Source organism: Nocardioides sp. (genome assembly GCF_025965415.1).
Lineage (GTDB): Bacteria > Actinomycetota > Actinomycetes > Propionibacteriales > Nocardioidaceae > Nocardioides.
In genome coordinates, this window is record NZ_JAOPWY010000153.1 from 1 (window position 1) to 43,374 (window position 43,374).

The 43,374-nt window shown below is 72.4% G+C and carries 38 protein-coding genes and 3 riboswitches; of the genes, 18 read left to right on the plus strand and 20 right to left on the minus strand.

The features are described 5' to 3' along the window. The 3 genes from JWN97_RS15655 to JWN97_RS15665 form a co-directional block, all read left to right on the plus strand. A partial coding sequence (locus JWN97_RS15655; RefSeq protein ID WP_297624545.1) for an FAD-binding oxidoreductase occupies positions 1 to 1,159 on the plus strand: 1,159 nt, incomplete at its 5' end. 119 nt (positions 1,160 to 1,278) lie between these two features. Beyond that, positions 1,279 to 2,160: a hypothetical protein gene (locus JWN97_RS15660; RefSeq protein WP_297624548.1), complete on the plus strand. Its 882-nt coding sequence runs from the start codon at positions 1,279 to 1,281 to the stop codon at positions 2,158 to 2,160. 42 nt (positions 2,161 to 2,202) lie between these two features. Then, the gene (locus tag JWN97_RS15665; RefSeq protein WP_297624551.1) at positions 2,203 to 2,631 is read left to right on the plus strand and encodes a hypothetical protein; all 429 of its coding nucleotides are present in this window, start codon (positions 2,203 to 2,205) and stop codon (positions 2,629 to 2,631) included. A gap of 132 nt (positions 2,632 to 2,763) precedes the next feature. Here JWN97_RS15665 and JWN97_RS15670 read toward each other — a convergent pair whose 3' ends face one another. The 6 genes from JWN97_RS15670 to cobN all read right to left on the minus strand — a co-directional run bounded on the left by JWN97_RS15670 (position 2,764) and on the right by cobN (position 12,238). Next, positions 2,764 to 3,600 (minus strand): CPBP family intramembrane glutamic endopeptidase, encoded by an 837-nt coding sequence (locus tag JWN97_RS15670; protein WP_297624553.1) that lies wholly within the window; start codon positions 3,598 to 3,600, stop codon positions 2,764 to 2,766. Between the two features lie 52 nt (positions 3,601 to 3,652). Beyond that, positions 3,653 to 3,853 (minus strand): hypothetical protein, encoded by a 201-nt coding sequence (locus JWN97_RS15675; RefSeq protein WP_297624557.1) that lies wholly within the window; start codon positions 3,851 to 3,853, stop codon positions 3,653 to 3,655. 65 nt (positions 3,854 to 3,918) lie between these two features. Then, positions 3,919 to 5,118, minus strand: coding sequence for an MFS transporter (locus JWN97_RS15680; protein WP_297624560.1), 1,200 nt, complete (start codon positions 5,116 to 5,118; stop codon positions 3,919 to 3,921). Between the two features lie 93 nt (positions 5,119 to 5,211). Then, positions 5,212 to 7,794, minus strand: coding sequence for an ATP-dependent chaperone ClpB (gene clpB, locus JWN97_RS15685; RefSeq protein WP_297624563.1), 2,583 nt, complete (start codon positions 7,792 to 7,794; stop codon positions 5,212 to 5,214). 92 nt (positions 7,795 to 7,886) lie between these two features. After that, a complete protein-coding gene (cobF, locus tag JWN97_RS15690; protein ID WP_297624566.1) occupies positions 7,887 to 8,609 on the minus strand; it encodes a precorrin-6A synthase (deacetylating) in 723 nt (240 codons plus the stop codon). Then, positions 8,606 to 12,238, minus strand: coding sequence for a cobaltochelatase subunit CobN (gene cobN, locus JWN97_RS15695; RefSeq protein ID WP_297624569.1), 3,633 nt, complete (start codon positions 12,236 to 12,238; stop codon positions 8,606 to 8,608). Before cobN ends, cobF begins: the two co-directional genes overlap by 4 nt. A gap of 26 nt (positions 12,239 to 12,264) precedes the next feature. After that, positions 12,265 to 12,398, minus strand: a riboswitch (cobalamin riboswitch). Positions 12,399 to 12,477: 79 nt separating this feature from the next. Between cobN and JWN97_RS15700 the strand changes: the two genes are divergently transcribed. From JWN97_RS15700 to JWN97_RS15720, 5 genes are all read left to right on the plus strand, one after another. Next, a complete protein-coding gene (locus tag JWN97_RS15700; protein WP_297624572.1) occupies positions 12,478 to 13,293 on the plus strand; it encodes a nitrite reductase in 816 nt (271 codons plus the stop codon). Between the two features lie 137 nt (positions 13,294 to 13,430). After that, the gene (locus JWN97_RS15705; RefSeq protein WP_297624575.1) at positions 13,431 to 15,290 is read left to right on the plus strand and encodes an SGNH/GDSL hydrolase family protein; all 1,860 of its coding nucleotides are present in this window, start codon (positions 13,431 to 13,433) and stop codon (positions 15,288 to 15,290) included. Between the two features lie 107 nt (positions 15,291 to 15,397). Then, positions 15,398 to 15,529, plus strand: a riboswitch (cobalamin riboswitch). A 29-nt stretch (positions 15,530 to 15,558) separates the two neighbouring features. Then, a complete protein-coding gene (locus JWN97_RS15710; protein WP_297624578.1) occupies positions 15,559 to 16,212 on the plus strand; it encodes a precorrin-8X methylmutase in 654 nt (217 codons plus the stop codon). Further along, positions 16,209 to 17,762, plus strand: a complete 1,554-nt coding sequence (locus JWN97_RS15715) for a precorrin-2 C(20)-methyltransferase (protein WP_297624581.1) — start codon at positions 16,209 to 16,211, stop codon at positions 17,760 to 17,762. Before JWN97_RS15710 ends, JWN97_RS15715 begins: the two co-directional genes overlap by 4 nt. Then, positions 17,759 to 18,508: an SAM-dependent methyltransferase gene (locus tag JWN97_RS15720; RefSeq protein ID WP_297624584.1), complete on the plus strand. Its 750-nt coding sequence runs from the start codon at positions 17,759 to 17,761 to the stop codon at positions 18,506 to 18,508. The genes JWN97_RS15715 and JWN97_RS15720 overlap by 4 nt, the downstream gene beginning before the upstream one ends. A gap of 40 nt (positions 18,509 to 18,548) precedes the next feature. On the opposite strand, the gene JWN97_RS15725 is transcribed toward JWN97_RS15720, so the two are convergent. Together JWN97_RS15725 and JWN97_RS15730 are read right to left on the minus strand one after the other, a co-directional pair. Further along, positions 18,549 to 18,863 carry a Fe-S cluster assembly protein HesB gene (locus tag JWN97_RS15725; protein WP_297624587.1) on the minus strand — a complete coding sequence of 105 codons (315 nt, stop codon included), beginning with the start codon at positions 18,861 to 18,863 and terminating at the stop codon, positions 18,549 to 18,551. Positions 18,864 to 18,923: 60 nt separating this feature from the next. Then, positions 18,924 to 20,459 (minus strand): helicase, encoded by a 1,536-nt coding sequence (locus tag JWN97_RS15730; RefSeq protein ID WP_297624590.1) that lies wholly within the window; start codon positions 20,457 to 20,459, stop codon positions 18,924 to 18,926. A gap of 351 nt (positions 20,460 to 20,810) precedes the next feature. On the opposite strand from JWN97_RS15730, the gene JWN97_RS15735 reads away from it, so the two are divergent. Then, the gene (locus tag JWN97_RS15735; RefSeq protein WP_297624593.1) at positions 20,811 to 21,419 is read left to right on the plus strand and encodes a DUF6461 domain-containing protein; all 609 of its coding nucleotides are present in this window, start codon (positions 20,811 to 20,813) and stop codon (positions 21,417 to 21,419) included. A gap of 232 nt (positions 21,420 to 21,651) precedes the next feature. On the opposite strand, the gene cbiE is transcribed toward JWN97_RS15735, so the two are convergent. Further along, a complete protein-coding gene (cbiE, locus tag JWN97_RS15740) occupies positions 21,652 to 22,866 on the minus strand; it encodes a precorrin-6y C5,15-methyltransferase (decarboxylating) subunit CbiE (protein WP_297624595.1) in 1,215 nt (404 codons plus the stop codon). Positions 22,867 to 22,884: 18 nt separating this feature from the next. Continuing rightward, positions 22,885 to 23,018: riboswitch (cobalamin riboswitch) on the plus strand. A gap of 23 nt (positions 23,019 to 23,041) precedes the next feature. Between cbiE and JWN97_RS15745 the strand changes: the two genes are divergently transcribed. The 7 genes from JWN97_RS15745 to JWN97_RS15775 all read left to right on the plus strand — a co-directional run bounded on the left by JWN97_RS15745 (position 23,042) and on the right by JWN97_RS15775 (position 30,870). Next, on the plus strand, positions 23,042 to 25,108 hold the full coding sequence (locus tag JWN97_RS15745) for a magnesium chelatase subunit D family protein (protein ID WP_297624598.1): 2,067 nt from the start codon (positions 23,042 to 23,044) through the stop codon (positions 25,106 to 25,108). Then, positions 25,105 to 25,602: a nitroreductase family protein gene (locus JWN97_RS15750; protein WP_297624602.1), complete on the plus strand. Its 498-nt coding sequence runs from the start codon at positions 25,105 to 25,107 to the stop codon at positions 25,600 to 25,602. The genes JWN97_RS15745 and JWN97_RS15750 overlap by 4 nt, the downstream gene beginning before the upstream one ends. Then, complete coding sequence (cobO, locus tag JWN97_RS15755; RefSeq protein WP_297624605.1) at positions 25,602 to 26,216, plus strand: cob(I)yrinic acid a,c-diamide adenosyltransferase; 615 nt, start codon at positions 25,602 to 25,604, stop codon at positions 26,214 to 26,216. Before JWN97_RS15750 ends, cobO begins: the two co-directional genes overlap by 1 nt. Further along, positions 26,210 to 28,720, plus strand: coding sequence for a cobyrinate a,c-diamide synthase (locus tag JWN97_RS15760; RefSeq protein ID WP_297624608.1), 2,511 nt, complete (start codon positions 26,210 to 26,212; stop codon positions 28,718 to 28,720). The genes cobO and JWN97_RS15760 overlap by 7 nt, the downstream gene beginning before the upstream one ends. 68 nt (positions 28,721 to 28,788) lie before the next feature. Further along, complete coding sequence (locus JWN97_RS15765; protein ID WP_297624612.1) at positions 28,789 to 29,013, plus strand: CbtB-domain containing protein; 225 nt, start codon at positions 28,789 to 28,791, stop codon at positions 29,011 to 29,013. Positions 29,014 to 29,022: 9 nt separating this feature from the next. Beyond that, positions 29,023 to 29,826, plus strand: a complete 804-nt coding sequence (locus JWN97_RS15770; RefSeq protein WP_297624615.1) for a CbtA family protein — start codon at positions 29,023 to 29,025, stop codon at positions 29,824 to 29,826. Positions 29,827 to 29,832: 6 nt separating this feature from the next. After that, a complete protein-coding gene (locus JWN97_RS15775) occupies positions 29,833 to 30,870 on the plus strand; it encodes a cobalamin biosynthesis protein (RefSeq protein ID WP_297624618.1) in 1,038 nt (345 codons plus the stop codon). Here the strand turns inward: JWN97_RS15775 and JWN97_RS15780 are convergent. Genes JWN97_RS15780 through JWN97_RS15790 form a run of 3 tightly spaced genes read right to left on the minus strand, consistent with a single transcriptional unit; the run spans position 30,758 to position 33,478 of the window. Beyond that, positions 30,758 to 31,258, minus strand: a complete 501-nt coding sequence (locus JWN97_RS15780; protein WP_297624621.1) for a general stress protein — start codon at positions 31,256 to 31,258, stop codon at positions 30,758 to 30,760. The genes JWN97_RS15775 and JWN97_RS15780 overlap by 113 nt on opposite strands. Before the next feature lies 1 nt (position 31,259). Next, the gene (locus JWN97_RS15785) at positions 31,260 to 31,997 is read right to left on the minus strand and encodes a cobalt-precorrin-6A reductase (protein WP_297624623.1); all 738 of its coding nucleotides are present in this window, start codon (positions 31,995 to 31,997) and stop codon (positions 31,260 to 31,262) included. Further along, the gene (locus JWN97_RS15790) at positions 31,994 to 33,478 is read right to left on the minus strand and encodes a cobyric acid synthase (protein WP_297624626.1); all 1,485 of its coding nucleotides are present in this window, start codon (positions 33,476 to 33,478) and stop codon (positions 31,994 to 31,996) included. The genes JWN97_RS15785 and JWN97_RS15790 overlap by 4 nt, the downstream gene beginning before the upstream one ends. A gap of 337 nt (positions 33,479 to 33,815) precedes the next feature. Between JWN97_RS15790 and JWN97_RS15795 the strand changes: the two genes are divergently transcribed. Continuing rightward, positions 33,816 to 34,622, plus strand: a complete 807-nt coding sequence (locus JWN97_RS15795) for a pentapeptide repeat-containing protein (protein ID WP_297624629.1) — start codon at positions 33,816 to 33,818, stop codon at positions 34,620 to 34,622. A 106-nt stretch (positions 34,623 to 34,728) separates the two neighbouring features. Here JWN97_RS15795 and JWN97_RS15800 read toward each other — a convergent pair whose 3' ends face one another. The 8 genes from JWN97_RS15800 to JWN97_RS15835 form a co-directional block, all read right to left on the minus strand. After that, positions 34,729 to 35,007 carry a hypothetical protein gene (locus JWN97_RS15800; RefSeq protein WP_297624632.1) on the minus strand — a complete coding sequence of 93 codons (279 nt, stop codon included), beginning with the start codon at positions 35,005 to 35,007 and terminating at the stop codon, positions 34,729 to 34,731. Positions 35,008 to 35,065: 58 nt separating this feature from the next. After that, positions 35,066 to 36,376: a reverse transcriptase family protein gene (locus JWN97_RS15805; RefSeq protein WP_297624637.1), complete on the minus strand. Its 1,311-nt coding sequence runs from the start codon at positions 36,374 to 36,376 to the stop codon at positions 35,066 to 35,068. Positions 36,377 to 36,598: 222 nt separating this feature from the next. Continuing rightward, positions 36,599 to 37,060 (minus strand): SRPBCC domain-containing protein, encoded by a 462-nt coding sequence (locus JWN97_RS15810; protein WP_297624639.1) that lies wholly within the window; start codon positions 37,058 to 37,060, stop codon positions 36,599 to 36,601. A gap of 1 nt (position 37,061) precedes the next feature. Continuing rightward, positions 37,062 to 37,469 (minus strand): MerR family transcriptional regulator, encoded by a 408-nt coding sequence (locus tag JWN97_RS15815; protein WP_363321302.1) that lies wholly within the window; start codon positions 37,467 to 37,469, stop codon positions 37,062 to 37,064. 26 nt (positions 37,470 to 37,495) lie between these two features. After that, positions 37,496 to 38,668, minus strand: coding sequence for a molecular chaperone DnaJ (dnaJ, locus tag JWN97_RS15820; RefSeq protein WP_297624645.1), 1,173 nt, complete (start codon positions 38,666 to 38,668; stop codon positions 37,496 to 37,498). 5 nt (positions 38,669 to 38,673) lie between these two features. Continuing rightward, positions 38,674 to 39,390, minus strand: a complete 717-nt coding sequence (grpE, locus tag JWN97_RS15825; protein ID WP_297624648.1) for a nucleotide exchange factor GrpE — start codon at positions 39,388 to 39,390, stop codon at positions 38,674 to 38,676. Then, entirely contained in the window at positions 39,387 to 41,273 is a 1,887-nt protein-coding gene (gene dnaK, locus JWN97_RS15830; RefSeq protein WP_297624651.1) for a molecular chaperone DnaK, read from the minus strand. The genes grpE and dnaK overlap by 4 nt, the downstream gene beginning before the upstream one ends. 291 nt (positions 41,274 to 41,564) lie before the next feature. After that, on the minus strand, positions 41,565 to 42,374 hold the full coding sequence (locus JWN97_RS15835) for a GNAT family N-acetyltransferase (RefSeq protein WP_297624654.1): 810 nt from the start codon (positions 42,372 to 42,374) through the stop codon (positions 41,565 to 41,567). Between the two features lie 128 nt (positions 42,375 to 42,502). Here JWN97_RS15835 and JWN97_RS15840 point away from each other — a divergent pair, with 128 nt between their 5' ends. Continuing rightward, positions 42,503 to 43,213 (plus strand): SGNH/GDSL hydrolase family protein, encoded by a 711-nt coding sequence (locus JWN97_RS15840; RefSeq protein WP_297624656.1) that lies wholly within the window; start codon positions 42,503 to 42,505, stop codon positions 43,211 to 43,213. Positions 43,214 to 43,374 lie beyond the last annotated feature (161 nt).

Sequence of the window (43,374 nt, forward strand, 5' to 3'; positions counted from 1 at the left end):
CGGCGGCGTCGTCCTCGACCTGTGCGACGTAACCGGGATCCGTGACGTCGACGACACATCGTTGACCGTCGACGTGCTCGCCGGCACGTTCGGCGACCACTACGAGGCCCAACTGCGGGCGAACCACGGCCTGACCGGCGGCCACTGGCCCCAGTCGATGGCCCTGGCCACCGTGGGCGGCTGGATCGCCTGCCGCGGCGCCGGCCAACTCTCCGGCCGCTACGGCAAGATCGAGGACATGGTCGTCGGCCTCGAGGTGGCCCTCGCCAACGGCACCCTCCTCCGCACCGGCGGCGCGCCGCGCTCGGCCGTCGGCCCCGACCTCACCCAGCTCTTCGTCGGCTCCGAGGGGACGCTCGGCGTCATCACCGGGGCGGTGCTCCGGCTGTTCCCGGCCACCCCGCGGCACGCGACCGCGTGGGTCGCGGTGCCCGGTGTGGGCGCCGCGGTCGCCCTGCTCGGAGTGGCCCAGCAGCACGCCGGAGCGCACCTCTCGACATTCGAGATCGCCAATCGGCAGGCCCTCGAGCTGGTGCTGGCCCACCTGCCCGGCGCGAGCGACCCGCTGGCCGCGCCGAGCGAGTGGTACGTCCTGGTCGAGCTCGCCGGCGCCGAGTCCGACGGCGGGCTGGACGACGCCCTCGAGTCGATCCTCGGCGAGGCCGTCGAGCGGGACCTGGCCTCCGACGCCGCCGTCGCCGGCAGCCGGGCCCAGCGGTCCGCGCTCTGGGCGCTGCGCGAGGGCATCTCGGAGGCGCAGAAGGTCGAGGGCGCGACGCTCAAGCACGACGTGACGCTTTCGATCGCGCGGCTCGCGGACTGGGTCGCCGAGATCGGGCCCGTGCTCGAGCAGCGGCTGCCCGGCGTGCGGCCGGTGACCTACGGCCACGTCGGCGACGGCAACCTCCACTACAACCTGAGCGCACCTGCGGGTGGCGACGACGACCTGCGGGCGGCGGCCGCCGACCTCTCGACGGCGATCTACGACGCCGTGGCCGCCGGCCACGGCTCGATCAGCGCCGAGCACGGCCTCGGTCGGACGAAGGCGGCGGCCGGGGCGTCGTACAAGTCGGCGGTGGAGGTCGACCTCATGCGCGCGGTCAAGCAGGCCCTGGATCCCGACGGCCTGATGAACCCCGGCGTGCTGCTCCCCGGGTGAGCAGTCAGCTTGCGGAGAACTTGAGTCCACCTTCGATAGAATTGCTGGTTGATTGAGTCGGGCGCGTGCACACTTCCGCCAAGTGCGCGAGGTACGCAGACAACCGCCCCGGGGGGATCGTGAGTGAGCTCGCAAAAGCCATCCGCTGGACGACGCCGGGCGCTGTTGCCCTCACTATCACCCTCCTCGTGGTGGTCTGGACGAGAGCGTGCACGCAGTTAGTCCTGAGTAGGGCTGGGGCCGAGCCGTTGCTCGATGTTGAAGCATCGAATCTCCTCACGGGCGCTGCGCTTTCGATTCCCATCGGCTTCTTGGTGTATCAGGCCTATTTCTTCAACTTCTCCCGGCCATTCGTGGTCTGGAGAGCTGTTCGAGCCGACTTGGGCAATCTCGTCCTTGACGTCGGTCCCGTGGAGATCGACGGTGCCCACTGGGTGGCGCTTCCGTCACGGGAATCACTCTTGCGAGTGCGCAAGAAGGTGCGGCCAGGAGCACTCAGACGATCAGCCGCCGCATTGTGGCTCTACAAGGTCGAGGCCGACGGAACTCAAAGCCCCATGCCAAGCAACAGACCGCACGAGGGGAGGTACTACGAGATCCTTGAAACCCATCATGCTCGACTAGAGGCACGCATCGCGCGATGCACTTTTGGGGGATCCGACACCATGCGCGCTGAGTCTTCAAGGCTTGCAGACATCTACCACACGCTGGGGGCGTGCCGGTGGGCTCTGATGTTTGGGTGGGTGGGAGGACTTGGGTGGTCCGCTTGGACCAGCGTCGATCGATATGCGGACCCGGTGCCTGCCCTCGCGCCTTTGGCAGTGGCAATTCTCGCTTGGATCTGGCTGTTTCCGCTTGTGGGTTACCTCTTCGTGGTGATGCACGTCAACCGGCGCCACAGCTTCGACCGGCGAGTCATCCTTCTGCGCCACATGTTGGAGGCAGACGATCAAGCCAAGCGAGCGCATCGCATACCGGGTTGGCGCGGAAGTCGAGCCTGATGAACCCCGGCGTGCTGCTCCCTCCTCCGTAGGCTCGAGCGCATGAAGGCACAGGCGATCGGTCGCGTCCTGCTCGGCTCCGCGGTGGTGGGTGCCGGCGTGCTCCACCTGACCACCCAGCGCCAGGAGTTTCGGGCCCAGGTCCCCGACTGGTTCCCCCTCGACGAGGACCTCACCGTCATCGGCTCCGGCGTCGTGGAGATCGCGCTGGGCGGCGCGTTCGTCGCCCTGCCCCGGCACCGGCGCACGATCGGGGCCCTGCTCGCGGCGTTCTTCGTGGCGATCTTCCCCGGCAACATCGCGCAGTACGTCGAGGGCACCGACGCGTTCGGCCTCGACACCGACCGCGCCCGCCTCGTCCGCCTGTTCTTCCAGCCCGTCCTCGTGCTCGTGGCGCTGTGGGGCGGCGGCTGGCTCGGTCGCCGGTCGCAGGAGGAGCGCGAGGAGGAGCGCGAGGACGTGCCGAGCTGACGCTCGTGCACGCGCAGGACCCGCCGAGCTGACGCTCGTGCACACTGCGCGTGTGCACTTGCGACAGGTCGGCACCTCCGCGGCGCACATTGGCGACAGGTCGGCACCTCCGGGGCGCACACTGGCGACAGGTCAGAGGGTCGGCAGCCAGTCGACCCGGCCGGCGAGGAGGGCGTAGCCGACGAAGGCGCCGACGTCGAGGAGCGTGTGCGCGACCACGAACGGCATCACCCGGCCCCAGCGGCGGAAGAGCCACCCGAAGAGCAGGCCCATCGCGAGGTTGCCGACGAAGCCGCCAAGGCCCTGGTAGAGGTGGTAGCTCCCGCGCAGCAACGACGCGAGGCCGATCGCCGCGGAGTCGCCGAAGCCGAGCTGGCGCAGCCGCACCTGCACGAAGCCGAGCACCACGAACTCCTCGAGCACCGCGTTCTCGGCCGCCGCGAGCACCAGCACCGGCACCTGCCACCACTCACCCGGCAGCGACTGCGCCACGACCGTCAGGTTGGTGCCGAGCGCGAAGGTCGCGAGGTAGAACACGACGCCGACCGTGCCGACGCCCAGCGCCAGCCAGGCCCCGCGGCCGAGGTCGCCCCACGTCGCCCAGCGCCCGCCCCGTGCCCAGACCTCGCGCACGCGCGTGCTCGAGCGGACCAGGAGGTACGCCGCCAGCGCGACGGGCACGAGCGCGAAGCCGATCCGCAACAGCTGGTAGGTCAGGTCGAGCCACGGGCGGTCGGGGGCCAGGGAGTTGTTGAGGCTCGCCGCCTGCGACGACAACGCCCCCGGCGCGGTGAGCGCGGAGACGAGGCTGACGACCGAGTAGACCGCCGAGCGCCCCAGCGACACGAGCAGCACGATCGCCAGCTCGGCCCACAGCAGCGCGCGGGCGAGGTCGGGCACACCGCCGGGGACCGGGGTGTCCGGCAGCCGCCACCACGGCCGGGCCTCGGTGGTCGGCGCGTCACTCACGGGACACAGCATCCCCCAACCGGCTGAGCGTCGGCTGAGGGATGCCGAAGGATCAGTAGGTGTCGGCCAGCGTCGTCGCCATCGGCTCCCACTGGGCATAGGCGTGGGGCCAGCACGAGCGCTGGACGGCGTCCGCGGCCAGCGTCTTGCTCATCGACTCCCAGCCCGAGACGTCGAACAGGCCGCGGTCGGAGGTGGAGGCCGAGACGCCGAGGAAGCCCTGGGTGGCGGACGTCGGGTTGAGGCAGGCCACGCCGCCGGAGCACCAGCCCTGGCTCGGGCGCTGGGGTCGAGGCGCGTGCGCCGACCTTGCCACACTCAGCTCAGCGGGTGCTCGTCCTGCACCGGCACCAGGGCCACCGCCAGCAGCGGGAAGAGGGCCGCCAGCGCGAACGTGCCGGCGTACCCGGCAGCGCCGATCGCGAGGCCGCCGAGGGGTGGCACGAGGGCGGCGGCGAGGAACTGCGCGGTGTTCTGCACCCCCAGCGCGCGGCCCGACCAGAACGGTCCCGCGCGCTCCGCGACGGCGGTGAAGGCGAGCCCGTTGTCGGCGACCGTGATGACGGTGGCGATGACGATGAGGGGTACGGCGACGGCGAGGTCGAGGCCGGTCGCGAGGCCCAGGAGAGCCATCGCCAGGCCCGCCGCGATCGCGACCCAGCGCAGTGGGCGCATCCGCGACCTGACGTGGTCGGAGAGCTGCCCGACGGCGATACGGCCGAACGCCGACAGCACCTGGGTGCCGGCGACGAGCGAGCCGGCGGCCGCGGGCGTCCAGTTGCGGTCCTGGATCAGCCATACGAGGGCGAAGGTCCACACGACGAACTGCGGCACGACCAGCAGCACCGAGACACCGTGGATGCGGGCGAGGTAGCGGTCCTGGCGGTAGGGATTGGGCGCGGCGCCGGACTTCGGGGCAGTCCGCGGGGGATCGATCACGACCAGCGCGACGACCACCGTCGCGATCGCACACGCGATGGTCGGCACCCACAGCGCGGCGCGGATGCCGTGGCCGTCCGCGACGACGGGTACGGCGATGGCGGCGATCCCGACGCCCATCGGCTGGGCCATCTGCCGGATCCCCATGGCCAGGCCGCGGCGGTGCGGCGGGAACCAGCCGACGACCACCCGACCGGACGCCGCATTGGTGGAGGCGGCGGCCGCGCCCCCGAGCCCGAGTGCGACGGCGAGCAGCACGCCGTCCTCGGCGAGGACGGCCAGCACGCCGGCGACCGCGGCCAGGCCGAGCCCGGCCATCAGTGCGATCCGCTCGCCACGGCGGTCGGTGAACCAGCCCCACGCGACCAGGGTCAGCATCACGCCGACCATCGGCGTCGCGGTCACCACGCCCGCCTCGGCGATGCTCATCCCGCGCTGCTCGTGGAGGGCCGGGATCAGGAACACCGCGCCGTTGGTCATCACCGCGGCCGCGGCCTGTGCCGCGGTGCTCGCGCCGAGCATGGTCCACCGACGGGCCGTGCCGATCTCGCTCTGCTCGACCATCACGCTCTCCGCCACGACTTCACGCTAGTTTCCGCCGGGCGCTGGACTCCCCCGCGACCAGCACGTGAGAGCAGGGCCTGAGGCTGCGAGGCCCCTGCGCTGTCACGCCTAGCGGAGGACGAGCCCGTCGTCGCCCACGTCGACGGTGACCGCGCCGCCGTCGGTGACGTCACCGGCGATGAGCTTGCGCGCGAGCGGGTCGCCGATGGCGCTCTGGATCAGGCGCCGCAGCGGCCGGGCGCCGTACGCCGGGTCGTAGCCGGTCTCGGCCAGCCAGGCGCGCGCCGCGTCGGTCACCGAGATGGTGATCCGCCGGACCGCGAGCCGCTCCCCGAGCAGCGCGAGCTGCAGGTCGACGATGTGCTGGAGGTCCTCCTTCGACAGCGCGTCGAACATGACGACCTCGTCGAGCCGGTTGAGGAACTCGGGCTTGAAGTGCGCACGCACCACGCCCATCACCGACTGCTTCTTGACCTCCGGCTCCATGATCGGGTCGACCAGGAAGTTGGAACCGAGGTTGGAGGTGAGGATCAGCAGCGTGTTGCGGAAGTCGACCGTGCGCCCCTGGCCGTCGGTCAGCCGACCGTCATCGAGCACCTGGAGCAGGATGTCGAAGACCTCGGGGTGCGCCTTCTCGACCTCGTCGAGCAGCACGACGCTGTAGGGACGCCGCCGCACCGCCTCCGTGAGCTGCCCGCCCTCGTCGTAGCCGACGTAGCCGGGAGGGGCACCCACGAGCCGCGAGACCGAGTGCTTCTCGCTGTACTCGCTCATGTCGATGCGCACGATCGCCCGCTCGTCGTCGAAGAGGAAGTCCGCCAGCGACTTGGCCAGCTCGGTCTTGCCGGTGCCGGTGGGGCCGAGGAAGAGGAACGACCCCGTCGGACGGTTGGGATCGGCGATGCCGGCGCGCGAGCGGCGTACGGCGTCGCTGACCGCCGTGACCGCCTCGCGCTGGCCGATCAGCCGCTCGCCGATCACCGACTCCATCTCGAGGAGCTTGGCGGTCTCCCCCTGCAGCATCTTGCCGGTGGGGATGCCGGTCCAGGCCTCGACGACGTCGGCGATCTGCTCGGCGCCGACCTCGTCGCCGACCAGCGGCTCGAGGTCGACCTGCTCGGCCTTCTCGACCTCCGCGATCTGCCGCTCGAGCTCGGGGACCTTGCCGTACTGGATCTCGCTCGCGCCCGCGAGGTCGCCCTCGCGCAGCTTCTTCTCGGCCTCGATCTTGAGCTGGTCGAGCTGGCGGCGCAGCTCGCCCTCGCCCTGGAGCTGGTCCTTCTCACGCTCCCACCGCGCCTCCAGGCCGCGCAGCTCCTCCTCCTTGTCGGCGAGGTCCCTGCGCAGCGCCTCGAGCCGGTCGGCCGACGCGGCGTCGGTCTCCTTGGCCAGCGCGAACTCCTCCATCTTCAGGCGCTCGACCTGGCGCCGGAGCTGGTCGATCTCCTCCGGGGAGGACTCGTGCTCCATCCGCAGCCGCGACGACGCCTCGTCGATCAGGTCGATCGCCTTGTCGGGCAGCTGGCGGCCGGTGATGTAGCGGTCGGACAGGGTGGCGGCCGCGACGAGGGCGGCATCGGTGATCCGCACTCCGTGGTGCGCCTCGTACTTCTCCTGGATGCCACGCAGGATCTGGATGGTGTCCTCGACGCTCGGCTCACCGACGAAGACCTGCTGGAAGCGCCGCTCGAGGGCGGGGTCCTTCTCGATCCGCTCGCGGTACTCGTCGAGCGTGGTGGCGCCGATCATGTGCAGCTCGCCGCGCGCCAGCATCGGCTTGAGCATGTTGCCCGCGTCCATCGCGGAGTCGCCCCCGGCGCCCGCGCCGACGACGGTGTGCAGCTCGTCGATGAAGGTGATGACCTGGCCACCGGCGTCCTTGATCTCCTCGAGGACGGCCTTGAGCCGCTCCTCGAACTCGCCGCGGTACTTCGCGCCCGCCACCATCGCGGCGAGGTCGAGCGACAGCACCCGGCGACCCTTGAGCGAGTCGGGCACGTCGCCGGCGACCACGCGCTGGGCCAGCCCCTCCACGACGGCGGTCTTGCCGACGCCGGGCTCGCCGATCAGGACGGGATTGTTCTTGGTGCGCCGCGACAGCACCTGGACCACCCGCCGGATCTCGGCGTCGCGGCCGATGACCGGGTCGAGCCGACCGTCCTCGGCGGCCTGGGTGAGGTCGACGGAGTACTTCTCCAGCGACTCGTACGACGCCTCGGCGGCCTCGCTGGTCACGCGCCGGTTGCCGCGCACGGCGGTGATCGCCTCGCGCAGCCCGGACGCGGTGAGGCCCGCGTCGGTGAGCACCTTCTGGGCCGGCGACTCCACGGTCGCGATCGCGACGACCAGGTGGTCGGTGGCGACGTAGTCGTCCTTCATCGAGCCGGCGAGGTCGAGCGCCTGTGCCAGCACCCGGGTCAGTGCCGCCGAGCCGCTGGGCTGCTGGACGGTGGACCCGGTGGCCCGGGGCAGTGCCTGCTGGACGGCCTCGGCGCGCGCGAGCAGCAGCGCCGCGTCGACTCCGGCCTTCATCACGAGGTTGCGGCTCGTGCCGTCCTCCTGGCGCAGCAACGCCACCAGCAGGTGGATCGGCTCGGTGTGGGAGTTGCCGCCGGTGGTGGCGGCGAGCTGGGCAGCCTCGATGACCTCGCGGCTGCGGGTGGTGAACTTCTCGGCACCGAACGTGCTCAACTCTGCTCCTTCGTGGTCGTGTCGGGACCACTGTGGTCCCACTCATCCCGAACGCGCCAGAAGTTGAGCCGATTCCCCTCAACTTCGAGATCTCACCGAGACGCGCGTCGCCTCAGCAGATAGGTGTCCATCACCCAGCCGTCGGCGTCCTTGGCCCGGCGTCGCGCGGCCACCACCTCGTCCGTGACGTCCGCCAGCCGCCCCGCGACCAGCTCCTCGTGCGGACTGCCCAGGTTGGCGCCCCACCAGATGTCCCAGTCGCCGCCGAGCGTGGCCGCCTGCAGCCGGCCGTCGAGCATCACGACGAGGTTGTCGTGCCCGGCCGCGACCTCGTCGGCCAGCCGCCGCCCGGTCGTCACCAGCACCGGCCGGCCGACCTCGTGGAGCACGATGCGGTGGCGGGCCGCCAGGAGCGAGAGCGCCGAGACGCCCGGCAGCACGTCGTACGGCACCCCGAGGCGTGTCACCACGCGGATCGTCGAGTCGTAGAACGCCGGGTCGCCCCACACCAGGAACCCGACCGTGCCCGGCCGCTCGTCGATGACGGTGCTGTACGCCGCCGCGCGCGCGTCGTGCCAGTCGAGGACCGCGCCGTCGTAGTCGGCCGGGTCGTCGCGGTCGCGGGGCGGGTCCGGGACGGCGACCAGGGGGACGGCCAGGTCGGCGCAGACCGCACGGCGCAGCGCGAGCAGCGGGTCGTCCGGCCCCTTGTCGGCGGCGATGACGTAGTCGCAGCCCGCGATCGCCGACAGCGCCTCCTCGGTGATCTGCCGCGGGTGGCAGCCGATCCCGATGATGCGGACGCGCGAGCTCACCGGTCCTCCAGCTCGCCCTCGACGTCGAGGTAGACCTGTTGCAGCGCGGCCATCACGTCGGCGTCCGGGTCCGCCCACAGTCCGCGGTCGGCGGCCTCGTGCAGCCGCTCGACGATCCCGCGCAGTGCCCACGGGTTGGAGGTCCGCAGGAACTGCTGGTTGGTCTCGTCGAGGACGTACTCCTTGGCCAGTGACTCGTACATCCAGTCGTGCACGACCCCGGCGGTCGCGTCGAAGCCGAAGAGGTAGTCGACGGTGGCGGCCAGCTCGAAGGCGCCCTTGTAGCCGTGTCGCTGCATCGCGCCGATCCACCGCGGGTTGACCACCCGCGCCCGGAAGACGCGGTTGGTCTCCTCCTGAAGCGTCCGGGTGCGGACCGCGTCCGGCGTCGTGGAGTCGCCGACGTACGCCTTGGGGTCGCTGCCGGTCAGCGCGCGCACGGTGGCGACCATGCCGCCGTGGTACTGGAAGTAGTCGTCGCTGTCGGCGATGTCGTGCTCACGGGTGTCGACGTTCTTCGCCGCCACCTTGATGCGGCGGTAGTTGGTGCGCATGTCGTCGGCGGCCGGCGCACCGTCGAGGTCGCGACCGTAGGCGAAGCCGCCCCACGCCGTGTAGACCTCGGCGAGGTCCTGGTCGCTGCGCCAGTTGCCCGACTCGACGACCTGGAGGATGCCGGCGCCGTACGACCCGGGCTTGGATCCGAAGATCCGGGTGGTCGAGCGCCGCTCGTCGCCGTGGTCCGCGAGATCGGCGCGGGTGTGCGCCCGGACGTAGTTGGAGTCGTCGGGCTCCTCGAGCCCCGCCACCAGGCGTACAGCGTCGTCGAGCATCGCGACCACGTGCGGGAAGGCGTCGCGGAAGAAGCCGGAGATCCGCACCGTGACGTCGATGCGCGGCCGACCGAGCTCGTCGAGCGGGATGACCTGGAGGTCGTTGACCCGCCGCGAGGCCTCGTCCCACACGGGTCGTACGCCGAGCAGCGCGAGGACCTCGGCGATGTCGTCGCCGCTCGTCCGCATGGCGCTCGTGCCCCAGACGGACAGGCCGACTGACTGGGGGTAGCCGCCGGTCTCGTCGACGTACTTGGCGACGAGCGACTCGGCCATCGCCATCCCGGTCTGCCAGGCGAGGCGCGACGGCACCGCGCGCGGGTCGACGGTGTAGAAGTTGCGGCCGGTCGGCAGCACGTTGACCAGCCCGCGCAGCGGCGAGCCCGACGGCCCGGCGGCGATGAAGCCGCCGTCGAGGGCGTGGACGACCGCGTCGAGCTCGTCGGTGGTGCGGGCCAGGCGCGGCACGACCTGGGTGGCCGCGAACTCCAGCACCCGCTGCACCTCCGGGTCGTCGTGCAGCTCGGCCGCACGGGCGGGGTCCCAGTCGGCCCCGTCCATGTCCTGCACGAGCTCGCGGGCCTCGGCCTCGATCGCGTCCACGGCAGAGGTCGCTTCGGCGTTCTCCTTCAGCCCCAGCGCGGCCCGCAGCCCCGGCACCGCCTGCGCCTGCCCGCCGAACACCTGCGCGGCGCGCAGGATCGCGAGCACCAGGTTGACCCGCGCCTCGCCGCTCGGCGCCTCGCCGAGGATGTGCAGCCCGTCGCGGATCTGCGCGTCCTTGATCTCGCAGAGCCAGCCGTCGACGTGCATGATGAAGTCGTCGAACTCCTCGGCGTCCGGCTGCTCCTCCAGCCCGAGGTCACGGTGCATCTCGGCAGCGTGCATCAGCTGCCAGATCTCGCCGCGGATCGCCGGCAGCTTGGCCGGGTCCATGGCGGCGATGTTGGCGTGCTCGTCGAGGAGCTGCTCGAGGCGGGCGATGTCGCCGTACGACTCGGCACGCGCCATCGGCGGCACGAGGTGGTCGACGATCGTGGCGTGCGCGCGCCGCTTGGCCTGCGCGCCCTCGCCCGGGTCGTTGACGAGGAACGGGTAGATCATCGGCAGGCTGCCGAGCGCGGCGTCGGTGCCGCAGCTGGCCGAGAGGGCGGCGTTCTTGCCGGGCAGCCACTCAAGCGACCCGTGCTTGCCGAGGTGCACCACGGCGTCCGCCCCGAAGCCCCCCTCCTCGACAGCACTGCCGAGCCAGCGGTAGGCGCCCAGGTAGTGGTGCGTCGGCGCGAGGTCGGGGTCGTGGTAGATCGCGATCGGGTTCTCGCCGAAGCCGCGCGGGGGCTGGATGAGGAGCACGACGTTGCCCGCCCGCACGGTCGCGAGCACGAGCTCTCGCTGGTCGTTGACGAAGAGCGAGCCCGGCGCCTCGCCCCACGCCTCGACCATGTCGGCGCGCAGGTCCTCGGGCAGGTCGGCCGTCCACGCGGCGTACTGCTCCGGCGTGATCCGCACGTGCGCGTCGGTCAGCTGCGCGGTGGTCAGCCACTCCTCGTCCTGGCCCCCGGCCGCGATGAGCGCGTGGATCAGCGCGTCGCCCTGCTCGGTGTCGGTGACGTCCCGGCCGAGGATCTCGACGACGGTGTTGTCCTCGCCGAGGTCGTAGCCCGCGTCACGCAGCCGGCGCAGCATTCGGATCGCGGAGACCGGGGTGTCGAGCCCGACGGCGTTGCCGATGCGGGCGTGCTTGGTGGGGTACGCCGACAGCACGAGGGCGAGCCGCTTCTCGGCGTTCGGGATCGAGCGCAGACGTGCGTGCTTGACCGCGATGCCGGCGACCCGGGCGCACCGCTCGGGGTCGGCGACGTAGCGCGGCAGGCCGTCGGAGTCGACCTCCTTGAAGGAGAACGGCGCGGTGATGATCCGCCCGTCGAACTCCGGGATCGCGATCTGCGTCGCCGAGTCGAGCGGGCTCACGCCGTCGTCCGACGCCTCCCACTCCGCGCGGCTGCTCGTCAGGCAGAGTCCCTGGATGATCGGGATGTCGAGCGCCGACATCCGCGCGACGTCCCACGACTCGTCGTCCCCGCCCGCGCTGGCGCTCGACGGCACGCTGCCGCCGGCCGCGAGCACGGTCACGATGAGGGCGTCGAGCGTGCCGAACGCGTCGTACAGCTCGTCGGGCGCCGACCGCAGCGACCCGGCGAAGATGGGTACGCCGACCGCCTGGCCCGTCGCGTCCACCGCGTCGGCGAGGGCGTGGGCGAAGGAGGTGTTCCCGCTCGCCTCGTGGGCCCGGTAGTAGAGCACCCCGATCCTGGGGACCGCTGGTTGAGCAGCGAGGGACGAGCGTGTCGAAACCACGTCCACCTCCGGACGCTCGGCGTACCCCCACTGCGGCAGCACCTGCGGCGGCTCGAACCCCTCACCGGTGAGCAGCACGGTGTCGGAGAGGAAGGCGTGCAGCTGGCGGAGGTTCACCGGCCCGCCCTCGGCGAGATAGCGGTGCGCCTCGGCCGCGACGCCCATCGGCACCGACGACAGCTCCATCAGCTCGGCGCTCGGCGACTGCTCGCCACCGAGGACGACGACGGGCATGCCGGTCGCGGCGACGCGGGTGAAGCCGGAGCACAGGTCCTGCGGCGACCCCAGCAGCCGGCCGACGACGAGGTCGCAGCCCTCGATCACCTCGGCCATCGACTGGTGGCCGGGTCTCGCCGGGTTGGCGAGGACGTAGTCGGCGCCGGACTCCCGGGCGCTCAGCAGGTCGGTGTCTGACGTGGACAGCAGTGCGATGCGCACGGATCCTCCTCGGGGTTCTCGCCCCTCGTGATGGGATCCGCGTGGGCCAGTGTCTGGCTTCGGCCTGCGCTCGGCAGGCCTCACAGTGGCGGAACCGCCCCGGTCTTGCACCGGGTTCCTGGGTCCCACGCGGAGTGGTGCCGCCGAGACTATCGGTCTCGGCCTTCGCGCTCCGCCGCTGGTTGAGCAGCGAGCGCCAGCGAGCGTGTCGACACCCAGGTCATGCCAAGATCGCCGCCGTGACCGACCGGACCCGAGGCGACCTGTGCCCGGGCGTCCTCCGCCCGTGGCCGGCCGACGACGGCGCGCTCGTGCGACTTCGTGTCCCCGGCGGTCACCTCACGCGTACGACGCTGCTCGCGCTGCTCGACGTCGCCGAGACGTACGGCGACGGGCGGGTGCACCTGACCAAGCGGGCCAACCTCCAGCTGCGCGCCCTCCCCCACGTCGACGGCGTGCTCCCGGCCGCGGTCGTCGAAGCCGTCCGCGCCACCGGCCTGCTTCCGCACCCCGATCACGAGCTGGTCCGCAACATCCTCGTCTCGCCGCTGACCGGCCTCCACGGTGGCCGCGCCGACCTCCGCACCGTCACCGCCGAGCTCGACGAGCGCATCTGCGCGACGCCGTCACTGGCCAAGCTGCCGGGCCGCTTCCTGTTCGTCCTCGACGACGGCCGCGGCGACCACGTCAACCGCTCGTGCGACCTCGGCCTCGTCGCCCTGTCCGAGGACGAGGTCCAGCTCCGCATCGGCAGCACCCACTGGGGGCCGGTCGTCCCGCTGCCCGAGGCGGCCGCCCGCCTCACCGGCCTCGCCCGCGCCTTCCAGCAGGTCCGCGACACCGCGTGGCACATCGACGAGCTCCCGGTCCCGCCCGCCTCGCACGACGCGGACCCGCGCCTGCCCGCGGCGAGCGACCCGCCGGCGTACGGCGCCCTGGCGGAGGGCGTCACCCACGTCGAGGTGCCCGACGGCGTGCTCGACCGCGCTGCCATCGACGGGCTCGACGAGCACCTGGTCGTCACCCGGTGGAAGTCCCTCGTGCTCGTCCGGTGACCACCCAGCGAGACGCGCAGGTGTGACCCAGGTCACGGGCACCCTACGATCTGCTCGCACGCGCCGGTCGGCCCGACCGGACGCCACCAGGTGAGGGTTCCCGCACGTCCAGCTCGCCGCTGACACCAGGGGACCCCATGCCAGTCCAGCCACGCCCGTCCGCGCGACGTACCGCTGCCGCCGCGGCACTCGCCCTCTTTGCGGGACTGCTGCCCGCGCTCCTCGGCGGCGCTCCCGCCTCGGCCGCTCTCCCGACGGACTGGGTCGGCTCGTGGGGCGCTGCGCCGATGGCCGGACAGGACAACGGCTGCACCGACTGCACGATCCGCAACCTGATCCGGGTCAGCAAGGGCGGCAGCCAGGTGCGGGTGACCTTCTCCAACCGCTTCGGGAGCGGGCCGTTGCGCATCGGCGCGGCTACCGTCGCCCGACCCGCGACCAGCACGACGGCAAAGGTCCGTCCGGGCACCATGACCCCCCTCCGGTTCGGCGGCGACGGGGAGGTCGTCATCCCGGCCGGCGCCACCGCCACCAGCGACCCGGCGGAACTCGCGGTCGAGGACGCCGGCTCGATCCTGGTGACGACCTACACGCCCGGCTACTCGACCCCGATGACCGTGCACGACATCGGTAGCCAGCTCTCGTTCTTCACCCGCGGGCGCGACGCCTCGCACGCCGAGACCGCGGACGCCTTCCCCGAGCGGACGGAGGACCGCCACTTCGTCACGCGCGTGGACGTGATGGGCGAGTCGGCCGGCACGGTGGTGGCCTTCGGCGACTCGATCACCGACGGCGTCGGCTCGGGCCAGAACAACAACACCCGCTACCCCGACTTCCTCTCGGCCCGGCTGGCCTCGGGCGCCGAGCAGCTGGCGATCGTCAACAGCGGCATCAGCGGCAACCGGGTGCTGGTCGACGGCACCGGTGAGCGTGCCCTCGACCGGTTCGACCGCGACGTCCTCGACGTGCCCGGCGTGCGCTCGGTGATCATCCTCGAGGGCATCAACGACATCATGACCGCGCCCAACGGCACCGACGTCGGCTCCCTCATCGGCGGCCTGCAGGCCCTCGTCGACCGTGCCCACGCCGAGGACGTACGCGTCGTGCTGGGCACCCTCACGCCGTTCCGCGGTTGGAGCGCCTGGACGCCGGAGCGCGAGGCCTCCCGGCTCGCCGTCAACGAGTGGGTCCGCGCCCACGACGGCGTGGAAGGCATCGCGGACTTCGACGCCGCCCTGCGCGACCCCGCCGACCCGACGCGGATGTTGCCGGTCCTCGACAGCGGCGACCGCCTGCACCCGGGCGACGCAGGGTATGCCGCGATGGCGGACGTGGTGCCGCTCGACGCCCTCGCGGAGCCCTACGTGCCCGACCCGCCCGCCGCGCAGGTCGAGTTCACCCAGCAGCCCGCCGAGCTCGTCTCGGTCGACGCGGGCGGTGATGTCACGCTGACCGCCGCCGCCCAGTCCAACCGCGGCGCCGTGGCCTACCAGTGGCAGCGCCGCGGCGTCGGCACCGGCTGGTCCGACGTCCCCGGCGCGACCGCGTCCTCGCTCGCCCTGAAGGGCGTGAACCCGCCCCAGGGCGGCGAGCAGTACCGCGTCGTCGCCGGTGCGGGCGGTGTCAGCACGACCTCCGGCATCGCCACGCTGGTCGTCCGCGCCACCGCCGCCGTGCCGCCTGCGGTCACCCCGCCCGCGACGGCGGCGACGGTCCCGTCCGACGTACGCCTCCGGCTGTCCGGCACGCGCCTGGGCAAGCGCCCGCGTGCCCACGTCCGGCCCAGCGCCGCCGGTTCGGTACGCCTCATCGCGCGCCGCGGCAAGGTCCGGGTGGTGCGCGTCGTCACCGTCACGCCCGGCACCTCGCACCGGGTCCTGCTGCCGCGCACGCTCACCAGCAAGGCGGGCAAGCTCGTCGTGCAGGCCACGCTGACCCCCGCCGCGAGCACCGACCTCCCCAGCAGGTCGACGCTCTACACGGTGGTGCGCCGCTGACCTCGCCCATGGGATCAGCACATCAGTGAGATTGTGCGCCGCTGGTGCGACGTAGGAGCGCGGCGCCTGGCGCGAGCCGACCCAGACTCCGGATCCCCTGGCGTCAGATGGTGTTGTTGCCCCTAGGCTGCCCTCGTCACGCGACGCAGGAACCCGGTGCGAGTCCGGGGCGGTTCCGCCACTGTCAGGTCCCCGAGAGGGGGCCGAGCCAGACACTGCCCGCGCGATGTCCAGCCGACCAGGGGCGCGAACCCCGAGGAGCCCGTTGATGAGCCTGCTGTCCCGACCCACCCGTCGTTACGACTACATCGCCGACGGTGCCGCGATCTACGACGAGTCCTTCGCGACCATCCGCCGCGAGGCCAGCTTCGACCACCTGCCGGCCGACGCCGAGCGCGTCGCCGTCCGGATGGTCCACGGCACTGGCCAGACCGACCTGGTCGACGACCTGGTCATCCACCCGCGCCTCGTCGGCGCCGCCCGCGAGGCGCTCACCGTCGGCGCGCCGATCATCACCGACGCCCACATGGTCGCCAGCGGCGTCACCCGCAAGCGCCTCCCGAGGGACAACGAGGTGCTGTGCGCGTTGCACGACCGGCGCACGCCCGACCTCGCGCAGCTGATGGGCACCACCCGCTCGGCCGCAGCGTTCTCGCTCCTCGAGGAGCGGCTCGAGGGCTCGGTCGTCGCGATCGGCAACGCTCCCACCGCGCTCTTCCACCTCCTCGAGATGCTCCTCGACGGAGCGCCGCGGCCGGCCGCCATCGTCGGCGTACCCGTCGGCTTCATCGGGGCCGCCGAGTCCAAGCAGGCACTCGAGGCGTTCGGGCTCGACATCCCGTTCCTCACCGTCCGCGGCCGCCGCGGCGGGTCCGCGATGGCCGCCTCCGCCCTCAACGCGCTGGCCCAGGAGCGGGAGTGACCGGCCGGCTGCACGGCCGGCTCTATGGGGTGGGCCTCGGCCCTGGCGACCCCGAGCTGATCACCCGCAAGGCCGCCCGGCTCATCGAGTCGGCCGACGTCATCGCCTTCCACGCCGGCGTCGGCAAGCAGTCCAACGCCCGCACGATCGCCGCCTCGCTGATCCCGCCGACAGCGATCGAGGAGGAGCTCCGCTACCCCGTCACGACCGGGGAGACCGCGCACCCGGGTGGGTACGCCGGTGCGATGGCCGAGTTCTACGAGTCGTGCGCCGACCGGCTGGCTGCTCATCTCGTCGAGGGCCGCACCGTCGTCGTGCTGGCCGAGGGCGACCCGTTGTTCTACGGCTCGTTCATGTACCTCCACGACCGCCTCTCCCCGCGCTTCGAGACAGAGGTCGTCCCGGGCGTACCGGCCTTCGCTGCCGCCACCGCCGTCCTCGCCTCGCCGCTCGTGCGCCAGACCGACGTCCTCACCGTGCTCCCCGGCACCCTCGGAGTCCCCGAGCTCGCCCGCCGCCTCGCCGACACCGACGGCGCGATCATCATGAAGCTCGGCCGCCGCTTCCCCGGCGTCGTCGACGCCCTCCGCCAGGCCGGCCGCCTCGAGCACGCGCTGTACGTCGAACGCGCCTCGATGCCCGCCGAGCGCTGGATGCCAGTGGTCGACGTCGACCCGGCGTCCGTCCCCTACTTCAGCCTGATCGTCGTCCCCGGCGACAGCGTGGCCCAAGACCCCTCCGGAAGAAGGCAGCCGCTGGTTGAGCAGCCAGGAACGCACACGCCGCTGGTTGAGCAGCGAGGAACGAGCGTGTCGAAACCAAGGCCCCTGGTCGTCCTCGGCCTGGGCCCCGGCCCCGATCGCTGGCTCACCCCCGAAGCAACCGCGGCCCTGGCAGACGTCGACCACATCGTCGGCTACGCCCCGTACGTCAACCGCGTCCCCCAACGCGATGGCCTCACCCGCCACGCGTCGGGCAACACCGTCGAGGTCGACCGCGCCCGCCACGCGTTGGGCCTCGCCCGAGAGGGACACAAGGTCGCCGTCGTGTCCGGCGGTGACGCGGGAGTCTTCGGGATGGCGAGCGCCGTGTTCGAGGCCGCCGCCGACTTCCCCGACGTACCCATCGAGGTCCTGCCCGGCGTCAGCGCCGTCCAGGCTGTCGCCGCCAAGGCGGGCGCCCCGATCGGCGCGGACTTCGCCGTCGTGTCGCTGAGCGACCGGCTCAAGCCGTGGCCGGTGATCGAGAAGCGCCTGCACGCGATCGCCGAGGCCGACCTGGTGCTCGCGGTCTACAACCCCGCCTCGCGCAGCCGCACCACCCAGGTCGCCGACCTCCAGAAGCTGTTCCTCGAGCACCGCGGCCCCGACACCGTTGTCGTGGTCGGTCGCGACGTCGGCCGCGCCGAGGAGTCGCTGACCGTGACCACCCTCGCCGAGCTCGAGGCCGAGACGATCGACATGAAGTGCCTGCTGATCGTCGGCGCCTCGTCGACGCGCGTGACCGCGGCCGGGCAGGTCTGGACGCCCCGCTTCGTGGGCGAGCGGTGACCGTCCACTTCGTCGGCGCCGGCCCGGGCGCGGCCGACCTGCTGACGTTGCGAGCGGCGTCACTGCTCGCGGCCGCGGACGTCGTGCTCTACCCGGGCACGTACCTCGACGCCGAGATCCTCTCCCACTGCACCGACGCCCGCCAGGTCGACACCCAGCGCCTCGACCTCGACCAGATCACGTCGGTCATGGTGTCCGCGTCGGCCGAGGGACTCGAAGTCGTCCGCCTCACCTCCGGCGACCCGTCGCTCTACTCCGCCCTCGCCGAGCAGACCGCCCGCCTCGACACCGCAGGCGTCGCGTGGGACGTGTGCCCGGGAGTCCCGGCGTACGCCGCTGCTGCTGCCTCCGTCGGTCGCGAGCTCACCGTCCCGCTCGTGACGCAGTCGGTGGTGCTGACCCGCACCCAGGCCCGCTCGACCGCCATGCCGTCGACGGAGTCGCTGGCCGCCTTCGCTGCCACGCGCGCCACGCTCGTCCTGCACCTCGCGATCACGAAGACCCGCGAGCTCGCCGGGTCGTTGGTCGAGGAGTACGGCGCCGGCTGCCCCGCCGTCGTGGTCCACCGCGCCTCCCAGCCCGACGAACTGATCCTCCGCGGCACGCTCGCCGACATCGCCGACCAGGTCGAGGAAGCCGGCCTCAAGCAGGCCGCCGTCATCCTCGTCGGATGGGCGTTGGCGCGGGAGGGCGCCGAGTCCTGGCTCTACCAGCCCGACCGCCCCCGACCGTCAGTGGAGCCCTGAGCCGGACCTACCGGCTCAAGGCTCCACTGTTGGACGTACGTCAGACCTGCTGGCCCAGCGCGAACTGGATGTTGCCGTCCTCGTCCACGCCGCCGTCCAGCACCATGCCGTCGAGGGCATCAGCGGCGACGGGGTCGAGCCAGACGGTGGCGCCGTCCTGCTCGATGGTCTGGTCTCCGTCGACCGCGTGGTCGGCGGGACTGACGGACAGCGACTGCCCGTCGGCCTCGTCGCGATGCGGACGCCGGACACCTCCGGCACTTCCTCCGCGAGCTTGTTGACGGTCTCGGTCACGTTCTCGGTGAGAGCAAGAATGGGCTCTCCGTCCGAATGGACTGTGTGTCGCCTTCACCATTCCTCGGATCCGCCATAGGTATAAGAACTGACCGCCGCACGTGCGCCTGAACCGAACCGGTCAGGCGCCATCCTCGGTCAGGGTCGTGACGGGCAGCCAGTCGGCACCGAGGAGCTGGGCGAGGTCGGCGAGGCCGGTGGTGTCGCCGCCGACGGTGTCGGACGCGGCGGCGATCCGCTCCACCATCACCTTGCCCACCTGCTCCTCGACGGTGCCTTCGGCATACGCGATGTGCCACGGTGACACCTGGTGGTCGCGATGGGTGCGGCCGGTCACCTGCCGTCCGGCGATGCCGGAGAAGCGGGCCTGGTGGAAGACACCGACCCGCGGCTCCGTGCTCGCACGACGACCGTCTGCGAGGGTCTCGCCGGCGTGCAGGCTGATCGACGCGACCGTGGTGAAGACGCACACCTTCGCCTCTCCGGTCTGGAACCGGAGCCGCTCGGCTTCCAGGTCGAACCGGTCGCGGCCGTAGATCGTGGCGACCTCGATGCCGGAGTCCCGCAACCGGTTGGCAATGGGATCCGCGGCGGTCGCGACGAACTCCACCGAGCACGCCACCTGTCGCTCGGCCTCGACCTGCTGGGCGATCCAGGCGACCGTCGAGTCGACGCGGATGAGCCCGGCCTTCTGCCGGAAGCGCAGCAGCGCGGCTCGACCCTTGGCGACGTTGCGGCCGCGCCGGGCGATGTCCATCTCACGACAGAACTCTCCCCACTCGGCCTCGTACGCCGTCCGCTCCGCCGGCGAGAGCGCCACCGGCATGCCCGAGATCGGCACCGGCCCCCACGGCGCCGCGCGGTGCAGCATCGCGGGGGGCCGCTCCTCGTCCAGCCAGCCGCGCACGAGCTTGAGGTCCGCAGCCCGCCGTGCCGGATCGGTGGTCCACATCGCGCCGTACCGTCCCCGTTCCACCCCGACGCCGTGGCGTTCGAGCGCGGTGGCGAACACGTCGCCGGGTTGCGTCGCCGAGGTCCACTCCCGCATCGACTCGCCCAGCACCTGCGCATAGGCCGGGGCGAGGTAGGGAAGCTCGAGCGGCGTGTGCCCGGGCGTCGCGGTGGTCGCGATGACGAACGGCGCCGTGTCGTGCGGCTTCCCGTGCCCCGAGATCCGCGCCCACAGCTTCCACCGCTTCGTCGTCGTACGCCGCAGGGCGTGGGCCTCGTCCGCGATGATCACGTCCCAGGCGTGGTCCTTGACCTTCTCCAGCCGGTCCCACGTGATCACGACCCACTCCAGGCCGCCGTCCCCCAGCGCCGCGATCGTGCGGCACCAGTGGCCGATGGTGATCGCGGCGGGCCGGTCCGCCACGACCAGCACCCGTCGCGCACCTCGCAGGTCGCCCACCGCAGTCGCGCCGAGGACCGCGGAGATCGTCTTGCCCACGCCGGGCTCGTCGGCGAGCAGGAAGAGCCGACCGCCCGCCTCAGCCCGCGCCGCGATCGCATCGGCCGCCTCGAACTGGATCCTCCGCGGCTCGAGCGCGTCGGTTGGCTCGGGGTTGGGCGTCGGATCGCCAGGGTTGAGGGTGTTCTCGATGAACCGACCGAGCGTGTAGGGCCCCGGGGAGTACGGCGCGAGGTGCGCGGGCATGGCTCGCCCGACGTACAGGTGGGTCTTGACGGCAGGGTGCCATGAAGCGCCGTCCACCTGTGTCCCGTACGGCACGTCGAGCACCCACAGACGCTCCCCGGGCCCGGCGGTGGGCAACGGCCGCTGCTGCTGTCGCCCGCCGCTCCGACGCGGTGACGCGCTGCGTCGACGAGCACTGGATCGTCGGGAGCTGGCCACCTCCGGACGTTATCGAGGTCTTGCTGACGAACTCGGCTGCCTCGCCCACCCGCGAATCGCCGTGAAGTTCGGGGATGCCCGAAAGCACCCCGCGGGGGTGTGCGGACGACGACACTGTCCGCGACATCGCAACCGCACCGACCCGGAGGCACCATGGCCGACCTCTCCCCCGCCGACCAGGCACTCATCGACCACTATCTCGAGTCCGGCGAGGACGGGCCCGGCGAAGGGTCCTGGATCGTCGCCGCGCCGATGACCGTCGAGGAGGCCCAGGCGCGGCTGCTCGGACCCAGTCCCCGGCGAGCGACCGACGCCGATCAGGAGGGCATGGAGAACGCGGAGCTGTCGGCGTACGCCTTTCTTCAGGTCGGCGACGGCGTCGTGGCCTACGAGGACACCGGGTTCGCAGACCCGCCGAAGAGGCTGCTCGCCGCACTCTCGGCGGGTGGGGCCGTCAGCGCGGTCGCGACGGACAACATCGAGGCGATGACGCGCTTCGGTTACGCCCGTGACGGCGAGATCGTGTTCGACGCCTTCGAGCTCGCGTTCGTGGACAGCCTCAACGAGGTCCCTGCGGAGGTGCGCGACCTCGCCGCGCTCGCGTGGGAGGGCGACGACGACGATGCAGAGACCAACGACTGGTTCGCCGTCGCGATGGCGATGTGCGAGAAGGTCACCGGCATCCGCGCGACCGCGGCGGTCCGGGACGTCGAGGACTGGTACGTCGTGCCCCTGCCCTGGGGGGCCGCGGAGGACGACTGACCGAAACGGCTCATTGGCCCAGCGAAATCGGCGCCTCCACAACGCCACCCTTCGTGCGCCGGGCTGAAGATGCTCTCGCCGTCGGGGGCCGAGCTTCACGCCGACCAAGGGAAGCTGAAGCTGAATCACCGCCGGGCCACGAGGTGCAGCGGCGACTGCGCGCAACTTGTTAGCGGGGGCTGACATCCCACCGGCTTGGGTCTCAAGCGGCGGGGTGCCCTAGGTTAAAGGCCTACCGCGCAGACTTCGTCAACGCCCACTGCGTCACCGACCGTGATGGCGTCCAGCCGGTGAAGGTACCGATAGGCGCGGTGTTCTCCACGCTGATGCGGGTGAGCTCGCCGCCGTGGTCGGCGTACGCCTTCGCAAGCAACACCTCGGTCTCGAGGGTGACCCCGTGGACCACGAGGCGGCCGCCCGGCTTGAGGGCAGCACGGCAGGCGTCGAGAACCCCCTCCCGGGTGGCGCCGCCGCCGATGAAGATCGCGTCCGGAGCGTCGAGATCAGTCAGCGCCGAGGGGGCGCGGCCCTCGAAGACCTGGAGGTCAGGAACTCCCAGGGTGTGAGCGTTCCGGGCAGTCCGCGCGGCCCGCGAAGAATCGGACTCGATGGCGATCGTGCGGCAGGTGGGATGAGACCGCATCCACTCGATGCCGACAGAGCCGGCGCCGGCGCCGACGTCCCAGAGGAGCTGGCCAGGTGCGGGCATCAGCCGAGCGAGGGCGGCGGCGCGGAGGTCGCGCTTGGTGAGCTGGCCGTCGTGCTCGTAGGCGTCGTCGGGGAGGCCGGGGGCCCAGGAGGCGAGGCCGTTCCCAGAAACCTCGACGGCGATGACGTTCAGAGCCGGCGACGAGTCGGACCACGACGAGGCAACCCCTGAGACCGAGGACTCCGACGACGAGCCAAGGTCACCGAGGACGGTCAGACGCGACGAGCCCCAGCCCGACGAGGTCAGGAGGGACGCGACCTCAGCGGGCGTCGACGCATCTGAAGACAGCACCAGGATCCGCCGACCCGGCGCGCACTCGCGCAGCACGCGCGAGACCGAACGCCCAACGACGGTGACCACGGCGCACGACTCGGCCGACCACCCCATCCGAGCTCGGGCCAGCGCGACCGACGACACCGCCGGCACCACCCGCACTGGGGCGCCGTACTCCAGCAACGTCGTCGCGATCCCGGAGACCAAGGGATCGCCGGAGGCCAGGGCAACCACCGAGCGCCCGGCGTACTCCGAAAGAAGACCAGGGAGTCCGGACGACAAGGGCGACGGCCACGGCACCCGTTCCTGACCGGAGACGGCAGGCACGAGCGAGAGATGCCGAGCCCCACCCCACAGCACCGACGCACCCAGCACCAGGTCGCGCGAAGCAGGCGACAAGCCAGAGAAGCCGTCCGCCCCGATCCCGACGACCACGATCTCCGTGGGCACACCAGTGGACGACATGGCCGCAGACGCTATCGTGACGCGCACAAGGCGAGAGGTGCCCCATTCGGGGAGAATCTGGGAAGCCGGTGAGAATCCGGCACAGGGCCCGCTGCGGTGACCGAGGCACGACCTCGGAAGTCCGAAGACCGGCCTCCCGCCGCCCATGAAGATGGCAACGAGAGCGGGAGCCCCCATGCCACTGCAGTACCCCCTGTCCGCCGTCGTCCCCTCCAAGCCGGACACAGGCGATGACATGTCGCTCGCCCTGACCCTCACCACGATCTCACCCGAGGTCGGCGGCGTACTCGTGCGCGGCGAGAAGGGCACGGCGAAGTCCACGACCGTCCGCGCCCTCGCCTCCGTGCTGCCGCCGATCGAGGTGGTCGCCGGCGACCGGTTCGCAAGCCGGCCCGGCGACACCTCGCCCGACGGCCCGGGACCCGACCACCGATGGCCGCTCGACGCCGAGACCGAGACCCGGCCCGTACGCCTCGTCGAGCTGCCCGTCGGCGCCACCGAGGACCGCGTGCTCGGCTCGTTGCACCTCTCCAAGGTCCTGGCCGACGGCGTGGCTGAATACGAGCCCGGCCTCCTCGCCCGCGCCCACCGCGGCATCCTCTACGTCGACGAGGTCAACCTCCTCCACGACCACCTCGTCGACCTGCTGCTCGACGCCGCCGCGATGGGCCGCTCGACCGTCGAGCGCGACGGCGTCTCGGTCGCCCACGCCGCCCGCTTCGTGCTCGTCGGCACCATGAACCCCGAGGAGGGTGAGCTCCGCCCCCAGCTCCTCGACCGCTTCGGCCTCACCGTCGAGATCGCCGCGCCACGCGACCCGCGGCTGCGCGCCGAGGTCGTCCGCCGCCGGCTCGCCTTCGACGCCGATCCCGCCGCCTTCGTCGAGTCGTACGCCGACGCCGAACGCGCGCTGACCGACCGGATCGCCGCCGCCCGCAAGCTGCTCCCCGAGGTCGAGCTCACCGACGCCGTGCTCACCAAGGTCGCCGAGGTCTGCGCCGCCTTCGAGGTCGACGGGATGCGCGCCGACATCGTCACCACGCGTACGGCGATCGCGCACGCCGCGTGGCACGGCCGGACCCACATCACGAGGGCCGACATCCGCCAGGCCGCGCTCCTCGCGCTGCCCCACCGGCGGCGGCGGAACCCGTTCGACGCACCCGGGCTCGACGAGGACCTGCTCGACCGGGTCCTCGGGGACGGGGAGCCGGATCCCGAGCCGCCTGCTCCGCCGGAGCCGGAGGGCGACTCGGACGGCGATGGCGGGGCTGACGGTCAGGATGATCATGGTTTCGACACGGGCCCGGGGGGCCCTGCTCAACCAACGGATCACGCGGGGGGCCCTGCTCAACCAACGGATCACGCGGGGGGCCCTGCTCAACCCACGGATCACGCGGACCAGACCGATAGACCGACGGAGCAAGGCCAGGGACCGACGTCGGTCATCGGTGCCGCGGATCCCTACAAGGTCCGCCGGTTCGAGGTCACCGGCACCGGAGCGGGAGAGTCCGGCAAGCGCAGCCGCGCGCTGACGTCCAACGGAAGGCGCGCCGGCACCGACCCCACCGGCCAGGGCGGGCTCCACCTCGTCGAGACGATCCGCGCCGCCGCGCCCCACCAGCAGGCACGAGGACGGAGCACAGGACGGATCAGGTTCGAGACCACCGACCTCCGCACCGCCAGGCGAGAGGGCCGCGAGGCCAACCTCGTGCTCTTCTGCGTCGACGCGTCCGGCTCGATGGCCGCGCGCAAGCGGATGGAGCAGGTCAAGACCGCCATCCTCAGCCTGCTGCTCGACGCCTACCAGCGTCGCGACAAGGTCGGCCTGGTCACCTTCCGCGCCGACTCGGCCGAGGTCGCGCTGCCGCCGACCCACTCGGTCGACATCGCCGCCAAGCGCCTCGCCGACCTGCCGGCGGGCGGGCGTACCCCCCTTGCCGAGGGCCTGCTCACCGCGGCCGAGGTGCTGCGGGTCGAGAAGGTTCGCGACCCGCGGCGACGCCCGCTGCTCATCGTGATCACCGACGGCCGCGCCACCCACGGCCAGGACGCAGTCGCACGAAGCCGCCAGGCAGCGAGCTGGATCGCCGAGCAGCACACGACTGCGGTCGTCGTCGACTGCGAACAGGGGCCGATGCGGTTGGGCCTCGCCGGCCAGCTGGCGACGGCGATGCAGGCGAGCCACCTGCCGCTCGCCGACGTCAGTGCCCGAGCCCTCACCGGTGTGGCGCGCGTCGCATGAGCACCGACCTCTACGACGTCATCGCCCGCCGCCGCGACGTGCGAGCGGAGTTCAGCGGCGGAGCCGTCGACTGCGACGTCCTCCGCCGAGGCCTGCAGGCCGCGCACAGCGCACCCAGCGTCGGCCACTCCCAGCCGTGGGACTTCGTCCTCGTCGCCGACGCGGAGAAGCGAGCCACGTTCGCCGAGCACGGCGGGCAGCACGTGCTCGGCCGCCACGCGATCGCCGACACCGGCCTCTACTCCACCTGCCCCGCCAGCCAGAACCTCTGGCTCGCCGCCACCGCCGCGGGCCTCGGCGTCGGATGGGTGTCGTTCTACCGCGAGGAGTTCCTCGCCGACCTCGTCGGCCTGCCCGACGGCGTACGCCCGGTGGCATGGCTGTGCCTGGGTCCCGTCGAAGAGCTCCAGGAGGTGCCCGACCTGGTCCGGCACGGCTGGCGCAAGGGGCGCTCGCTCGACGACGCCGTCCACCTCGAGAGCTGGAGCGCCTGATGCCCCAAGGAGTGCCGACCACCGTCCCCGACGACGGCCTGACCACGCGCCAGCGTCGTAACCGCCCGCTCATCGTCGTCCACACCGGCGACGGCAAGGGCAAGTCGACCGCCGCCTTCGGCCTCGCGCTGCGCGGCTGGAACCAGGGCTTCGACATCGGGGTCTTCCAGTTCGTGAAGTCCGCCAAGTGGCGCATCGGCGAGCAGACCGTCCTCGAACGACTCGGCGCGCTGCACGAGGAGACGGGCGAGGGCGGGCCGGTGGCCTGGCACAAGATGGGCGCCGGCTGGTCGTGGTCGCGCAAGGGCGGCACCGAGGACGACCACGCCGAGGCCGCCGCCGAGGGCTGGCAGGAGATCAAGCGGGCGCTGGCCGAGGAGCGACACGACCTCTACGTCCTCGACGAGTTCACCTACCCGATGAAGTGGGGCTGGGTCGACGTCGACGACGTGGTCTCCGCGCTCACGAGCAGGACCGGTCGCCAGCACGTCGTCATCACCGGCCGCCACGCCGACCCGCGCCTCGTCGAGGCCGCCGACCTCGTCACCGAGATGGTCAAGGTCAAGCACCCGATGGACGTCGGGCAGAAGGGCCAGCGAGGCATCGAATGGTGAGCCTCCCCCGGCTCATGGTCGCCGCGCCCGCGTCCGGCCACGGCAAGACCACCGTGGCCACCGGGCTGATGGCCGCGCTCGCCCGCGCCGGCCACACCGTCAGCGGCCACAAGGTCGGCCCCGACTACATCGACCCCGGCTACCACGCGCTCGCCACCGGCCGCCCCGGCCGCAACCTCGACCCGCACCTCGTCGGCGAGGAGCGGCTCGTCCCGCTCCTCCTGCACGGCGCCGCCGGCGCGGACCTCGCCGTCATCGAGGGCGTGATGGGGTTGTACGACGGCCAGATCGGTGGCGACGGGTTCGCATCGACGGCCCACGTCGCCGCTGTCACGCGCACCCCCGTCGTGCTCGTCGTCGACATCTCGTCGGCCTCCCGCACCATCGCCGCCACCGTCCACGGGCTCTGCACCTGGTCGCAGCCGCCGGTCGACGTGGTCGGCGTGATCCTCAACAAGGCCGGCTCGTCGCGGCACGCGGACGAGGTCGTCCGCTCCATCGGCGACCGACTGCCGGTGCTCGGGATCCTCCAGCGCGACGACGGGATCGAGGCGCCGTCGCGGCACCTCGGGCTCGTGCCCGCCGCCGAACGGGCCGACGCGGCGGCGGCGCTGGACCGGCTGGCGAGCCAGATCGCCGAGAACGTCGACCTGGAACGGGTCGTACGCCTGGCGAGCGCGGCACCCGACCTGCATGAGCGGCCGTGGGATCCGGCCGAGGCTCTCGGTTTCGACACGGGTGTCGACACGCTGGTTCCCCGCCGCTCAACCCACGTCGCTTCGCTCGCTGCTCGACCACCGATGGACGGGACTGCTCGGCCGGCGAGGCGGGCCAGGATCGCGGTCGCCGGCGGCCGGGCGTTCACCTTCCGCTACGCCGAGACCGTCGAGCTGCTGCGCGCGGCCGGCGCGGAGGTCGTCGAGCTCGACCCGCTGACGGACCTCCGGCTGCCCGAGGGCACGACCGGGCTCTACCTCGGCGGCGGCTTCCCGGAGATGCACGCCGCCGAGCTCGGTGCCAACGAGCGCCTCCGGCGCGAGATCCGTACGTCGATCGCACGGGGGCTGCCGACCGTGGCCGAGTGCGCCGGCCTGCTCTACCTCTGCGAGTCGGTGCAGGGCCCGGACGGGCCGGCGCTCCCGATGGTCGGCGCCATCGACGCGACCGCCGCCATGGCGCCGCGGCTCACGCTGTCCTATCGCACCGCCACCTCGCCCACCGACAACCTGCTGGCCCGAGCCGGCGAGCAGGTCACCGGGCACGAGTTCCACCGCACCCACCTCACCCGCACCCACCAGGGCGATCCCGCCTGGCTGATGCCCGACCCGGCGGGCATCGCGACGACGACACTCCACGCGTCCTACCTCCACACCCACTGGGCGGGCCACCCGCAGCTCGCCCGGCGCTTCGTCGACGCCGCCCGACACCACCGCGGCCCGGACCTGCGGCACCACGGCGACAAGGACGCCGGCCCCGGGCTGGTCGACCTCGCCGTCAACGTCTTCGACGGGCCGCGGCCGGTCTGGCTCGACCGCGCCCTCACCGAGAGCGTCACAGCCAGCGTCACCTACCCCGACCCCCGCGAGGCCGAGGCCGCCGTGGCGCGCAGGCACGGACGGGCCGCCGACGACGTCCTTGCCACCGCCGGCGCCGCCGAGGCCTTCACCCTCGTCGCGCGCCTCGGGCCGTGGCGGCACCCGGTCGTCGTACACCCCCAGTTCACCGAGCCCGAGGTCGCGCTCCGCGCCGCCGGCCACGCGCCCGGCCAGGTCGTGCTCACCCACGAGCACGGCTTCCGGCTCGATCCCGACGACGTGCCCGACGACGCCGACCTGGTGATCATCGGCAACCCGACCAACCCCACCGGCGTACGCCATCGCGCGCGGACCATCAAGGACCTCACGAGGGAGCGCCGACTGGTCGTCGTCGACGAGGCGTTCCTCGACGACGACGCCGAGAGCCTCGCAGGCGAGCGGATCGACGGGCTGGTCGTGCTCCGCAGCCTCACGAAGATCTGGTCGATCCCCGGCATCCGGGCGGGGTACGTCCTCGCCGAGCCCCACGTCGTCCAGGGGCTGCGGGACCTCCAGACCCCGTGGTCGGTCTCCGCGCCAGCGATCGCCGCGCTCATCGCGACGAGCAGCGACCGGGCCATCGACGAGGCACGAGCGCGGGCGGACGAGCTCGAGAAGCGACGCCGGCACCTCGAGGAGGGGTTGGCGGCGATAGAGATCGAGACCGTCCCCAGCACCGCGCCGTACGTCCTGGCCCGCACCGGCGAGGGCAGCCGGGAAGCCCTGCGCCGCCTGGGCTTCGCCGTCCGGAGGGCCGACACGTTCCCCGGCCTGGACAACGAGTGGGTCCGGATCAGCGCCCGCCGGACGGCCGTCACCGACGACCTCCTGAGTGCGCTACGCTCCGTCCACCCAGTCCTGAGGAAGCCGGTGGGAATCCGGCACAGTGGCGCTACTGTGACATCGCTCCAAGGCAACACGGAGCGGTGAAGTCAGACCCGACGGACTGGAAGTCACTCCCCATCAACCCGGGACGCTTTCATCCCGAAGGAGGAATCATGGCTGCCGCCATCTCCAGCCCCGTCGAGGGCTCCGTCTCACCGTCCGACCTCGCCATCCCCGCCCGGGAGCTCGCTCCCTGGCTGGTCCTCGCGGCGCTGTTCGCCATGTCCGTGCTGGTGCTGATCAGCTCGGTCCAGGGCGCGATCACGATCCCCGAGGGCACCGCGATCCACGAGTGGGTCCACGACGGCCGGCACCTGCTCGGCTTCCCCTGCCACTGACGACCCGGGATGAGCACCCGCACCTTCCTGGTCCACGGTCTGCTCGCAGGTCTCCTCGCCGGTGTCGCCGCGTTCGTCGTGGCGTTCACCGTCGGTGAGCCGCAGATCGACAAGGCCATCGCGCTCGAGGAGGCCGCCGGCGCCCCGGCTTCCGACGGGCACGACCACGAGCACGCCGGCTCTGCTGGCGAGGCAGAGGCCGGCCACTCCCACGGTGAGGAGGCCACCGTCTCCCGGTCGACCCAGTCGACCCTCGGCCTGGCCACCGGCACCCTCGCCATCGGCATCGTCCTCGGCGGCTTCACCGGCCTCCTGGCCGCAGTCGGCCTCGGCCGGCTCGGCGGCCTGCGCCCGGCCGCCAGCACCGCGCTGGTCGTGCTGCTGGGCGCCGTCGCGTTCAGCATCGTGCCGTTCTTGAAGTACCCCGCCACGCCACCCGCGGTCGGTTCCGGTGAGACCATCGACAGCCGCACCGCGCTCTACTTCGGGTTCGTCGCGGTCTCCCTGGTCGCCGTCGTCGCTGCGCTGGCGATCGCCCGTCGGGCGGCCCGCCAGTGGGGTGGGGTGCCGGGCGTCGTCGCCGGCGCCACGACGTACGTCGTCGTGGTGGTTGTCGCCGCGCTCGCCTTCCCGAAGGTCGACGAGCTCGGCGGCTTCCCGGCCAGCATCCTCTGGGACTTCAGGATCTCGTCGCTGCTGACGCTGCTCGCGATGTGGGCGGTCATCGGTGCCGTCCTGACGGTCCTCGTGGACCGGACCTGGCGGCGGCACAGCGAGCTGCAGGCGAAGCGCGAGCTCGCCGCTGCTCTCTGACCGCGCATGTCGGCCGGGGTGAGCCGGGCGCTGGGCCTCGTGCTCGGCCACCTCGCCGACCGTCGCTTCGGGGACCCGCGTCGTGGGCACCCGGTGGCGATCTTCGGCGGCGCCGCTGCCGCCCTCGAGAGGCGCACGTACGCCGACTCGCGGGCGCGCGGCGCCGTCCACCTGGCCGTCCTGGCCGGGACAGTGGCGGGGGGCGCTCTCGGCCTGGAGCGACGCACGCGCGAGCACCCGGTCGCCCACACCCTCGTCACCGCCGCCGCCACGTGGACCGTCCTCGGCGGCACGTCCCTCGGCCGCGAGGCCACCGCCGTCCATGACCTCCTGGCGGCCGACGACCTGCCGGGCGCGCGGCAGCGCCTCACCCACCTGGTCGGCCGCGACACCTCCGCCCTCGACGAGGGCGAGATCAGCCGGGCCGCGGTCGAGTCGGTCGCCGAGAACACCTCGGACGCCGTCGTCGCCCCCCTCGTCTGGGGTGCCGTGCTCGGCGTCCCCGGGCTGCTCGGCTACCGCGCGGCGAACACCCTCGACGCGATGGTCGGCCACCGCGGCGACCGCTACGGCCGCTTCGGCTGGGCGTCTGCGCGTTTCGACGACCTGCTCAACCTCCCCGGCGCCCGGCTCAGCGGTCTCCTCGCCGCGGCCCTCGCGCCGGTCGTCGGCGGCCGACCAGTGGCCGCACTGGCGGCGTGGGCCCGCGACGCCCGACGCCACCCCAGCCCCAATGCGGGGGTCGTCGAGGCCGCCTTCGCCGGCGCGCTCGGCGTGCGCCTCGGTGGGCGCAACCACTACGCCCACGGGGTCGAGGACCGCGTCGTCCTCGGCGACGGGTCACCGCCGACGCGCGCGGACATCGACCGGGCCGCCCGGCTGGCCGACGCCGTCGGCGCGGGCGCCGTCGTGGTGGCTGCGCTCGTCGCCCTCAGGCGAACGGGTCGGGCAGCGCCCCGGGCAGACCGGCCAGCACCTCGCGCGCCTGGGCGGCGTGCTTGTTCTCGACGAGCACCTCGTACTGCGTCGCCACCACCTGGGTGACGGAGGAGAAGTCGCGCTGGCCGCGGGTGAAGGCGTAGCCGATGAGCGCCCAGACGAGGCCGAACGTCGCGCCCATGAACGCGGTGCTCAGCAGCACCTGCCAGAGGTCGGAGGTGGTGAAGAGCGCGAAGATCAGCCCGATGAAGATGCCGAACCACAGGCCGGACAGGAGCCCGCCGGCGGCGATCTTGGACCAGGTCAGGCGACCCGTGACGCGCTCGATGCGCTTGAGGTTGGTGCCGACGATCATCAGCTGCTCGACCGGGAACCCCGCGTCGGCGAGGAAGTCCACGCTCTTCTGCGCCTTGGCGTAGTCGTCGTAGACCGCGAGCGACTGCGGGAACTGGAGCTTCAGCGGCGAGGCGGGGTTGATGCCCGGGATCGACATGTCACCACCCTACGACCCACCGGGCTGCCGACTCCGCGTCCTCGACGGTCTCCACACCGTCCACCGCCGCGCGACGGCGTACGACGACCACGGGCACGCCGAGCTGGCCGGCGGCCCGCAGCTTCGGCCGGGTGTAGCTGCCACCGGAGTCCTTGGAGACGAGGACGTCGATGCCGTGCTCACCGAGGAGCTCGAGCTCACCTGCCAGGTCGTAGGGGCCGCGGTCCATCAGCACCAGCCACGGTGCCGGCAGGTTGATCTCCGGAGGGTCGACCACGCGCACGACCGCACGGTGCCCGACCAGTGGCCCGACGAACTCACCCAGCGGTTGCCGCCCGACCGTCAGCAGCGGGCGCCTGCCCAGCGACGCCGCGAGCGCGGCGGCCGCGGCGTGGTCGTCGACCCAGTGCCACTCCTCGGCCCCCTCCTCGGCGGACCAGCCCGGCCGGGCCAGCCGCAGCAGCGGCACCCCGGACGCCGTGCAGGCCGCGACGGCGTTGGCGGAGATCCCCTCCGCGAAGGGATGGGTCGCGTCGACCACCGCCGTCACGCCGTGCGCGGAGAGCCAGTCCCGCAGGCCCGGCACCCCGCCGAACCCGCCCATCCGCACCTCGCCCACCGGAAGCCGCGGGCGCTCGACCCGGCCGGCGAGCGACGACACGACGTGCACGCCCGCCCGGTCGAGCAGCACCGCCAGCTCCCGCGCCTCGCCCGTGCCGCCGAGCAGCAGCACCGTCATCGCGAGGCCCCCGGCTCCACCGCCGGCAACCCGGCGGGCGCACCGGAGGTGGCCAGGTCGAGGAGCGCGTCGAGGTCGAGGTGCTCCTCGGCCAGGTCGCCGAGGAGGTCCAGCCGTCGCTCCCGCAGCTCGCCGAAGCTCGCGTCGCCCGGCGCGTACGCCGCCCCTGCCGCCGCGGACACCTCGGCGAGCAGCGCGCGCCGGAGCTCGTCGCCCTCGAGGCTGCCGTGCCACATGGTCCCGAACACCGCGTCCGCGCGCGCACCGCCGAGAAACTCCTCGCCACCGTGGCGGGTGATCCGGCCGTGGTGGATCTCGTAGCCGTGGGCGGGCGCGCCCAGCGCGGACCCCACCGGGAGCCGCAGCACCTTCTCCTCCTCGAACGTGGTGGTGATGTCCAGCAGTCCGAGTCCGGCCTCGTCCGCGCCGGCCACACCCTCCACCCCGGACGGGTCGAGGATCCGTCGACCGAGCATCTGGAAGCCGCCGCAGATCCCGAGCACGGGCTTCCCCGCTGACGCGTGGTCGAGGATCGCCCGGTCGAGGCCGCGGGCGCGCAGCCAGGCCAGGTCCGCCAGGGTCGCGCGGGTGCCCGGCAGCACCACCAGGTCGGCCCCAGCCAGCGCTCGTACGTCGGAGGCGAACACCACGTCGACGCCCGGCTCGATCCCGAGCGCGTCGACGTCGGTGAAGTTGGAGATCCGCGGCAGCCGGACGACCGCCACCCGCAGCCGCGCCTCGTCGTCGTGGGCGCGACGGCCGGCGAGGTCGAGGGCGTCCTCGGAGTCGAGCCAGAGGTCCGGGTGCCACGGCAGCACTCCGTACACCTCCCGCCCCGTCAGGGCCCCGATCTCCTCGAGCCCCGGCCGCAGCAGGTCGAGGTCGCCGCGGAACTTGTTGATCACGAAGCCGCAGACCAGCGCCTGGTCGGCGGCCGACAGCAGTGCGACGGTCCCGAAGAGCGCCGCGAAGACGCCGCCGCGGTCGATGTCGCCGACGACGACCGTCGGGATCCGGCCGTGCTGGGCGAGCCCCATGTTGACGTAGTCGCCCGCGCGCAGGTTGATCTCCGCCGGGCTGCCCGCGCCCTCGACGACGACGAGGTCGTGCCGCGAGGCGAGGTCGTCGAACGCGTCGTACGCCGCGTCGCGCAGGTGGATGCGCCCGCCGACGAAGTCCTTCGAGTCGATCGTGCCGCCAGGTCGGCCCATCACCACGACGTGGCTGCGCCGGTCGCCGCCGGGCTTGAGGAGCACCGGGTTCATCGCGGCCTCGGGCTCGACCCCGGCCGCGACCGCCTGGATCCACTGCGCCCGGCCGATCTCGGCGCCGTCGCTGCAGACCATCGAGTTGTTGGACATGTTCTGCGCCTTGAAGGGCGCGACCTTCACGCCCCGGCGGGCGTACGCCCGGCACAGCGCGGTGGTGACGATGGTCTTGCCGGCGTCCGACGTCGTCCCCGCGACCAGCAGCGCACTCACGCGCGCCAGCCTAGAGAAGCCCTTCGTCGTCCGTGTGGCTGGTCCGCGGCTGCGTACAGCTCGTCGCCCGGGTTCGAGCTCACACCTGTCACCGAGCCCTACCGACTTCCGATGATTCTTTACCTGCCAGGTGTTTCATTCCCGGGACAGCCGGGCAGACTCGGTGTATGGGCAAACTGATCTTCGACAACCGCGCGGTCGTGGTCGCGTTCCTGGTGCTGGCCTTCGTCAACGCCTTCGCCATTCAGAGCAACTGGTACGCCTGACCCACCCCTCGACCCACACCCTGCCGGTGGGCACCACCTGCTGACGGGGGGCGTCCTGCGACGATGGCCGGGTGCACCTGCCCGTCCTGTCCTCGGACTGCTCCCGCTGCAGCGGACTGTGCTGCGTCCTGCTGCCCTTCTCGCGCAGCGACGGCTTCGGCGTCACCAAGCCCGGCGGCACCCCCTGCGCCAACCTCGCCTCCGACGACGGCTGCAGCATCCACGCGACCCTGCGCCAGGACGGGTGGGTCGGCTGCACGCGCTTCGAGTGCTTCGGTGCCGGGCAGCACGTCACGCAGGTGACCTACGGCGGGGCGTCCTGGCGCGACCAGGCCGACCTCGGCGAGATGGCCGCGGTGCTCTCCGTGGTGCGCTCGCTCCACGAGATGCTCCTGCACCTCGGCACCGCCGCCGACCGGGCGCCCGGCTCGGTGCCGGACGGGCTGGTCGAGGAGATCCTCGAGCTCGACCGGGCGGACCCGGTCACCCTGCTCACCTCCGACGTCGACCACCTGTACGAGCGAGTCGGCACCGTCCTCGACGCCGCCAGCCTGCGCGTGCGGTCCGGCTCCGGCTCCACGGCGGACCTCACCCGCGCCGACCTCGCCGGCAAGGACCTGCGCCGTCGCGACCTCAGGGGAGCCACCCTGCGCGGCGCCCTGCTGATCCGCGCCGACCTGCGCGGCCTGGACCTCCACGCCACGGACCTGCTGGGCGCCGACCTGCGCGACGCCGACGTCCGCGGCACGGATCTCTCCACGACGCTGTTCCTCACCCAGCCGCAGCTCAACGCCGCAGACGGCGACGCCACCACCGAGCTGCCCGAGGACCTGGCTCGTCCGGGGCACTGGACCCGAATGCGCATAGCGCTGCCGTGACCGCGCCCGGTCCCAGACGTCGGCGCATGGAACCCAGCACCTGGCAGCCCCTGGGTCTTCGCGCCGCACCGTGCTCCGCCCCCGCGTCGCCGTGTCGGTGGGCCCGTCAGGAGTAGCGGTGGCTCTTCGCCGCGTGGCCGCGCTCGCGGGTGCAGGAGCGACCGCTCATGTTGCGGTGGCCGCAAAGCTCCTCGTCGGCGGGGGTGTCGGCGGGGGTGTCGGCTCCGACGACCGGCGTCATTGCTGCCGGCCTGGCCGCGCGCGTCGGCGCCGGCGGGGCGACCGGGGCCTTGGCGGCAGGCTTCGCCGGCGCGCCGGCAGCACGCTTCTGCGCCTCGGCATACTTCGCCTCGCGCATGGCGCGGAGGTTGTCCATCTTGCTCATCGCTCACTCACCCCCTGAACCTACGCGCTCACACCGACATCCGTCGCACGCCACTGCCTCAGCGGCTCCAGTCGATCTCGTCGTGCATCGCCAGCAGGCGAGCCCCGCGCAGGCTGTCGTGCTGGGCGACCCACGCGATCCGGCCGCGCAGATGCTCCTCGAAGGCAGGTACGTCGTCGCGGTTCTGGCCGCTGGGTCCGTGGATGCGGCAGTTGTGGAGGATCGCCTTCAACCGGTCGACGTGCTGGCGGGAGACCCGCGGCCGCTCGTTGACGACGAGGCCGCCGAGCACCTGCCGGCCGGCGCGCGGCATCACGCCGGTCTTGCGCGGGTGCAGCCGGAATCCCTCGTCGACGACGATGCCCTCGACCGCGTCGATCAGCCGCGACGTGCCGTTGCCCCACCCCGCGGCACCGGAGAACGCGAGGTCGTCGGCGTACCTCGTGTAGCGCCCGCCCCACGACCGGGCGAGCGCGGTGAGCCGGACGTCGAGCCTGAAGGCCGCCAGGTTGGCCAGCGCCGGCGACGTGGGCGCTCCCTGCGGCAGGTGCGGGGCGGCCAGCCGGCGGCCGAGCCGCCAGTGGGCGTCGAGCAGTCCGTCGTCGGCCGGGGCCGGGACGGCTCGCCAGGCCGAGAGCGGCAGGACGCTGGTCACCAGGCCCGCGAGAGCGTGCGCCACCGGCTCGGGGTAGCCGGCGGTGCGCCAGATCCCGTAGACCCGGGAGACGGTGACGCTGGCGAAGAACGCCTCGAGGTCCATCCGGAGCACGACGCTCCTGCCCGCGTGGGGCGCGGCGTAGGAGCGCACCGACCCGCCGGGCCGGAAGCCTCGTGCCGCGTCGTGCGGCGGGATCAGCGAGGTGACCTCGTCGAGGAGGCGTCGCTGGATGACCTTGAGCCGCGGCTTGGGCGCCTCGAGCACGCGGATCCCGCCGCTGGCGGCGACGCGGTGGCTGACGCGGTAGTGCTGCAGGGGCGCCTGTGGGGTGAGTCGTGCGAGGTGGCGCGGGTCGGCGAACCAGTCCAGCTCGGAGGCGCTCAAATCGAGGAACGACGCGAGGTCGCCCAGGCCGTGGAGGCCGGGAAGGCGCCAGCGGTTGCTGAGCATCCGGGTCTCGGCCACCGGCCGCACCAGCGGCCGGGACCCCAGGGCCTTCGCCGCCGCCGGTCGCGAGGCGACGATGGTGGCGAGCTCACGCGGCCGGTCCCCGGGTGGTCGGGGGTAGAGCTCGAGCACCTGCCGCACGAGCGGCGCCAGCCAGGGCGGTCGGCGGCCGAGCACGACCGTGCCGCTCGCCTCGAGGCCCTGCCGGGTCCAGTCGCCGGCGAGGAAGCCAGCGGCAAGCGCGCCGGCGAGGTCGGTCCTCATCGTGGCACTCGCCCGGCATCGCGGGCGGGGTGCGGCAGCGCAGCTCGACCTGTCCCGTCGTGCGCGCGATGACCTGCAGCGGGTCGCGCGCGGTGCAGTGCCCGAACAATCCGGTGGTCCCCGGGGTAGCCCCGGAGAAGCAAACCGGTGACGCGCACCGGTCCGCCGTCTCGAAGAAGCGCTGCCGCACCCCGGCACCCTAGCCGCGCCCGGCGACAGTCCTCAGCGCTCGAGCCAGGCGGCGAGGTTGGCCAGCGAGGCGTCGAGTCCCTGCTGGTGCGCCTCGACGTCGATGCCCGCCGGGACGTCGGTGGCGTCGACCGCGACTCGGGTGCCCTTGTCGCGCGCGGTGAACGTCCACGTCATGGTCATCCGACCGGCGTCGTCGGGGTCGTCGGAGTCGAAGACGACTCCCCACACCACGCGCTCGCCCTCGACGAGCTCGTCGATCGCGACCCGCGACACGTCTGTGTCGTCGGTCGTCTTGGCTCCGCCGTCGGGGGCCTCGTCGTAGCGCAGGGCCAGGGTGAAACCGCCTCCTGCGCGGAGGTCGACCTCTGTGAGCTCGCCAGTCATGTCACCCGGCGGGAGCCAGGCCGCCAGCGCGTCGGCGTCGACGAAGGCGGCGTAGACGTCCTCCGGTGTCGCGGGGACGTCGGCGACGGCGCGGTCGATGCGCGGCACGTCAGGTCCCCCGGCGCCAGACGACGACCGACCGTGCGGCCGCCTGGTGGAGCACCGGCAGCTTGTTGGCCGGGACAACCGCGCGCGCGGCCAGCCCACGGCGTACGGCGTCGAGCTCGGCCACCAGCTCCTCGTTGCGCGCGCGGAGCGCGTCGACCTGGTGCTCGAGGGCCATGATCCGCCGCACCCCCTCGATGCCGATGCCGGCACTGGTGAGGTCGGCGATCTCGCGGAGCCGCTCGAGGTCGCGGTGGGAGTAGCGACGACCGCCGCCCCCGGTGCGGCCGGGCTCGATGAGCCCCATCCGCTCGTAGGCCCGCAGCGTCTGGGGGTGCAGCCCGGTCAGCTCCGCCGCGACGCTGATGACGTAGACCGCAGCGTCGGGCGATGGAGCGCCGAAGGGGCTCATCGGGGTGCTCATGTCGTGGGGCGAGCTCATGCGTCGAACAGTCCTGCCCGAAGCGGCTTGCCGGCCGTGGCCCTGCGGTAGGCCTCGAGGGCCTCGCGCGCGGTCTGGTCGAGGGACGCGGGCACCTGGACCTCGATGGTGGCGAGCAGGTCGCCCTTCGAGCCGTCGCGACGCGTGGCGCCCTTGCCGCGCACCCGGAAGGTGCGGCCGTTGGGCGTGCCCGCCGGCAGCTTGAGCGTCACCGGCGCGCCACCCAGCGTCGGGATCTTCACCTCGCCACCGAGCGCCGCCTCGTCGAAGGAGACGGGTACGTCGAGGGTGAGGTTGTCGCCCTTGCGGCCGAAGACGCGGTGCGGGCTCACCTTCACCGTGACGAACAGGTCGCCCGCCGGGCCACCCTGCTCGCCCGGCGCACCCTTGCCCTTGAGCCGGATCCTGGCGCCGTCCTTGACCCCCGCGGGGATCCGGGCCTGGATCGAGCGGGCCGACGTACCGCGGCCGCTGCCGTGGCAGGTCGGGCACGCCTCGTCGTAGACGAGCTGACGGCCACCGCACGCGGGGCAGGTCTCGTTGATCGAGAACGCGCCGCCGGTGCCGGCGACGATGAAGCCGGCGCCCTCGCACTCGGGACAGATGTGCGGGCGGGTGCCGGGCATGCCGCCGGTGCCCTGGCACGTCGGGCACGCCGTGTCGGAGGTCAGCCGCAGCGAGACCGTGACGCCGTCGAGGGCGTCGGTGAAGCCGATGGTCGCCGTGCTCTCCACGTCGGCGCCGCGGCGCGGCCGCGCCTGCTGGGTCCGGGTGCGCTGGCCCCCTCCGAAGAGGTCGCCGAACATGTCGCCCAGCCCGCCGGACCCGCCGCGCTCGCGGAGCAGGTCGTCGAGGTTGAAGCCACCCCCGCCGAAGCCGCCCCCGCCGCCACCCATGCCGGGGCCGAAGCCACCACGGGCCTGCAGCGAGCGGAACTCGTCGTACTTGGCGCGCTTGGCCTCGTCACCGACCACGTCGTACGCCTCGGCGACGGCCTTGAACTTCTCGTGCTTCTTGTCGTCGCCGGGGTTGGAGTCGGGGTGGTTGGCCCGGGCGAGCTTGCGGTAGGCCGTCTTGATGTCGGCCGCGCTGGCGTCCTGCGCGACCCCGAGGACCCGGTAGAAGTCCTTGGTCGCCCAGTCGTTGCGGAAGCCTTCGGTGTCAGCCATCCGCGTCAGTCCTCAGCTGGGTCGACCACCAGCACCTGAGCGGCTCGCACCACCCGGTCGCCGATCTTGTAGCCGGCCTTGGCGATGTGCTTGCACGTGATCACGTCGACCTCAGGGTCGGTGCCCAGGTGGCTCAGGGCCTCGTGGAGGTTGGGGTCGAACGCGTCACCGGGCTCGCCGAAGCGGGTCAGGCCGAGACCGGCCACGACGCTCTGCAGCTGGTCGGCGACGGCCTTGAAGCCACCGCCGTCGACCTCGCCGTGCTCGCGGGCACGGTCGATCGTGTCGAGCACCTCGATGATCGGCGAGAGCACGCGGTAGGTGGCGTTCTCGGTGATCAGCTGACGGTCGCGGTCGACGCGCTTGCGGTAGTTGGCGTACTCCGCCTGGAGCCGCTGCAGGTCCGCGGTGCGCTCGGCGAGCCGGACCTCGGCCGAGGGGCCGACGGCGTCACCGTCGTCGGCGAAGTCCTCGGGCTCGAGCGGGCCGCCCTCCTCCAGCCAGTTGTCCACGCCGCTGGTCCCCCCGGCGGCGCCGGGGTCGGTCGTCGTGTCAGAGCTGGCGTGGGACGTGGTGTCCGAGATGGTGTCGGAGGTGGTGTCGGACGCTGCGTCCGGCTGGCCGGCCGAGGCCGAGGCGCCCTCCTGGGGCACCTCGACCTCGGTCTCGTTGGCCATCTCGCCGGCCGCGTCACCGAAGGATGCGCTGCCGGACTCGGTCACTTGGACTCACCCTCCGCGGACGCGTCGTCGCCGGACCCGGCGTCGGAGTCGGCCGGCTCGTCGACGATCTCGGCGTCGACGACGTCGTCGTCGGCCTCACCGGTGGCACCCGTGGCACCGCCGGCAGCGGCCTGGTCGGCCTCGGCGGCGGCGTACATCGCGGCACCCATCTTCTGGCTGGACTCGCCCACCTTGGTGACCGCGGCGGTGATCTCCTCGGAGGACGCGTCCTCCTTGGCCAGGGTCTCCTTGAGCGCGTCGACGTCGGCCTGGACCTCGGTCTTCACGTCGTCGGGGAGCTTGTCGCCGTTGTCGGCGAGGAACTTCTCGGTCGTGTAGACGAGCTGGTCGCCCTGGTTGCGGGCCTCCACCGTCTCGCGACGCTTGGCGTCCTCCTCGGCGTACTGCTCGGCCTCCTTGACCATGCGGTCGATCTCGTCCTTCCCGAGCGCCGAGCCACCGGAGATGGTCATCGACTGCTCGCGGCCGGACGCCTGGTCCTTGGCCGACACGTGCACGATGCCGTTGGCGTCGATGTCGAAGGTGACCTCGATCTTCGGCACGCCGCGCGGGGCCGGCGGCAGGCCGGTCAGCTCGAAGTTGCCGAGCGGCTGGTTCTGCGACCACATCTGGCGCTCGCCCTGCGCGACCTTGATCTCCACCGACGGCTGGTTGTCGTCGGCAGTGGTGAAGATCTCCGAGCGCTTGGTCGGGATCGTGGTGTTGCGCTCGATGAGCGTGGTCATCACGCCGCCCTTGGTCTCGATGCCGAGGGAGAGCGGGGTGACGTCGAGGAGGAGCACGTCCTTGACCTCGCCCTTGAGGACACCGGCCTGGAGCGCGGCGCCGACGGCGACGACCTCGTCGGGGTTGACGCCCTTGTTGGGCTCCTTGCCGCCGAGGAGCTCCTTGACGACCTCGGTCACGGCCGGCATGCGGGTCGAGCCGCCGACGAGGACCACGTGGTCGATGTTGGAGACCGCGACGCCGCCGTCCTTGAGCACCGACTGGAACGGCGCCTTGGTGCGGTCGAGCAGGTCGGCCGTGAGCTTCTGGAACTCGCTGCGGGTCAGCTTCTCCTCGAAGTGGAGCGGACCGCCCTCGCCGTGGGTGATGTAGGGGAGGTGGATCGTGGTCTCGGAGCTCGAGGACAGCTCGATCTTCGCCTTCTCGGCCGCCTCCTGGAGGCGCTGCTTGGCGATCTTGTCGGCGCCGAGGTCGACCCCGAAGTTGGCCTTGAACGTCTTGATCATCCACTCGACGACGCGGTTGTCCCAGTCGTCACCACCGAGGTTGTTGTCACCGGAGGTCGCCTTGACCTCGACGACGCCCTCACCGATCTCGAGGAGGGACACGTCGAACGTGCCGCCACCGAGGTCGAAGACGAGGATGGTCTGGTCCTCGCCCTTGTCGAGGCCGTAGGCCAGGGCCGCGGCGGTGGGCTCGTTGACGATGCGGCTGACGTTCAGGCCCGCGATCTCGCCGGCCTCCTTGGTCGCCTGGCGCTGCGCGTCGGAGAAGTACGCCGGCACGGTGATGACCGCGTCGGTCACGGTCTCGCCGAGGTAGGCCTCCGCGTCGCGCTTGAGCTTCTGCAGCACGAACGCGCTGATCTGCTGGGGCGTGAAGGTCTTGTCGTCGATGTCGACCTTCCAGTCCTCGCCCATGTGGCGCTTGACGGACCGGATGGTGCGGTCGACGTTGGTGACCGCCTGTCGCTTGGCGACCTCGCCGACGAGGACCTCGCCGGACTTGGTGAAGGCGACGACGGACGGGGTGGTCCGGGCGCCTTCGGCGTTGGCGATGACGGTGGGTTCTCCACCTTCGAGGACGGCGACGACGGAGTTCGTCGTACCGAGGTCGATGCCGACGGCTCGAGCCATGGGGGTTTACCTCCTGCGTTGGATCCTGCGATGTGGTGCCAGTCTGCCGCGCTTCGGCCGGACTGGCAAAACTCTTGAGTCGATCTCACTCAACTCTGTTCACTGGCTCCAACGCATGGTGACCCGAGATGTTCCCGCCGCCGCACAAATCCCCGCCGACCTGTCGCTCGTGCGCACCACAGGACCGCCGAGTTGACGCTTGTGCGCATTCTGCGTCGGCACAAGCGTCAGCTCGGCACCTCTGGCGCGTGCACAAGCGTCAGCTCGGCACCTTTTGCGTGTGCACATGCGTCAGCTCGGCGGGCGGGTCCAGACGTACGGCGTCGTGGTGGTCACGGCCCGCAGGCCGGAACGCTCGAGGATGGGGCGCGACATGTCGGTGCAGTCGGAGTGGATCAGGCGCACGCCGCGCTCCATCGCCGACCCTGCGCGCGCGGCGACGAGGGCGCGGTAGATCCCGCGGCCCCGGAACTCGGGCAGCGTCGAGCCGCCCCAGATGCCGGCGAACTCCGTGCCGGCCACCGGCGTCAGCCGCCCGCCGCAGACGACCCGGTCACCGACCTCGGCGATCCAGAACTCCGAGCCGCCGGAGCGCAGCTCGGCGAGGGAGGAGTCCACGGACGGTCCGCGCCCGCCGCCGAAGACGGACTCCTGGGCGGCCAGCATCCGCGTCAGGTCGTGCACCACGTCGTCCCCCTCGCCGATGCGGCGTACGACGACGGGGCCGTCCGGGGCGTCCGCCAGGGGTACGGCGACGGCGAGCAGGGCGGCCTCGCCGATCATCACCGTCTCGACCGGCTCGGGCACGAGGCCGTGCGCGACCAGCCGCTCCCCCAGGTCCGCGGGCAGGTCGTGGCCGCGCGACTTCCACTCGAACGACGCGACCTCGGTGTCGTCGCGGTAGTGGGCGACGGTCCGCTCGATGAGGTCGTCGAGCGCGGCGCCCTCGAGCCCGCCGAGGTCGCGGTAGCTGACGAACCCGCCGTGGTCGAAGACCGCCCAGAGCACCGGCCCCTCGCGCCTCAGGTCCGCGGCGCGAGCGACCTCGGCGTCGGTGCGGAGCTGGTCGTCGTAGGCCTTCAGCAGCGGGTCAGCGGTCACGCCGGCCACCCTAGGCGCGCACGCGCCCCGGCCGCGCCTGCAATTCCGGGTGGTTCGGCGTCATCCACGTGGTGGATATCATCGGTGAACACCTGCGGAATCCGGTCTCCCGGCCGCACACTTCTCCCGTGCTCCATCGGGGGAACCTGCGCCGGGTCTTCGGCGCCACTGCCGTCGCGCTGCTGTTGGCTGCCTTCATGGCGTTCAACCTCCCCGACCGCGCCGGAGCAGACCTGGCACGGTGCCAGCAGCACCGGGCCGACGCACGCGAGCGCGGCGCGATGGTCACCGGAGGCGGACAGCGGGTGCTGGTGATCGGCGACTCCTGGTCCGTCGGCCTCGGCCAGGACGACCTCGGTCGCTCGTGGGCCGGACGCCTCCCCGGCGAGGTCCACGTCGCGGGCTTCTCGGGCTCCGGCTTCAGCGTGGGGGCCAGCACCTGCGGCCCGGTCTCCTTCCACGACCGGGCACCGACCGCGCTCGCCGCCCGCCCGCAGCTCGTCGTCGTCGAGGGTGGCCTGAACGACTACGACCAGCCCGCCGCCGCCGTCGAACGCGGCTTCCGCGAGCTCATGGCCGACCTGGCCGGGCAGCACGTGGTCGTCGTCGGCCCCGCGGACGCCCCCGCGCGCTCGGCCGCGGTGCCCCGCGTGGACGCGCTGCTGGCCGACCTGAGCGACGAGTACGACGTCCCCTACGTCCGCACCAGCGACCTCGACCTCCCCTACCTCGCGGACCGGCTCCACCTCACCGAGTCCGGGCACCGCGAGTTCGGGGACGCAGTGGCCGCGCGAATCGCTGCCACCACGCCCACGCGACCCGCGCTTCTCCCCCGCTGATCCGCTCCGCGACGACGGAATCGCGCGAGGTCCCGATTATCGGACACGACGCGAAGGCGACGTTCGGGACGTGCAGGTTCTCGCGTTGCAACAACCTGCAGATCTGCGTCCATTGACGGCCTCCTCGCCGATTGCGAGTTTGTGCACTGGTCCGCTTCACC

Excerpts from the sequence above, each read along its gene's own strand:
- JWN97_RS15665 (WP_297624551.1), top strand. The coding sequence starts at position 2,203 with ATGAAGGCACAGGCGATCGGTCGCGTCCTGCTCGGCTCCGCGGTGGTG.
- JWN97_RS15705 (WP_297624575.1), top strand. The coding sequence starts at position 13,431 with ATGCCAGTCCAGCCACGCCCGTCCGCGCGACGTACCGCTGCCGCCGCG.
- JWN97_RS15710 (WP_297624578.1), top strand. The coding sequence starts at position 15,559 with ATGAGCCTGCTGTCCCGACCCACCCGTCGTTACGACTACATCGCCGAC.
- JWN97_RS15725 (WP_297624587.1), bottom strand. The coding sequence starts at position 18,863 with ATGGTGAAGGCGACACACAGTCCATTCGGACGGAGAGCCCATTCTTGC.
- JWN97_RS15730 (WP_297624590.1), bottom strand. The coding sequence starts at position 20,459 with ATGCCCGCGCACCTCGCGCCGTACTCCCCGGGGCCCTACACGCTCGGT.
- JWN97_RS15735 (WP_297624593.1), top strand. The coding sequence starts at position 20,811 with ATGGCCGACCTCTCCCCCGCCGACCAGGCACTCATCGACCACTATCTC.
- cbiE (WP_297624595.1), bottom strand. The coding sequence starts at position 22,866 with ATGTCGTCCACTGGTGTGCCCACGGAGATCGTGGTCGTCGGGATCGGG.
- JWN97_RS15745 (WP_297624598.1), top strand. The coding sequence starts at position 23,042 with ATGCCACTGCAGTACCCCCTGTCCGCCGTCGTCCCCTCCAAGCCGGAC.
- JWN97_RS15750 (WP_297624602.1), top strand. The coding sequence starts at position 25,105 with ATGAGCACCGACCTCTACGACGTCATCGCCCGCCGCCGCGACGTGCGA.
- cobO (WP_297624605.1), top strand. The coding sequence starts at position 25,602 with ATGCCCCAAGGAGTGCCGACCACCGTCCCCGACGACGGCCTGACCACG.
- JWN97_RS15760 (WP_297624608.1), top strand. The coding sequence starts at position 26,210 with ATGGTGAGCCTCCCCCGGCTCATGGTCGCCGCGCCCGCGTCCGGCCAC.
- JWN97_RS15765 (WP_297624612.1), top strand. The coding sequence starts at position 28,789 with ATGGCTGCCGCCATCTCCAGCCCCGTCGAGGGCTCCGTCTCACCGTCC.
- JWN97_RS15770 (WP_297624615.1), top strand. The coding sequence starts at position 29,023 with ATGAGCACCCGCACCTTCCTGGTCCACGGTCTGCTCGCAGGTCTCCTC.
- JWN97_RS15775 (WP_297624618.1), top strand. The coding sequence starts at position 29,833 with ATGTCGGCCGGGGTGAGCCGGGCGCTGGGCCTCGTGCTCGGCCACCTC.
- JWN97_RS15780 (WP_297624621.1), bottom strand. The coding sequence starts at position 31,258 with ATGTCGATCCCGGGCATCAACCCCGCCTCGCCGCTGAAGCTCCAGTTC.
- JWN97_RS15785 (WP_297624623.1), bottom strand. The coding sequence starts at position 31,997 with ATGACGGTGCTGCTGCTCGGCGGCACGGGCGAGGCGCGGGAGCTGGCG.
- JWN97_RS15800 (WP_297624632.1), bottom strand. The coding sequence starts at position 35,007 with ATGAGCAAGATGGACAACCTCCGCGCCATGCGCGAGGCGAAGTATGCC.
- JWN97_RS15805 (WP_297624637.1), bottom strand. The coding sequence starts at position 36,376 with ATGAGGACCGACCTCGCCGGCGCGCTTGCCGCTGGCTTCCTCGCCGGC.
- JWN97_RS15815 (WP_363321302.1), bottom strand. The coding sequence starts at position 37,469 with ATGAGCCCCTTCGGCGCTCCATCGCCCGACGCTGCGGTCTACGTCATC.
- dnaJ (WP_297624645.1), bottom strand. The coding sequence starts at position 38,668 with ATGGCTGACACCGAAGGCTTCCGCAACGACTGGGCGACCAAGGACTTC.
- dnaK (WP_297624651.1), bottom strand. The coding sequence starts at position 41,273 with ATGGCTCGAGCCGTCGGCATCGACCTCGGTACGACGAACTCCGTCGTC.